Source organism: Mesorhizobium sp. 113-3-9 (genome assembly GCF_016756515.1).
Taxonomy (GTDB): domain Bacteria; phylum Pseudomonadota; class Alphaproteobacteria; order Rhizobiales; family Rhizobiaceae; genus Mesorhizobium.
Window position 1 is genome coordinate 1,243,364 of sequence record NZ_AP023246.1, and the last position, 55,359, is coordinate 1,298,722.

The window sequence follows — 55,359 nt, forward strand, 5'->3', positions numbered from 1 at the left end:
TCCAAACCTGAGACTATCCTCATATATAGCGCTGACGGCAACCGCGCCAGCACCGTTGGACGTTACCATCATGAATACCGCCGCAGACAGAAGCCCGCAGAGCCACAAATGGATGGTCCTGAGCAACACCACGCTCGGCATGCTGGCCGCCGCCATCAATGGCTCGATCCTGCTGATCAGCCTGCCGGCGGTATTCCGCGGTATCGGCCTCAAGGCGCTCGATCCCGGCAATATCAATTATCTGCTCTGGGCGATCATCGGCTACATGATCGCCACCGCGGTGCTGGTCGTCGCCTTCGGCCGGCTCGGCGACCAGTTCGGCCGGGCGAAAATGTACAATCTCGGTTTTGCCGTCTTCACCGCCGCCTCGATCGCGCTCAGCCTGCTGCCGGGACAAGGCGATTTCGCCGCGATGTACCTGATATCCGTGCGCATCATCCAGGGCATTGGCGGCGCGCTGATCATGGCCAACTCCACGGCGCTGCTCACCGATGCCTTTCCTGAAAACGAGCGCGGCTTCGCGCTCGGCATCAATGTCGTGGCGGCGATTGGCGGCCAGTTCGTCGGACTTCTGATCGGTGGCCTGCTTGCCGATACCGACTGGCGTCTGGTGTTCTGGATCAACGTGCCGTTCGGCCTCGTCGGCACGGTCTGGGCCTATCTCAAGCTGCACGACGCGCCGAACCGCTCCACCCACACGATCGACTGGCTCGGCAATATCAGCTTCGGCCTCGGCCTCGTGCTCATTCTCACCGCCATCACCTACGGGCTGCAGCCCTATGGCGACCAGGTGATGGCGTGGACCAGCCCGAAAGTGCTTGTTCTGTTTGCCATAGGCTTCGTCTCGCTGATCGCCTTCGTCTTCATCGAGCAGCGCGTCGCCAAGCCGATGCTGGACCTGAAACTGTTCCGCATCCCCGGCTTCGCCTATGGCAACATAGCCAATCTCGCCTCGGGCATAGCGCGCGGCGGGTTGCAATTCATGCTCATCGTCTGGCTGCAAGGCATCTGGCTGCCGCTGCATGGCTATTCCTTCGAGGAGACACCGCTGTGGTCGGCGATCTTCATGCTGCCGCTGACGGTCGGCTTCCTTATCGCCGGGCCGGTCTCGGGCTATTTCTCAGACCGGGTCGGCGGCGTGCCGTTCGCGGTCGGCGGCATGGTCGTGGGCGCCGCAAGCTTCGTGGCGCTGATGGCGCTGCCGGCCGATTTCTCCTACACGGCGTTCGCCGCGCTGCTGTTCCTCAACGGTCTCGGCTCCGGCCTGTTCGTGGCGCCGAACTCGACGCAGATCATGAATTCGGTGCCGGCGCGCGAACGCGGCCAGGCCTCCGGCATGCGCGCCACCACCACCAATGCCGGCCAGGTGCTGTCGATCGGCCTGTTCTTCAGCCTGATGATCGTCGGCCTCGCCGCCAGCCTGCCGCAGAGCATGGAGGCCGGCCTGCTGGCACAGCATGTGCCTGAAGCGGTCGCTCACCAGATCGCCAACATGCCGCCGGTCGCCAGCCTGTTCGCAGCCTTCCTCGGCTACAATCCGATGGGCGAACTGATCCCGGCCAATGTGCTGCACGCGCTGCCGCAGCAGAGCATCGACACGCTGACCGGCCACGTCTTCTTCCCTGAGTTGATGTCGGGGCCGTTCAAGCATGGCCTGGTCTTCGCCTTCACCTTCTCGGCCATTCTCTACCTTGTAGCGGCTTTCGCCTCCTGGCGTGGCGGGCGCACCATCGATACCGCGATGCCGGAGATGCTGGCGGCGGAGGGTGCCGGCCGGCGCTGATCCAAACGGTAAACATTGTGCCAGGCAGGCATCTGGTTCCCATCCGCGCCATAGCCCTGTAAATCCCGATCGCGGCTAGGCCGCTTACCATTGCTGGGAGGTTTGTGTGTCCGATTTCGTGAAGGTCAGCCGGGACGGCGACGTTGCCGTCGTCATCATCGACAATCCACCGGTCAACGCGCTGAGTTTTCATGTCCGCGAACCGCTGATGCACGCGCTGGTTTCCTTGCGCGATGATGTTTCGGTCGCGGCCATCGTGATTGCCTGCGCTGGACGGACCTTCGTTGCCGGCGCCGACATCACGGAATTCGGCAAGCCGGTGCAACAGCCCGATCTGCGCGCTCTGATCGTCACGCTTGAGACCATCGCCAAGCCTACGGTCGCCGCCATCCATGGCACCGCGCTCGGCGGCGGCCTGGAATTGGCGCTTGGCTGCCATTTCCGCATTGCCGATACCGGCGCCAGGCTCGGCCTTCCCGAGGTGAAGCTTGGGCTATTGCCGGGCGGCGGTGGCACCGTGCGGCTGCCGCGCCTCGTCGGCGCGGTGAAGGCGCTGAAGATGATCGTTTCGGGCACGCCGATCGGTGCGGCCGAGGCGCATGCCGCCGGTCTCGTGGACGCCGTCTTCGAAGGCGATCTGACCACGCATGCCGTGAACTTCGCCCGGGAAATCGCTCGCAAGGGTGGCCCCTTCACGCTGGTGCGTGACCGCGATGACGGGCTCAAGGAAACCGACCTCAGGGCTTTCGATGCCGAGGCCGCCGACCTCGCCAGGAAAGCGCGCGGGCTGGAAGCGCCGATCGCTTGTGCGCAAGCGGTGCGCAATGCCGTCACGCTGCCCTTCGACGAGGCGCTGGCGGCGGAGCGCGCGCTGTTCGTGACGCTTGTCGGCAGCGACCAGTCGCGCGCCCAGCGTCATCTGTTCTTCGCCGAGCGCGAGGCGGCAAAACTTCCCGGCAAGGACACGCCCAAGCGCAGGATTGCCCGGGTCGGCGTCATCGGCGCCGGCACGATGGGCGGCGGCATCGCCATGGCCTTCGCCAATGGCGGCTATCCCGTGACCTTGCTGGAAACCAGCGGGGAGGCGTTGCAACGCGGGCTGGGCACGATCGAGAAGAACTATGCGGTCTCCGTTTCGCGCGGTTCCCTGACCGAAGACGCCAAGCGTCAGCGGCTCGCCCAGTTCAAGGGCTCGACCGATTATGCCGATCTCGCCGAGTGCGACCTGATCATCGAGGCGGTGTTCGAGGACATGGCGGTCAAGAAGGAGGTTTTCGGCAAGCTGGATGCCGTCGCCAGGCCGGGCGCCATCCTTGCCACCAACACCTCCTATCTCGACATCAATGAGATCGCCGGCTCGATCCCGCGGCCGCAGGATGTACTCGGCCTGCATTTCTTCTCGCCGGCCAATGTCATGAAACTGCTGGAGATCGTTCGCGCCGAAAAGACCGCGCCGGATGCGCTGGCGACCGTCGTTGATCTGGCGCGGCGGATCGGCAAGGTGGCTGTCGTCGTCGGTGTCTGCCACGGTTTCGTCGGCAATCGAATGCTGGCCGCGCGCGGCTCGGAATCGGAAGCGCTGCTGCTGGAGGGCGCGACACCCAGCCAGATCGACAAGGCCTTCACCGATTTCGGCTGGCCGATGGGGCCGTTCCAGATGGGCGATCTCGCCGGGCTCGACATTGGCTGGCGCAATCGCAAGGCGCGCGGCCTGACTGCCGTCATCGCCGACACGCTGTGCGAGCAGGGGCGCTTCGGCCAGAAGACCGGCCGTGGTTTCTACCTCTACGAGGCCGGCGCTCGGGCCGGCGTTCCCGATCCCGAGGTGGAGGCGCTGATCCGCGTCAAGGCGGCCGAGCGGGGCATTGAGCCGCGCGCCATCGGCGCCGAGGAGATCATCGAGCGCACGCTCTATCCCATGATCAATGAGGGGGCGAAGATCCTCGAAGAAAAGATCGCGGCCCGCGCCTCGGACATCGACGTCGTCTGGGTCAATGGCTACGGTTTTCCCATCGGCAAGGGTGGTCCGATGTTCTGGGCCGGCCTCGAAGGCGGAGCCAGGATTGTCGAGCGGCTCGAGCATTGGTCCCGGCAGACCGGCAAGGACGTGTTCAAGCCAGCCCCACTGCTGAAGCGGATGGCCGAGACCGGTTCCTGGGAGACCGACGCGACAGCCTGATCAGATGACTGCTCAGGGCTGTGGCGGTTATCGAATCCGCGCGTCGATGATCTCGACGAAGCGGGCGAACAGGCCGGCCTGCGACTTGATCTTGAGCTTGCGGTAGATGTTGCGGCGGTGGACCTTCACGGTCCCCGGCACGATGCGCATGGCTCTGGCGATCGATTCCGTCGAGTGGCCCTGCAGCACCAGGTCGACCACATGCTTTTCGCGCGGCGTCAGCGACAGGCTCTTCCAGATATGGGCACGGTCGAACTCGTTGACCGCGGCGATCGTCTCATCTTGTCTGGCTTCAGCCGGCTCGTCGGCGGGAAGGGCAGGCCAGCGCGACCTGATGAAGCTGATCACGGCCGGTGCCATGTCGCGCAGCAGCCTGGCGTCCGCGGTGCCGAACGGGCCCGAAGCGCGCAGCCGCATCAGCGACAGCACAAGCGCGTCCTTGCCCGGCAGCGGCACGAAGAAGCCGACCTCCTCGGCCAGCCTGGTCTGGCTGTAATAGGAGCGAAAATACTCGCTGGCGTAGAAGCGGTCCGGCGCCAGTTCGCGCATGCGCCAGAACCCTTCCTTGCGCTCGACCGCGGCGTGGTGGAATGGATCGAGCAGATAGGGCCCTTCCTGGTAGAGCGCGACGAAGACATGGCTTTCGGCCGGCGAGAAGGTTTCGAACAGCAATGGCGGGCGCGAGGCGCCGCGATAACCGAAGACCACGCAATGGTCGAAGCTGACATGCTGGCGCAGCCAATCGACCATCGCCTTGCCGAACAGGTCGCCGCTCGTCTCCCGCGTCGCCGCGACGAGGGCGGCGAGCCGGCTGTATTCGTCGCTGCGGGACGCACCCAATCCCTACCCCCTTAAACAAGAAAATAGATCAGATATACCACCTGCGAGGTATATACTAGTCGCCATTGGCTCTGGTAGCGTTCTGGAATAGCCCTGTTGCTGGAGCCCGCAGCCTTTGACCGCAGTGCCCGACATCGAGTTTCGCGGCGTCACCAAGCGCTATGGCGCGGTGACCGCGGTCAGCGGCATCGATCTCTCTGTCCCGCCCTCCGCCTTTGTCGCCCTGCTCGGCCCGTCCGGCTGCGGCAAGACGACGTGCCTGCGCATGATCGGCGGGTTCGAACAGCCGAGCGAAGGCCAGGTGTTCATCCGCGGCCAGGACATGGCCGGCACGCCGCCCTACCGGCGGCCGGTCAACATGGTGTTCCAGCAATACGCGCTGTTTCCGCATCTGGATGTCGAGGACAACGTCGCCTACGGGCTGCGCCAGGCACGGCCGCGCCTGTCGTCCCACGAGATTGGCCAGCGGTCCGGCGAAGCGCTCGAAATGGTGCGGCTTGCCGGTTATGGCGGCCGCAAGATTCACGAACTGTCGGGCGGCCAGCAGCAGCGCGTCGCGCTGGCGCGTGCGCTGGTCAACAAGCCGGCGGTGCTGTTGCTCGACGAGCCGCTGGCCGCGCTCGACAAGAAGCTGCGCACCGACATGCAGATCGAACTGCAGAACCTGCAGCGCGAGATCGGCATCACCTTCGTGCTGGTCACCCACGACCAGGAGGAAGCGCTGTCGATGAGCGATTTCGTCTGCGTCATGAATGGCGGGCGCATCGTCCAGCTCGGCCAGCCGAGCGAAATCTACGACGAACCGGCCGATCTGTTCGTCGCCGATTTCGTCGGCAAGACCAATCTTTTGAGCGGCAAGGTCACCGGGCATTCAGGCGATCTGGTTGATGTGGCGCTGGCCGACGGCACCGTCATAGCGGCGCGCAAGCGGACCGCCTTGCGGCAAGGCGAGACCGTTTCGGTCAGCCTGCGCCCGGAATCACTCAGCCTCGGCGCTCCGCAAAGCGGCCCGCTCAAGGGCATCGTGCGCAACCGCATCTTCCTGGGCTCGACCGCGGAATACGCGATCGAGGTCCAGGGCATCGGAACGCTGCTGGCCAAGGCCGACCATCTGATCGGCCAAGGCAATCTCTTCAAGCCGGGCGAACCCGTCGCCATCGGCTATGCCGCCGGAACGCCGTTGGCGTTTCCGGAAACCAAGAACAACGGGACCAACCAGAGGGTAAACCAAAATGTCGAAATCATATCGTGACGGACTGCCGATAAGCCCTGAAAACTTCGTCGACCAACTGATGCGCCTCAAGCGCGGCTCGATCGGCCGCCGCGACTTCCTGGGCCTTACCGGCCTTGGCATCGCGACGGCGGTGATGGCGCGCGAGATCGGCATCATGCCGACGCCGGCTTTTGCCGCTGAGAACCTCGGCGACCGCATGTCGATCGCCACCTGGCCCAACTACCATGATCCGCAGACCTTCGAGAACTTCAAGAAGGACACCGGCGTCGCCGTCGAGGTCAACGTATTCGGCTCCAATGAGGAGATGCTGGCCAAGCTGCAGGCCGGCGCCTCGGGCTGGAGCCTGTTCGTGCCGACCAATTACACGATCTCGACCTACAAGAAGCTCGGCATCATCGAGCCGCTCGACATGGCGAAGCTGCCGAATTTCGACGGCACGCAGGAAGACCCGCGTTTCACCTCGGAAGGCACGATCGACAAGGTGATCTACGCCGTGCCGAAGAACTGGGGCACGACAGGTTTCGCCGTCAACACCAAGAAGCTGACCAAGCCGATGACAAGCTGGAAGGAGTTCTGGGATACGGCCATGGCCGAGGGCGACGGCCGCACCATGGTGCACGACTACCAGCTGACCACGATCGGCAACGCGCTGAAATACTATGGCTACTCGTTCAACTCGCTCAAGCAGGACGAACTCGCCAAGGCCGAGGAGCTGCTGCTGAAGGTCAAGCCGCATCTGTTCGCGGTCTCGTCCGACTATCAGCCGGGCATGCGCGCGGGCGACGCCTGGATGACCATGTGCTGGACCAATGACGGCGCGCAGCTGCATCGCGACATTCCCGAGATCGCCTATGTGCTCGGCAAGGAGGGCGGCGAGATCTGGACCGACTTCTACGCCATCCCGAAGGACGCGCCGAACAAGCCGGCTGGCTATGCACTGCTCAACTATCTGATGAACCCGCAGGTCGCCGTGAAGGAGCACCTTGCCAACGGCGCGCCCTCGACCGACGCTCGCGTCAACAAGCTGCTGCCCAAGGAAGTGCTCGACAATCCGATCCTCTATCCGGCGGCCGACCTGTTGACGCCGCTGGAGTTCGGCGCCGCGGCAACGCTGACCGATCCGGGCCGCGCCGAGCTGATGGCGCGCTTCAAGTCGGCCTGAGCGCCGGCCTGACGCGGACAATTGACCGGCGGGCGCATGCCCGCCGGCATCGGGGCGGTTTCAAATGCACGGCAACAGATTTCGTCATAATTTCCTGACCGCCTTGCTGCTTGCCCCGGCAACGGCGTGGCTGGTGGTGTTCCTGGTGCTGCCGTTCATCGCCATTGCCGTCTTCAGCGTCGGCGAGCGGGCACCGGAAGGCGGCTATCAGGCCGCCTTCACCTTCGCGCAGTATGCCAACCTTCCGGCGCGGGCGACGGCCTTCTGGAACACGATGGTGCTGGCGCCGGTTGGCGCGCTGGCCTGTCTGCTCGTCGCCTATCCGGTTGCTTATTATCTCGCCTTGCGGGCGCCGCAACGCTGGCGGCTGATCCTGCTGGCGCTCGTCGTCATTCCGTTCTGGACCAGCCTTTTGATGCGGACCTATGCCTGGATGTACATTCTGGGCGGACGCGGTATCCCGGCGCTGCTCGCTTTTGTCGGCATCGAGGATGTCAGGCTGATCAACACGCCGGGCGCCGTGCTGCTCGGCATCGTCTACGGCTATCTGCCGCTCATGATCCTGCCGATCTATGTCAGTCTCGAGCGGCTCGACCGAAGGCTCTTGGAAGCATCCGCCGATCTCGGCGCGACGCCGCTGTCGACCTTCCTCGGCGTGACCCTGAAACTCTCGCTGCCGGGCGTGATGACCGGCTTCTCGCTGGTGATGATCCTGCTGCTCGGCGAATACCTGATCCCGACGCTGCTCGGTGGCGGCAAGGTGTTCTTCATCGGCAATGCGCTGGTCGACCTGTTCCTGCAGTCGCGCAACTGGCCGTTCGGATCGGCCATCGCCATCACGCTGGTGCTGGTTTCGGTGGTTGTGCTGATCGTGGCCAACCGCATCTCGACCCGCGTCTCGGGCGCTCGCCGTGTGGACCTGATCTGATGCGCGCCTTCGTCACCGCCGTCTTTGCGTTCCTCTATCTGCCGATCGCACTGGTCGTGCTGTTCTCGTTCAATGCCGGTCGCCATGCCAGCGAGTTCACCGGTTTTTCGGTGCAGTGGTACGGCACGGCGCTGTCCAATCCGTTCCTGGTCGAGGCTCTGAAGAACAGCCTGTTCATCGCCACCACCAGCGCGCTTCTGGCAGCGGTGTGCGGCACGGCGGCGGCACTCGGCCTGGCGCGGGTCGGGGTCAGAACCCGGGCTGTCTTCGACGCGCTGCTGGGTGCCGCGATCGTGGTTCCCGGCGTCGTCATCGGCATCTCGACGCTGGTCGCGCTCGTCCAGCTGTTCGCCGTCGTCAATCCGTTCCTGGCCTCGATCTGGCCTGGTGACCAGCCGCCCAAACTGTCGCTTGGTTATGGATCAATCATCGCCGCGCACGGCCTGTTCTCGATGGCGCTGGTGACGATGATCGTCGGCACGCGGCTCGGCAGCCTCGACCGCAATCTCGTCGAGGCCTCCAGCGATCTCTACGCCACGCCGCTGACGACGTTCCGCTCGATCGTGCTGCCGCAGATCATGCCGGCGGTGGTCGCCGGCTTCCTGCTCGCCTTCACCTTCTCCTTCGACGATTTCATCGTCGCCTTCTTCGTCGCCGGCGCGCAGACGACGCTGCCGATCTATGTGTTCGCCTCGATCCGGCGCGGTGTGACGCCGGAAATCAACGCCATCGCGACGATCGTGCTCGTCGCTTCCGTGCTGCTCGTGGTGCTTGCCCAGTGGCAGTTGCGCCAGCGCAAGCCGTCCAACTGAAAGCCGTATCATGATCCTCAAAGACCGCATCGCCGTGGTGACAGGCGCGGGTTCCGGCATCGGCCGCGCCGGCGCCATGATCATGGCCAGGGAAGGCGCAATGGTCGTCATCGCCGACAGGGACCAGGCGGGCGGCGAGGCGACAGCTTCGGATATCCGCGCGGCGGGCGGCAGTGCCGAGGCAATTGCCGCCGACGTTTCGGATGACGCCGATGTCGAGCAGCTCCTTGCCGGCACGCTCCAAAAGCATGGGCGCATCGACATCCTGCACAATCACGCCGGCATCCAGGTCGGCGGCACGCTGACCGAGGTCGGGACCGACGGCATGGATGCCTCGTGGCGGGTCAATGTGCGGGCGCAATTCCTGGCGGCGAGGATCGTCATGCCGTCGATGATCGCGCAAGGCGGCGGCGTCATCCTCAACACCGCCTCGAATTCGGGTGTCTTCTACGACCGCGAGATGATCGCCTACGCGACGTCGAAGCATGCGGTGGTGGCGATGACGCGGCAAATGTCGCTCGACTATGCCCGCCACAATGTGCGCGTCAACGCGCTCTGCCCGGGCTGGGTCGACACGCCGTTCAACGAGCCGTTCATCGCCCAGATGGGCGGACGCGAGGCGATCGAGACCTATGTCCGCACCAAGATCCCGATGGGCCGCTGGGCGAGTGCCGAGGAGATTGCCGAGGCGATCCTGTTCCTCGTCTCCGACCGGTCATCCTTCATGACCGGCCAGGCGCTGGTGATCGACGGCGGCGAAAGCATCGGCTGATCCCTGATTTTGCGCAATTTCCCAGGGAAAGCGCCAAGCGCTTTTCCCGGGAAAACCGCTACACACTTTTCCTGGAATTGCTCCGAGCTGTTTCCGCCGTCAGCCAGTCCGCGAAGGTCGTCATCGCCTGCGAATTCTGCCGCCTGCGTCTTGCCGACAGCCAGTAGCGGCCGACATCGACCGTGCTGCCGAAGGGTTGCACCAACTGGCCGCAACCAAACTCCCGGCTGAACATCGAGACCGGCAGCAGCGCGACGCCGGCGCCCTGGACGGCGGCGTTGGCCATGGTGACGGAGGAATCGAAGACGATGCCCTTGATCGGCGGGCAATGGCGCCCCGCCGCCTCGAACCAGCGCAGCCACTCGTCCTCCCGGTAGGAGCAGAGCAGCGTTTCGCGGGCGAGATCGGAGGGGTCTCGCAGGCGCGCGGCTATGTCGGGCGCACAAGCAGGCGAGAACGAACCCGACATCAGCGGCGTGTTGTCCGTCCCTTGCCAGGAGCCGTCGCCGAAGCGGATGGCGAAGTCGAGGCCGTCGGCGGCGAGGTTGACCCGGTTGTTGTTGGTCGAGATGCGCAATTCGATGTCCGGATAGGCCTGGTGGAACAGCGGTAATCGCGGGATCAGCCAGCCCGAGGCGAAGGTGCCGACGACGCCGACGGTGACGATATCGTGGAAGCGGCCGCCCTCGAAACGGTCGAGCGTGATGCTGATCCTGTTGAAGGCGTCGCTCAGCACCGGCAGCAAGGCTTCGCCTTCATCGCTTAAAGTCAGCCCGTGCGGCAGCCGGCGGAAGAGCCGGACGCCAAGCACCTCTTCAAGGCCCTTGACCTGATGGCTGATGGCAGCCTGGGTGACGCGCAGTTCGAGGCCGGCGCCGGTGAAGCTGAGATGCCGTGCGGCGGCCTCGAAGGCGCGCAGGCCGTTCAGCGGAAGATGCGATCGCTTCATCGGGTGCAGCCCTAATTTTTCTTATGGCGGAGGCGACGTTTACTCGTTTGCGATGGCGTCGGATCCGGTCCAGTTCTGCGGCGCGGGGCAACAGAGAGTGTGGACATGACGAGCAGACGCAGTTTCATTGGTGGTCTCGCAGTGGTTCTGACGGCCCCCATCACGCTTGGCGCGGTGGCGAAGGCGTCAACAAGCCCGACAAAATTTGATGGGGTCTTGCCGAAAATAAGGCGGATCGAAGCGAAAAGCGGCGGTCGGCTTGGTGTGGGCTGCCGGATCGCAGGAACGCCGGTTCAGTTCGGTTATCGCGAGAACGAGCTGTTTCCGATGTGCAGCACCTTCAAGACGCTTGCCGCGGCGTTCATCCTGCATCGTGTCGACGGCGGCATCGAGCAGCTCGACCGCAGCATACAGGTGCCGCATAACGCCGTCGTCGCGAACTCGCCAACGACCAAGAACCATGCTGGCGGCGCAATGACGGTGGCGCAGCTTTGCGAGGCCGCGGTGACGGTCAGTGACAATGGTGCGGCCAACCTGCTGCTGGCCTCCTTTGGCGGACCGCCGCAACTGACCGCCTATCTGCGTTCGATCGGCGACACGGTGACCAGGCTCGACCGGATCGAGCCGGCGCTGAACGAATCCGTGCCGGGCGACCCCCGCGATACGACCTCGCCGCTGGCCATGATCGAGGACTACGAGCGTCTCACTCTCGGCGACAGCCTGTCGCAAAAGAGCCGGGCGCAGCTCGTAAACTGGCTGGTCGCCAACAAGACAGGTGACGACCGCATCAGGGCAGGACTGCCGAAAGGCTGGAAATGCGGCGACAAGACTGGCACCGGCGAACACGGCAGCACCAATGACGCGGCGGTCATCTGGCCGATGTCAGGCAATCCGGTCCTGATGTCGGTCTATCTGACCGGTACCAAGCAGAGCCTGGCCAACCGCAATGCGACGATTGCCTCGGTCTCGCGCGCCTTGGTGGAAGCAATCGAGGCATGAGTCGTCGGAGCAGCGCGGCTGTGCCGCGCCGCATTTCTCACACATGCTTGCGGCCGCCGGTCTCGCGGAACCAGCTGTCCGGGTAGGGATACCACCAGCCCTGGATTTCTGGCTTGTGGTCGATGATGACCATCTTGGAACGGCGGAAGGCGTCGAGCCCTTGCCGCCCGAGCTCGCGGCCAAGGCCTGAGGCCTTCCAGCCGCCGAAGGGCAAGGCGTCATTGTCGATCAGCGGGTTGTTGACCCAGACCATGCCGGCTTCGAGCCGCTCGGCCGCCTCATGCGCCTCGGCGAGGTCCGTCGTGAACACCGAGGCGCCGAGCCCGAACGGGCTGTCATTGGCGAGCCGGATCGCCTCGTCGAAATCCTTCACCCGGCAGATGGCGGCGACCGGCCCGAAACATTCCTCGCGCACGATCGCCATGTCCGGGGTGACGCCGGTCAGGATCGTCGGTTCGTAGAACCAGCCGGTGTTGTGCGCCGGCGGGATGCGCCCGCCGGTGACGGCCTTCGCTCCGTGCGCAATGGCGTCATCGACCAGCCGCATCACCTTGGCCCGCGCGCTTTCGCTGACCAGCGGCCCGATCTCGGTCTTGTCCATGCCGTTGCCGATACGCAGCGCTCGTGTCCTTTCGGCGAACAATTCGACAAAGCGGTCATGCACGGCATCGACGACGAAGAAGCGCTCGGCCGAGGTGCAGACCTGGCCGGTGAGGTGGAAGGCGGCGGTGACACTGCCGGCGGCCGCGACCTCCAGTGGCGCGTGTTCGCTGATGATCAGCGGATCGCTGCCGCCCGCCTCGATGACGCAAGGCTTCATGCGCTCGGCGCAGGCCACCGCGACCGCCTTGCCGGCGGCGACCGAGCCGGTGAAGGCGACCGCATGGGTGCGATCGGAAGTGATCAGTGCCTGCGCCGTGGCCGCGCCGCCCGGCAGGCAGGAGACAAGGCCTTCCGGCAGCGAGCGGAACACGGCCATGTAGTCCAGCGTCGACAGCGTCGTCGCCTCGGCCGGCTTGATGACGCAGGCATTGCCTGATGCAAGCGAGGCGGCCACCGTCCAGCACATCAGCAGGATCGGAAAATTGTAGGGCATGATGTGGACGGAGACGCCATAGGGCTCGTAGCGCGCATACTGAAAGGAGCCGGCCTGCGTCGTGCCAGCGACCTTGCCGGCGTCGTCGCGCGCCATCTCGGCATAGTAGCGGAAGATCGGCGCGCAATTGGCGATTTCGCCGATGGCTTCGGGATAGGGCTTGCCCATCTCGCGCACCATCAGTTCGGCGCAGCGCGTGAAGTCCGCCGCCTCGATGGCGTTGGCGACGGCATGCAGCTGTTTCGCCCTGCTCTTGGCGTCGAGCTTCTTCCAGGCAAGTTGCGCCAAGGTCGCCGCTGTGAGCACGGCGTCTATCTCGCCGTCGCTGGCTGCGGTTATCGCACCGACGGTTTCTAGCGTCGCGGGATCGATCACCGGTTTTGTTGTGCCGGCCATCGAACGGTAGTCCGGATTGACGAAGAAGGTCGGCCGATCGGGCGAGAAATGCATTCTGTGCTCCTTGAAGACTGATCGAGAAGGCTCAGCGGATCATGTAGACCTTCTTGATCGTCTCATGGACGGTGCAGACGCCCTTCCAGTCCTGCGGAAAGAAGGCCGCCGTGTCGGGCTCGATCTCGATCACTTCGCCGGATTCATGGACATAGGTGCAGCGGCCTTCGAGGAAGTGGCAGAATTCGTCGCGGGTAACGTGGCAGTGCCATTTGCCCGGCGTGCAGACCCACAGCCCACATTCGGAGCGGCCTTCCGGCCCCTTGTAGAGCAGCTTGCCAGAAGTATGGGACACACCCTCGATCATGGTCGGGATGATGCCCCAGTCGACGAGGTCGGTGATGGCCAAGGGGGATTGCATGATGGGCGTGGTCATATCGATTTCCTTGAAATGGGGCTCACCGGCACATGAAGGCCTTGGCCAACGTTTGCGTGATGATGGAGATGCCGGTCCAGCCGGCGGGGAAGAAGACGAGCGTGCCGGCCTCGACCGGAATCTCTTCGCCGTTCTCGTGGACATAGCTGCCGTGGCCGGACAGGAAGTGGCAGAACTCGTCGGCGGCGAAGGTGACCTTGCGGGTGCCCGGCGTGCAGGACCACAGGCCGCATTCGCTCGATCCGTCCGGGTTCCGCGACAGGATCTTGCCGGAGGCGCGCGGGGCGCCGGCAAGCGTGTTGCTGCCCGCGCCCCAGTCGTCCAGTTCCACGGTTGAGGCCTTTGGCCAGTGCGGTGTCGGCATATCAGTTCCTCGGTCAGGCCAGCATGTAGACGTTGCGCATGGTCTCATGCACCGTGCATTCGCCCGTCCAGCCGGCGGGGAACATGACCACGGTCCCGGCCGACACTTCTATCACTTCACCGACATCCGACCGGTAGGTCGCGCGGCCGGCGACGAAATGGCACAATTCATCGCGCGGGATCGAGAGCCGCCAGCGGCCTGGCGTGCACACCCAGATACCGGATTCCGGCTGGTTGTTCGGCCCTTTGTGCACCAGCCTGCCGGTGGAATGCGAGGCGCCTTCCAGTGCATCGGGCTGGGCGCCCCAGTCGACGAGGTCGGCGCGGGTGGAGGCCTGGTGGAGGTGTGGGGCCGAAGAGGTCATAGCAGTGCCTCCAGCAACCCAGCCGCCTTTTCCGGCCCATTCTGCGCGTGCATCTGTGCCGATGTCTTCGCCAGCTTCGTCTTCATCCTGGGATCGGTCAGGCTGGTCTCGATCTTCGCGATCAGCTCGGCATCGGTCCAGTCGTAGCGCGGCATGCCGAAGCCGTGGCCGGTTTCCTCGACCCTGGTGGCGTTGTCGTGGCCGTCCCAGACATAGGGCATGATGATGGCCGGCTTGCCGAAATAGAGGCACTCGGTGAACGAGTTGTTGCCGCCATGGTGGATGACCGCATCGACCTGCGGGATGACCGAAGGCTGCGGAAACCAGCTCTCGACAATGACGTTGCCGGGTAGGTCCGTGTACTGGTCCTTGTAGCCACCGACATTGACCAGAGCGCGGTAGCGCGTCTTGCCCAGCGTCGCGATGATACGCTTCAGCAAATCGACATCGCCGGCCCCGAGGCTGCCGAAGGAGACATAGAGCAGCGGGCCATCATTGTTCTTCGCGAAGGTCGGCACCGCATAAGGCTTCTCTTGCCGCACGCAGCCCTCGAGATACTGGAATTGTCGGGGGTCGAGCGGATGGCGGCGCTTGAATTTCGCTGCCTCGGGATAGAGCAGCAGGTTCAGATAGGGCGACGCCTCGAAGAACTGGCCGACCGGATAGGGCGCTTCGTTGTTGGCGGTGAGAAAGGCATTGAAGTCGTCATGGATCGGCTTGATCACCGCGTTGAAATGGTCGCGGTAGCGCTGGTGCCCGGCATGGTCGTTCTCGCCGCAGCCGGAGAGATGCGGCGGGATATCCTCGTCCTCGATCTCGTTTTCCGAGCAGGAGATGACGCGCACCCACGGCTTGCCGAACTGTTTTATGGCCGGGAACAGGATGACGTTGTCGACGCAGATCACGTCGGGCTTGATGGCGGCCAGCACGCGCGGCAGATCCTTTTGCGCCCATTTGGCGCTATCGACGATCGCGGTCCAGCAATCCTTGACGTAATTGTCGACCTGGTCGTAGGGCGACTTGCGGAAATTCGGGATGTGGCCGTTGATGAAATCTTCCCAGAATTTCGCCATCTGCTCGGGCGGCATCGGTTCGGACAGGTTCACCGGATGCGCCTCGAAACCGTAACTCCTGTAGACCTCGACAAAGCCGGGGTCCGACAGGAACACAGCCTTGTGGCCGCGCGCCTCGATGGCTTGCGCGATACCGACGGAATTGAGCGCCGGGCCGTAGGCGGCTTCAGGGAAAAAGGCGATCGTCTTCTGGGCCATCAGGCTGCTCCTCTCATTCTGCGAAAATTCTGACGTCGGCGGCGTCCCAACCGAGTTCGACCGGGTCGCCTGATGCGACAGGCCGCCGGTCGGCGGCATCCGCGGTGACGCGCACCAGGAACGGTTTTGGCGACAAAGGCGTGCGGACATGCAGCTGCAGGTCGAGGCCGTGATAGGCCAGCGCCTCGACTGTGCCGGTCGTGCGGTTGGCGGTCTCGGCTGAAGGGAACAATCGGATGCGCTCGGGCCGGACCGAGGCGACCGCCGATGCGCCAGGTGAAAGTGTGGCGGGAACCTCGCCGGCGACGCGCGCGCCGTTCGCGGCCAGCACGCCATCGGCGGCGGCCTTGCCGGGCACGAAATTCATCACACCGATGAAATCGGCGACGAAGCGGTCGGCGGGATGTTCATAGATCGCGTGCGGCGTGTCGCATTGCAGCAGCCTGCCGTCTTTCAGCACCGCCATGCGGTCGGCCATGACAAGCGATTCTTCCTGGTCGTGGGTGACGATGACGAAGGTGATGCCGACCTCGTGCTGCAGGCGCTTCAACTCCAGCTGCATGGCGCCACGCAGTTTCTTGTCGAGCGCGCCGAGCGGCTCGTCGAGCAGCAGCAGCCGGGGGCGCTTGACCAGGGCACGGGCGAGCGCGACGCGCTGTTTCTGGCCGCCGGACAATTGCTCAGGCTTGCGGTCGGCGAACGGGACCAGTTCGGTGGTCGCCAGGATGGCGTCGACGCGGGAGCGGATTTCTTTAGCCGGCAAGCGCTCCATCTCCAGCCCGTAGGAGACATTGGCACGCACGCTCATATGCGGGAACAGCGCGTAGGACTGGAACATCAGGTTGACCGGCCGCTTGTTGGGCGGCGTCCTGGCGATGTCCTTGCCGTCGAGCAGGATGCGTCCGTCGGTCGGCGTCTCGAAGCCGGCCAGCATGCGCAGGAGCGTGGTCTTGCCGCAGCCGGAGGGGCCAAGCAGCGCGAAGAATTCGTTCTCCCGGATATCGAGCGAGATGCCGTCGACGGCTGTGACCCGGCCGAATTTCTTCGACACATGATCGATGGCCAGCAGCGTGCGCGGTTCGCTCATTGGCCGATAATCCCCCTGTTAAGCCGCTGTGACAGGGTCAACGCGGTGATGGAGACAGCCATGACGATGGTCGCCAGCGCATTGATCTCCGGTGTGATGCCGAAGCGGATCATGGCGTAGATCTGCATCGGCAGCGTTGTCGACGCACGGCCGGCGCCGGATGTGAAGAAGGCGATGATGAACTCGTCGACCGAAAGCGTGAAAGCAAGGAGCGCGCCGGCGATCACCGCCGGCAGGATGACCGGCAAGGTCACGCGCCGGAAGGTCGTTACGGCCGAGGCGCCGAGGTCGGCGGAGGCCTCGACGATCGACCAGTCGAAACTCTTCAGCCGGGCACGCACCACCGAGCAGACGAAGGCGAGATTGAAGACGACATGGGCGAGGATGATGGTGTGCAGCCCCATGGTCAGGTTGAGCATGGAAAAGAACGACAGCAGCGCGATCGCCAGCACGATGTCGGGAATGATCATCGGCGCGAAGATCAGCGCTTCCAGGCCCTTGCCATATTGCCGGCGCATCTCGACGCCGATCGCCAGCAGCGTGCCGAGCAGTGTGGCGATGGCGGTGGAAACCAGCGCCACGATCAGCGTGTTGAGCGCGGCGGAAAGGATCGCGGAGTTGTTGGCCAGCGAGACATACCATTTCAGCGAAAAGCCCGACCATGCCGTCGGCAGGCCGCCTTCATTGAAGGACAGGGCCACCAGCACGCCGATCGGGATGTAGAGGAAGGCGAAGACGAGGGTGAGCACGAACCAGAGCGTGCGCCGCGTGGCTGGGGAACGCTCAGCCATCGGCGTTCTCTTTGGCCTCCGCCGCCCGGCCCGAGGCGCGATCGGCGGCCAGCGCTTGCGCCATCAGCACCAGAAGCATGATGGCGATCAGCGCCATGGCGAGCGCCGCGCCGAAGGGCCAGTCATTGGCGGTCAGGAACTGGTCGTAGACCAGATTGCCGATCATCTGGAAGCGACCACCGCCGAGCAGCGCCGGGGTGACGAAATTGCCGATCGACAACACGAAGACGAAGACCGCGCCGGCGGCGATGCCGGGCACGGTCAGCGGCAGGATGACACGGCGAAAGGTCGTGGCGGCCGAGGCGCCGAGATCGCGCGAGGCTTCGGCAAGCTCCGGGTTGAGCCGGGACAGTGGCGCGTAGCAGGCGAGGATGACGAAGGGCAAATAATTGTAGACCAAGCCGGCGATGACGGCGCCTTCGGTATAGAGCATCGACGGCGGCTCGCCGGTGTAGCCGAACCAGCGCAGCAGTTGCGTAATCAGGCCTTCGCGGTTGAGCAGCACGATCCAGGCATAGGTGCGGACCAGGTAGTTGGACCAGAACGGCAGCACGGCGAAGAACAAGAACACCGGCTGCCACCGGCGCGGCGCGGCAGCGATGGCATAAGCGGCGGCATAGCCGACCACCACCGCGATCAGGGTGGCGGTTCCGGCGATGCGCGCCGATTTGAGGAAGATGCCGGCATAGAGCGGGTCGAAGACCAGCCCGAAATTCTCCAGCGTGAAGGTGTAGTCGATGCCGCCATAGATGCCGCGCCGGAAGAAGGCGAGCGCCAGCACCAGCGCGCACGGCACCACCATCAGCGCGGTCAGCCAGACCAGCGCCGGGGCCATCAGCAAGGAGGAGCGAAGTCGGGTCTGGGACAATTTAAGGTACCGCTCAGGCCGGCAGACGAAGCGCCGCCGGCCGTGATGTCCAAGCCGCTTACTGCGCGGCCTTGATCTCGCTGACGATCTTGGAATAGTCGCGCTGGGCCTCGCCGACGTCACGCAACTGCTCGAACTTGACGAGATCGGCCACCGGCATCGCCATGTTGGGGAATTTGGCGAGGAAGTCGGCCGGCAGGCTTTCCATCGCCGGCTTGTTCGGCACCTTGTAGTCGATGTTCTGCGCCGCCCAGGCGTGGTTCTTGGCGTCGAGCATGAAGTTGATGAACTTGAAGGCGTCGTCCTTGTGCTCGGAAGCCTTCATCACCACCATCGTGTCGACCCACAGGTCAGAGCCTTCCTTCGGGATGATGTATTTGATCTCCGGCTTTTCGGCGATGCCGTAATTGCACCAGCCGTCCCAGGCCTGCACCATCAGCGCCTCGCCGGAAACCAGCTTTGAATAGAAGGTGGTGTCGTCATAGGCGAGCAGGGTCTTCTTGGCCGAGATCAGCAGGTCCTTGACCTCGGCCATCTTGGCCGGATCGGTCTCGTTGACGGAAAAGCCCTTGTCGAGCTGGCCGGCGGCCAGCAGCCAGCGATCGGTCGCCAGCATGGTGGTCTTGCCCTTCAGCTCATCGGAAGGGGCGAGCAGGTCGCTCCAACTCGTTGGCGCCGCCTTGACGAGGTCCGAGCGGTAGCAGAGGCCCGTCGTGCCCCAGGTGTAGGGCACGGAGAAAGTGTTGCCGACATCGTGCGGCAGTTTCGTCGCCTCGGGATAGAGGTTGGCGAGGTTGGGGATCTTGGCGTGGTCCATCGGCTCGGTCAGGCCGAGCTTGTTCAGCACTTCGGCGAAGGGCGAGGAAACGAAGACCACGTCATAGCCCTTGCCGCCGGCGGCGATCAGCTTGCCCATGATCTCTTCATTGGTGGCGTGCACAACGACTTCGCCGGAGACGCCGGTCGCGGTCTTGAAGGCGGCCATGGCATCGGGCGCCATGTAGCCGTCCCAGTTGGAGATGACGAGGCCGGCGGCCATTGCCGGTGCGGACAGCGCCAGGGCAAGGCCGACAGCGATTGAAGAAACCTTGAGCGCACGGCGCCGCGGGCTGGTAGCGGTCATGGCAGACTCCCATTCCGGTTGATCGTCGAATTCTGTGCTGGACCGGGTGCGACCCACGCCGCTGCCCTCGATCCTGTTCCCTCGGTCTTTTTATCGCCGATTGCGCTGACAGTACTATTGCAGAAAAAAGTACGTCAATCCATAATTTGTCAACCGACCGAGGAATCTGGCCGATTGCGCTTGTCCCGGCGATCGGCCAAACCAGTAAGGTCCCATCCGTCCCCCGAGACCAGTCATGCAAGCCGCAGCCCGACGACCTCGCACCAACCATCTCGATCTGGCGCAGCGCATCCTGGATGTGGCGCGGCAGCGCGGCTTCGAGCCCGGCGCGCGCCTGCCCGAGCAGCAGATCGCTTCGCTGTGCAATGTCTCGCGCACGCCGGTGCGGGCGGCGCTCAGCCTGCTGGCGGAACGGGGCGTCGTGCGCTGGGAGGCCGATACCGGTTACCACCTGGCGGTCGACCTCGCCGCGCAGCCGGCTATTGCCACCGAGCTTCCCAGCGCGGAGGAGGACGAGTTGGCCGAGGCGATCCTGCGCGACCGCTCGGCGCGCAGGCTGGACCAGACGGTGACCGCCGCGGCGTTGATGCGACGCTACAGTGCCGAGAGGAAGACGGTACTAAAAGCGCTTAATAAACTGACGGAAGAGAATCTTCTGGACCGTGCGCCCGGCCAGTCATGGCTGTTCCGCCGCACGCCCGACGATCCGGAGGCGCAAGGCGAAAGCTATGAATTCCGCCTGGTGCTGGAGCCCGTGGCGATCCTGACGCCGGGCTTCCGGCTGGACGGCGCGCGGGCGGCGGCCTTGCGCCAAGGCATGGACGCGCTATCGGCGCTGCCGGATGCCGCGTTCGACACGCGCGAGTTCCAGCGGCTGGACATCGATTTTCACGGCATGATCGCCGAGGGTTGCGCCAATCGCTTTGTCGCCGACGCGCTGGCCGACCATCTCAGGCTGCGCCGGCTGCCGGGCCTCTATGGCGGCGTCAACGTCTTCCGGCTCCGGCAATCCTTGCTGGAACACCTGAACATACTCGACCATCTCGAAAGCCGGCAGTATGAGGTGGCTGCAGATCTGCTTCGCATCCACCTGCGGCTCTCCCGCAACCAGCGACCGCAGGCGGCCAGCCGCGGCGCCCCCGCGCTGTTCGGCATGATCAGCCGGCCGGAATGAAGAGGATTAATTGACGCGTAAAGCCAGCCCGACCATCGCGCTGTTTCCCGAAGCCAGTTTCGGGGCGGCGCTGAATTGCGTCGGCATCGCGCAGGCATTGCGTGCCAAGGGCGCTCGGCCGGTCTTCATCTGCCATGCCGGCTTCTCCGGCGTCTTTGCCGACTATGGTTTCCAGGAATACCAGCTGCCGACCGACGAGCCGCTGAGCGATAGCGAGCGCCAGAGCTACTGGCAGGCCTTCGTGCGCCGGCACCTGCCGCATTTCAGGCTCAGCCCGATCGACCAGCTCGAAACCTATGTCGCGCCGACCTGGCAGGCGATCGTCGATACGGCGGTCAATGCGGAGGGGCCGCTACGCCAATTGCTGGCGCGGCTGAAGCCCGACGCGGTGGTGCTCGACAATGTCATCATGTTCCCGGCGATCGCCGCCGCCGGCTGTCCCTGGGTGCGCGTCGTATCCTGCGCCGAGACTGAGCTGCCCGACGCCCGGGTGCCACCCTATTTATCCGGCCTCGGCGCCGATGACCCGCAACGCGCGGCGTTCGAGGCCCGCTATCTCGCGGCCTCCGCGCCCGCGCACGACCGCTTCAACCGTTTTCGCGTGGACGCCGGCCTGGCGCCGTTGCCGAAGGGCCTGTTCCTGGAAAGCTCGCCCGACCTCAACCTGCTGCTGACGCCGGCGATCGTGCGCCGCGAGCGTGCCGAGCCGCTCGATCCGGCCCGCTTCGTCTATCTCGAAGGCTGTGTGCGGTCGGAAGGACCATTCGAAGTGCCGGTCTTCCCGCGCAATGGCGGACCGCTGGTCTATGTCAGCTTCGGCAGCTTAGGGGCCATGGATGTCGCGCTGATCGAGCGCATGCTCGCCGTCTTCGACAGGCTGCCGGCGCGTTTCATCGTCAATGCCGGCGGCCTGCGCGACGCCTATCGCGCGGTGCCGGACAATGTCTATCTCGACGCCTGGTTTCCGCAGCCTTCGGTGGTGGCGAAGTCCGACCTGTTCATCCACCATGGCGGCAACAACAGCTTTTGCGAGGCGCTGCGCTTCGGCGTGCCGTCGCTGATCATGCCCTATTGCTGGGACGGACACGACAATGCGCGCCGCGCCGAAGAGACCGGCACCGGTGACCATATCGGCCGCGACGGCTGGACCGAAGGAGTATTGGAGAGAGCCATTCTCGGCCTGCTGGCCGATGACGCCATGCGCGCCCGCCTGAGGGACAATGCAGCCCAGATGGCGCTGAAACCCGGAACGGACGTGGCCGCGCAAGCCATACTCTCCCTGATACGGACGTGAACGAAATGCTCGACAAGAAGACGAATACCGCAACCAACGACCCCAAGGCCTGGCTGGCCCAGCACGGCATCAACGAGGTCGAATGCCTGGTGCCCGACATGAACGGCGTGCTGCGCGGCAAGGCGCTGCCGACGGTAAAATTCCTCAAGGCGCTGGAAGACCGCGCGCTCTATCTGCCAAGCAGCGCTTTCCTGGTCAGCATCGACGGTCGCTATTCCGGCTCGATCGACGAGGGTTTTGCCTATTCGGACCCGGACATGCGCATGGTGCCTGACGTTTCGACGCTGTGCCTGGCGCCAGGCGCCGGGGCGGGGAAGGCCTATGTCTTCGCCGACGCCTTCCACATGGACGGCAGGCCATGGATGGCCTCGCCGCGCCATGTGCTGCGCGCCGTGCTCGATCTCTACCGCCAGCGCGGCTGGCGGGCCGTGGTGGCGCCGGAGGTCGAGTTCTATCTGACCGCGCACAATCCCGATCCGGACAAGCCCCTGACCGCGCCGGTCGGCGCCAATGGCCGCGCTGAAACCGTGCAGCATCCCTATGACATGGCGGCGCTCGAGGAGTTCGAGCCGGTGATCCGGCGCGTCTATGAGTATGCCGCGGCCGCCGGGCTGCCGCTCGACACGTTGATCCATGAATCGGGCACGGCGCAGCTGGAGATCAATCTCCTGCATGGCGACGCGCTGCCGCTGGCCGACCAGGTGCTTTTGTTCAAGCGGTTGACGCGCCAGGCCGCGCAGCAATGCGGCATGCATGCGACCTTCATGGCCAAGCCGATCGCCGCGCAGGCCGGCAGCTCGATGCATCTGCACATGTCCGTGGTCGACGAGGCGGGCAACGCGCTGTTTGCCGGCGACGATGATGCCGACACCGAGATGTTCGGCCATTTCATCGGCGGCCTGCAGAAATTTGTCCCGGAAATCATGCCGCTGTTCGCACCCAATGTGAATTCGTTCCGCCGCATAAGGCCCAACCACAGCGCGCCGGCCAACATCGAATGGTCGCACGACAACCGGTCCTGCGGCCTGCGCGTGCCGGCCGGCGGGCGCGCCGCGCGGCGCGTGGAGAACCGCTTGCCGGGAGCCGATTCCAATCCCTATCTGGCAATCGCCGGTTCGCTGCTCGCCGGCTATCTCGGCGTCGAGCAGAAGCTGGCGCGCTCGGCCGAGGCGTCGGGCAATGCCTACAAGATCAAGAGCACGCTGCCGAAGACCATGGAGGAGGCGCTCGATCGTTTCGAGGCTTGCGACCCGGTGCGCAAATTGCTTGGCGAGGATTTTTTCCAGACCTATCTGCGCGTCAAGAGTGTCGAGCTCGACCTGTTCCAGAGCGTGGTGACGAGCTGGGAACGCGACCATCTGCTGCTGAAGGTGTGATCATGGCATCTTCAACAGACTTCAATTCCGGTCTCGATATCGGCAAATCCTACTATGTCGCCACGGCCAATCCGGCGCCGGACCATCCGGCGCTTGTCGGCGATGTCGAAGCCGACCTGGTCGTCGTCGGCGGCGGCTGCACCGGGCTGTCCGCCGCGCTTCACGCCGCCGAGCGCGGCCTGAAGGTGGTGCTGCTCGAAGGCGGCAAGATCGGCTGGGGGGCTTCGGGGCGCAATGGCGGCCAGATGATCCCCGGCCTGCGCAAGGGCGCCAAGGGTCTGGTCAAGCTCTACGGTCCCGAGCGGGCGAAGGTGCTGTTCGACCTCGCCTTCGAGGCGCGCGGCCTGGTGCTCGACATCATCGAGCGCCACGCCATCGATTGCGATCTGAGGCTGACCGGCCATCTGGTCGGCGCGGTCAACGGTTCCGACCTCAAGGATTTGGAAGAAGAGGCGAAATGCCTGGAAAGCGTGATGAAGTTCCGCGAGGTCGAGATCCTGTCGGCGGCGGATGCGCGGGCCAAGGTCGACACGCCCTATCACGGCGCGATGTATGAGCCGCTCGGCGGCCACATGCATCCGCTGAACTACACGCTCGGCCTTGCCCGCGCGGCAGTGGCTGCGGGCGTCGTCATCCATGAGAATTCGGTGGCGGTGAAGCTGGAGCGAGAGCCTTCGATCCGCGTCTCGACATCGAAGGGTTCGGTCCGGGCCAAACATGTCGTGCTGGCGGGCGATGCGCTGCTGCACGGGCTGGAGCCGCGCGTCAACAGCCGCATCATGCCGGTCGGCAACTATATCGTCGCCACCGAGCCTCTCGAGGGCGAACGCAATGTCATCCCGGCCAATGTCGCGGTGTCCGATACACGCTTCGTCGTCAACTACTACCGCATGTCGGCGGATGGCCGCCTGCTTTTCGGCGGCGGCGAGCGCTACACGCCGTCGCCGCCGGCCGACATTGCCGGCTTCGTGCGGCCGCATATGGAAGGCACGTTTCCCCAGCTCAGGGGTTGCCGCATCGATCATGCCTGGGGCGGCCTGGTTTCGGTGACCACGTCGCGGCTGCCGCATGTCGGGCACTATGGCGAGGTCTATTTCGCGCATGGCTATTCCGGCAAGGGCGTCATCCTGTCGACGCTGTCGGGCAAGCTGCTCGCCGAGGCGATCACCGGCGATGCCTCACGGCTCGATCTGTTCTCGACGCTCACGCCCATGCCGTTCCCCGGCGGCACGGCGCTGCGTGGGCCGCTCTATGTGCTGGGCATGCTGTGGTACGCGATGCGGGACCGGATCAAGCATTGAGATCGCCAGACGCGGTCTAGACGACAAAGAAATCCTCAATGCGCTCTCTGGCTCCAAGCAGCGCCGGCAGGATTTCCCGCTCCATCTCGGCGACGGTGAACCGCGCCGACTGGGTCGAGACATTGATCGCCGCGACCGTGCGTTTCGCCCGATCGCGGATAGGCACGGCAATGGAGCGCAGGCCGAGCTCCAGTTCCTCGTCGACGATGGCGAAGCCGTCCGCCTTCGCCTTGCCGATGGCGCCGGCCAGCGCACGCTTATCGGTGATGGTCTTTGGCGTTCGTCTCTCGATGGTCGCCTGGCGGAGAAATGTGTCCAGTTCCCCTGATGCCAGGCCGGCAAGCAGGATCCGCCCCATCGATGTGCAATAGGCCGGCAGCCTCGTGCCGACATCGAGCGAGACGCTGAGGATACGGCGGCCGGGAATGCGGGCGACGTAGACGACGTCCTCGCCCGACAGGATCGCGGCCGAGCAGGCTTCGTTCAGTTGTGCCGCCACGGCCCGCATGATGGGGGCGGCAAAGCTCCACAGGGAGGCGCCGCCGAGCCAGGTGCGGGCAACCGTCAGCAGGCGAGGCGACAGCGAAAACACGCGGCCGGCCTGTGTGGCATAGCCTGTGGCAACCAAGGTCAGCAGGAAGCGGCGGGCGCCGGCGCGGGTCAGGCCGGCCTCCTCGGCCATTTCGGTCAGCGTCATGCCCGCGGGATGCCGGGCCAGGATTTCCATGACGGCAAGGCCGCGTTCGAGCGAGCCGACATGATCGCGGGAAGGGGTCTCTTCGTTCATCTCGCCTCCGCGCAAGGGTGCTGAGTGCCAGGATTGACTCCGTGGTCCCAGTCGGCTTAGAAGTATCGCATATAAAACATATGTTCGCAATACGAACTTTTTGGATTGGAGCCCTGGCGATGGTCAAGTTCCTGCCGTTGAAGCAGGCCGTTGCGGAGAATTTGAACGATGGCGACTCCGTCGCCTTCGAGGGCTTCACCCATCTGATCCCGACAGCCGCCGCGCATGAGGCGATCCGTCAGGGGTTTCGCGACCTGACCCTGATCCGCATGACGCCGGACCTGATCTACGATCAGATGATCGGCATGGGCATGGCGAAGAAGATCGTCTTCTCCTATGTCGGCAATCCCGGCGTCGGGCTGCTGCGGCGCGCGCGCGACGCCATCGAGAACGGTTTTCCCCGGTCGATCGAAGTCGAGGAGCACAGCCATGCCGGCATGGCCAATGCCTATGAGGCGGGCGCGGCGGGCCTGCCCTGCGCGGTGTTCCGTGGCTATCGCGGCGCAGGCCTCGCGGCGGTCAACCCGAACATAAAGTCGGTCACGTGTCCGTTCACCGGCGAGGTACTGGCGGCGGTGCCGTCGATCCGTCCCGACGTCACCTTCATCCATACGCAGAAGGCCGACAAAAAGGGCAATGTGCTGGTCGAGGGCATTATCGGCATCCAGAAGGAAGCGGTGCTGGCGGCCAAACGCGCCGTGGTGACCGTGGAGGAAGTGGTCGACGATTTCGACGATCTCCATCCCAATTTGACGGTGCTGCCGCGCTGGACGATCGCGGCGATCTCCGTCGTGCCCGGCGGATCGCACCCGTCCTACGCCCATGGCTACTACGCACGCGACAACGCCGCCTATCTGGAGTGGGACGAGATCGCAGCCGACCGCGAGAAATTCCAGGCCTGGATGCAGGCAAACGTCATCGAGAAGAACGCCGGTGACTTCGCCGGACGTGTCGAGCATCTGAGGAAAGCGGCATGAGCGGGACAGGTTTCACCCCCAACGAGATGATGACCATTGCCGCCAGCCGCGCGTTGAAGAACGACGATGTCTGCTTCGTCGGCATCGGTGCGCCGTCCGCCGCCTGCAATGTAGCGCGTCTGACGCATGCGCCCGATATCACGCTGATCTATGAGAGCGGCACGATCGGCACCGCGCCTGATGTGCTGCCATTGTCGATCGGCGATGGCGAATTGTGCGAAACCGCTGTCACCACCGTCGCGGTGCCGGAAATGTTCCGCTACTGGCTGCAGGGCGGCCGCATCTCGATCGGTTTCCTGGGTGCTGCGCAGCTCGACAAGTTCGGCAACATCAACACCACGGTCATCGGCGATTATTTTCATCCCAAAACCAGGCTGCCCGGCGGCGGCGGCGCGCCGGAGATCGCGACCTCGTCGAAGGAAATCTACATCACCATGGCGCAGACCAAGCGCGGCATGGTCGAAAAGATCGACTTCTTCACGTCCTTTGGCCATGGCGAGGGCGGCGACCATCGCAAGCGGCTGGGCATCGAGACATCGGGCCCGACCTTGCTGATCACAGATCTCGCTATCTGGAAGCCGGACCCTGTGACCAAGGAATTCACCGTCGTGTCGCTGCATCCGGGCGTCACCCGCCAGCAGGTGCAGGAAAGCTGTGGCTGGGTGGTTAAGTTCGCCGAGGCGCTTGACGAAACACCGGCGCCAAGCGAACTCGAACTCAATACATTGCGCGACCTGCAGGCCCGCACCAGGGCGGCGCATGAGGGAACCGGAAAAGCAAAGGCTGCATGACATGGCCGAGGCCTATATTTGCGACTACATCCGCACGCCGATCGGCCGTTTCGGCGGTTCGCTGTCCTCGGTACGCGCGGACGATCTCGGCGCCATCCCGCTGAAGGCATTGGTCGAGCGCAATGCCGGCATAGACTGGCAGGCGGTCGACGATGTCGTCTATGGCTGCGCCAACCAGGCCGGCGAGGACAACCGCAATGTGGCGCGCATGGCGCTGCTGCTGGCCGGCCTGCCGAAGGAGATCCCGGGTTCGACCGTCAACCGGCTGTGCGGGTCGGGCATGGACGCGCTGACCATCGCCGCCCGCGCCATCAAGGCCGGCGAGGCGGAACTGATGATTGCCGGCGGCGTCGAATCGATGAGCCGGGCGCCTTTCGTCATGCCCAAGGCCGAGACGGCGTTTTCGCGCAACGCCGAAATCCACGACACCACCATCGGCTGGCGCTTCGTCAACCCGCTGATGAAAAAGCAGTACGGCGTCGATTCGATGCCCGAAACCGGTGAAAACGTCGCCGAGGATTTTGCCGTTTCGCGCGCGGACCAGGACGCCTTTGCCGTGCGCAGCCAAGACAAGGCCGTCGCTGCGCAGGCCAATGGAAGGCTGGCCAAGGAGATCACGCCGGTGACGATCCCGCAGCGCAAGGGCGATGCGATCGTCGTCTCGAAGGACGAGCATCCCCGTGCCGGCACCACGGTCGAGACGTTGGCCAAGTTGCCGACGCCGTTCCGTCAGGGCGGCACGGTGACGGCCGGCAATGCCTCCGGTGTCAATGACGGGGCGGCGGCGCTGATCGTTGCTTCCGAGGCTGCTGTGAAGAAACACGGTCTGACGCCGATCGCCCGCATCCTTGGCGGCGCCGCCGCCGGCGTCGCGCCGCGAATCATGGGCATCGGTCCGGCACCGGCGACACAAAAACTGTGCGCGCGGCTCGGTCTGACGCCGCAACAATTCGATGTCATCGAGCTCAACGAAGCCTTTGCCTCGCAAGGCATCGCCGTGCTGCGCCAGCTCGGCATCGCCGAGGATGCACCGCACGTCAATCCGAATGGCGGCGCCATCGCGCTTGGCCATCCCCTGGGCATGTCGGGCGCACGCATCTCCGGCACGGCGGCGCTGGAGCTGCGCGAACGTGGCGGCCGCTATGCCTTGGCCACCATGTGCATCGGTGTCGGCCAGGGCATCGCCATCGCGCTCGAAAGGGCCTGATCGCGCGATCTTTCGGCTTGCCGAAAACATGGTCGGATTCGGCGCGTCGCCAAATTTGACCATGTGGACAAAAGTCCGCACCCGTTCCATAGTTCCCCGTCTGACATTTCTAGGAACAGCCGGCTCGACACGGCTGTCGAACAGAGGGGACTGCAATGGAAAACCGGAAGACCAAATTCCAATCGACACGCGAAGGGATTTCGCGACGTAACGTGCTGGAGCTCGGCGCGCTTGGCCTGGCTGCGGCGATGCTGCCGGGCGCCGCCTTCGCCAAGGACAAGAAACTGAAGGTGGCGGCGATCTTCGCCACGCCGATCGAGGAGCCCTGGGACAACCAGATCCATGTCGCCCTGCAGAAGGCCGAGAAGGAACTGGGTATCGAATACAAATGGTCCGAGAAGGTGCAGACCGCCGATTTCAGCCGCGTCATGCGTGAATATGCGCAAGGCGGCTACCAGCTGGTGCTGGGCGATGCCTTCGCCGCCGAGCGCGAGTCGCGCCGCACGGCCAAGCAGTTCCCCAAGACGGCCTGGCTGTTCGGCTCGGGAGCCGGCCCGGCGGAGCCCAATTTCGGCGTCTTCGACAACTGGATCCATGAGCCGGCCTACCTCTCGGGCATGATCGCCGGCAAGATGTCGAAATCGGGCACGGTCGGCGCCGTGGCGGCGATGGGCATTCCGGAAGTGAACCGGCTGGTCAACGCCTTCTTTGCCGGCGCCAAGGAGGTCAACCCGAACGTCAAGAAGAAGGTCGCCTTCATCGGCTCCTTCTTCGATCCGCCAAAGGCCAAGGAAGCCGCGGTGGCGCAGATCGATGCCGGCGTCGATGTCATCTATGCCGAGCGCTTCGGCGTCATCGAGGCGGCGGTCGAGAAGAAGATCTACGCCATCTCCAACATGTCCGACCAGTCGAGCCTCGGCCCCGACACGGTCATCACCGGCCCGGTCTGGGATATGTATCCGACGGTCGAACAGGCGATCAAACTGGTCAAGGCAGGTGTCTACACCGCGCAGGACTATGGCGATTTCTCGCGCATGGCCAAGGGCGGCTCCTATCTCGCCCCGTACCACAAGTTCGACAAGACGCTGCCGGCGGACGTCAAGGATCTGGTCGAGAAGAAGAAGGCCGAAATCCTGGAAGGCAATTTCCGCGTCGACGTCGACGAGAACACGCCGGTTTCGGATTAGGCTTGCTTTGAGGGGGGCGGTGCTAGGCGCCCCCTCTGTCCTGCCAGACATCTCCCCCTCAAGGGGGGAGATTGGCAGCTTCACCCGCGCCACTCTTCTTTCGACTTAGAAAATTGGCGAGATCCGAAAGTGACATCCGATCTCCCCCTTGAGCGGGAGATGCCCGGCAGGGCAGAGGGGGGTACAGCGCAACCCTATCGGTCAAAGCTGAATCGTGAAGCGATCAGGAGTATCCTTGCCGACGCCCGCCCCACTCATCGAAATGCGCGGCATCACCAAGAGCTTCGGCGCCGTCAAGGCGAACGAGGCCGTCGACCTCATTGTCGCGCCGGGCGAGATCCTCGGCCTGCTGGGCGAGAACGGCGCCGGCAAGACGACGCTGATGAACGTGCTGTTCGGTGCCTACGCGCCGGACGCCGGCGAAATCCTCATCCAGGGTCAGCCAGTGAGGATCACCAGTTCGGCCGATGCGCTGGCCGCTGGCATCGGCATGGTGCATCAGCATTTTCATCTGGCGCCAAGACTGACGGTCCTGGAAAATCTGCTCATCGGTATCCCGGGAAAATCGGGGCGGATCGATCGCGCCGGCGGGCTGGCGCGGTTGGCAGAAATCAGCCGCCAGCACGGGCTGACGCTTGATCCCGATCTGCCGGTTTCGGCGCTGTCGGTCGGCGAACAGCAGCGGCTGGAGATCGTCAAGGCGCTGTTTCGCGGCGCCAGGCTCTTGATCCTCGACGAGCCGACGGCGGTGCTCGCGCCAAGCGAGGTCGACGGACTGTTTTCAGCGCTGCGCTCGATGGCGGCACAGGGCCTCGGCATCGTCTTCATCTCGCACAAGCTCAACGAGGTGCGGGCGCTCACCCATCGCTGCACCGTGCTGCGGCACGGCCGTGTCGCGGGCCGTGTCGACGATCCCGCCAACACCACCTCGGCGGCGATGGCACAACTGATGTGCGGCCACGAAATCGTACCGCCGGCAAGGGGCGCGTCGACGCCCGGTGCCGATGTGCTGACGCTCGACGGCATTTCCACTTCGCGTCATTCAGGCACCGTGCTGCGCGATGTGTCGCTTGCCGTTCGCGCCGGTGAAATCCTCGGCATCGCCGGCGTGTCGGGCAATGGCCAGCGGGCGCTGGCCGAGGTGATCTCCGGCGTGCGCGTGCCCGACGCCGGCCGGATGACGATCGCCGGCCAGATTGTATCGCGGTTCTCGCCGCGCGAAGTGCAGGCGCTTGGCCTCGGTCGCATCCCGGAAGACCGCATGACGACTGGCCTGGTCACCAATCTGCCGCTCGCCGATTCCATGGTGCTGCCGCGCATCGGTACCGCCTCCTTTTCAGCCAAGGGCCTGCTCAAGCCGGATGCGATCCGCGCCTTCGCCGAAGCGCAGATCAAGGCCTATGACATCAGATGTCCCGGGCCGATGACCCGCGCCGGGGCGCTATCCGGCGGCAATCTGCAAAAGGCGCTTCTGGCCCGCGAGCTCGCCTTCGATCCGAAGGTGCTGATCGTTTCCCAGCCGATGCGCGGCCTCGACATCGGTGCCGCCCGCTTCATCCACGAAAAATTCCTCGACATGCGGACCAAGGGCTGCGGCATCATCGTCATCGGCGAGGATCTCGAAGAGCTGCTGGTGCTCTGCGACCGCATCGCGGTGATGTATGAAGGCCGCATCGTCGGCACGCTCGACAGCGCCGATGCGACGATCGCGCGGCTCGGCCTGATGATGACCGGGGCGGAGGGCCACAGCTGATGTTTCGCCTGGAAGTCCGCACCTCCACGCCCGCCTGGTTCAATCTGGCGCTGCCGCTGCTGGCGATCGGCGCCACTCTTGTCCTGTGCAGCGGCCTCATCGCGCTGGCCGGCGCCGGCGTGCTGGAATCCTATGGGGTGATGTTCACGGCCTCGCTCGGGGACAGCTATGCGATCACCGAAACGCTGGTGCGCGCCGCACCGATGATCTTCACCGGTTTGGCGGTCGCCGTCGCCTTCCGTGCCAAATTCTGGAACATCGGCGCTGAAGGGCAATTGCTGGCCGGCGCGGTCGCCAGCTGCTTTGTCGGCGCGATCCCGATGCCGGGGCCGCTCGCCATGCTGCTGATGGCTATCGCAGGTGCCGCCGCTGGTGCTGCCGTCGCCCTTGTTCCGGCCACGCTGCGGGTCAAGTTCAAGGTTGACGATGTGGTCAGCTCGCTGCTGCTCAATTCGGTCATCTACTACGCCCTGATGGCGCTGATCGAAGGGCCGTGGAAGGATAGTTTCAGTGGCTATCCGATCTCGCCGCCGATCGAGGACTCGGCCAACTTTCCGGTGCTGATCGAAGGCACGCGCCTGCATCTCGGCGTCGTGGTGGCGCTGATCGCCGCACCTCTGATCTGGTTCCTGATCGCGCGCACGACGCTTGGTTTCAGGATCAGGGTCACCGGCGAAAATCCGGAGGCCGCACGCTATGGCGGCATCCATGTCGAACGCGTGCTGCTCTCGACCGCGCTGCTGTCGGGTGCGCTGGCTGGGCTTGCCGGCGTCGGCGAAGTCGGCGGCGTGCATTTCCAGGTGATGAGCGATATCTCGCCGGGCTACGGCTATTCCGGCATCGTCGTCGCCATGCTGGCGCGGCTCAATCCGTTGGGCGTGGTGCCGGCGGCGATCTTCCTCGCCGCCGTGATGACCGGCGCCGAGGCGATGTCGCGGGCAACGGGCGTGCCGGCCTTCCTCAGCGATGTCATCCAGGGGACAGCGCTGCTCGCCATGCTGGTGGCGCTGCTGTTCACCGCCTACCGCATCCGCCGCGTGGGGACAGCCTCATGAGCGCGGTGTTCGAACAGATTTTTCAGGTCGGTTTCCTGGCCGCCATCATCCGCATCGCCACGCCGCTGGCCTTCGCCACGCTGGGCGAGATGTTCTCCGAGCGGGCGGGCGTGCTCAATCTCGGCATCGAAGGCATCATGCTGCTCTGCGCCATGACCGGCTTCACCGCCACCAGCCTGAGCGGCAGCCTGTGGCTCGGCGTGCTGGTGGCGGTGCTGACCGGCATGCTGATGGGTGCGCTGCATGCGCTGTTCACGGTGGCGCTCGGCCTCAGCCAGCATGTCTGCGGCATTGGCGTGACGCTGTTCTCATCGGGCCTCGCCTATTTCCTCTACCGGCTGATCTTCGGCCAGCAATCGGTGCCGCCAAGCATCAAGGGTTTCCAGACGCTGCCGATCCCGGTCCTCTCCGACATTCCGGTGCTCGGGCCGGCCGTGTTCAACCAGTTCGCGCTGGTCTACATGGCGATCCTGGCCATCCCGCTCGCCGCCTTCGTGCTCTACCGCACGCCCTGGGGCCTGTCGGTGCGCATGGTCGGCGAGAACCCTCGCGCGGCCGATTCGGCTGGCGTCAGCGTCATTGCCACGCGTTTCCAGGCCGTCATCCTCGGCGGTGCGCTGATGGGGCTGGCTGGCGCGTTCCTGTCGATGGCGCAGTTCAACGCCTTCACTTTCGGTGTGGTGTCGGGGCGTGGCTGGGTGGCGATCGCGCTGGTCGTGTTCGGCCGCTGGGACCCGTGGCGCTCGGCGGGTGCCGCGCTGCTGTTCGCCTTCGTCGATGCGCTGCAGTTGCGCATGCAGGCGAGCGGGCTCGGGCATATACCCTACGAAGCATTCCTGATGCTGCCCTTCATCTTCACGATCGTCGCGATGGCCTTCATGTCGCGCAACGCGGTGGCGCCGTCGGCGCTGCTCAAGCCGTTCCGAAGGGAAGAGCGCTAGAGGGCTTGGCGTCTTTTCCTCTCCCCCGATCGACGGGGGAGAGGAAGGCGCCAAGCTGTCCCTGAGAAGCCTCACATCGCCGTAAAGCCATTGTCGACGAACAGATGCGCGCCGTTGACGAAGCTCGACTCGTCGCTGGCCAGATACAGCGCTGCCTTCGCCACCTCCTCAGGCTCGCCGATGCGGCCCTGCTGCGCGGCGAGTGCCGCATCGGAAACGTCGACGCCAAGCTTGCCGAGGTCGGCGACCTCGCGCAGTCCATGCGGCGTCCTGATAAAGCCGGGGCAGACGGCGTTGCAGCGGATGTTGCGGTCGCGGAACTCGACGGCGATGGCGCGGGCGAACATGTGGCAGGCGCCCTTGGTGGTGTCGTAGAGCACCTCCATCGGCGTCGCCGCCACCGCCGAGATCGAGGAGGTGCAGACGATCGAGCCGCCGCCGGCCGCGATCATGCCGGGCAGCACGGCGCGCGTCATCAGGAACATCGAACGGACATTGACGGCATGCAGCCAGTCCCATTCCTGCACGGTCGTCTCCAGGAACGGCTTTATCACAATGGTGCCGGCATGGTTGAACAGCACCGTGGCCGGCCCGAGTTTCTCCGTCGCGCCCCTTACCGCCGCTTCGACCTGGGCTTCGTCGGATACGTCGGCGACAAAATGCTCGGCTATGTGCCCCCGCGCGCGGATCGCCGCCGCCGTTGCCGCGGCCGCCTCGCCATTGCGGTCGATGATCGCCACCTTGGCGCCTTCGGCCGCGAACAGCTCCGAGGCCGCCCCGCCCATTCCCGTCGCGCCGCCCGAGATAATGGCGACCTTGCCGGCCAGTCTTGTGCCCATGCTTTTTACTCCCGTCCCGTTTCAGTGGCTTTTCGTCTTCGATCGCAATGCTATCCCTCGCGCTCAGGATGGCCAAGGGAGCCACCGGAGACAGCGAATTCCTCTTCCGGTGACAGCACCAGGCGATGGCGGCGGTAGAAGGCGAAGTAGGCGAGGCCGATCGCATACCACACCGCCGCCGCGATCGCCGCCCAGCGGTAGAGCGGATCGAAGAACTGGTAGGCCAGCGTCACGATGCAGATCAGGATCGTGGCGTAGGCGCCGAACTTGCCGAGCGGGCTGACGAAGGGGCGAGTAATCGAGGCATAGAGCGTGCGCAGGCGCAGGTATGCGATGCTCTGCAGGATGTAGGACACCATCCCGGCGAAGACGATCATCGAGACCAGGAAGCCGCCCATGAAGGCGACATTGTTCTCGCCGCCGAGATACCAGACCACGAGCAGCATCAGCAGCGCCATGGCGGAGCCGGTGGCAAGCGCCCGATTGGGTGTCTTGGTGCGGGCGCCGGTCACCGAAAGTGCCGTCGGCAGATAGCCGGCGCGCGACAGGGAGTAGATGTTGCGGCCGGAGGCAAAACTGCCGGCGAAGAAGCTGGCGGCAAGGCCGAGCACCGCGACCGAAGCCAAAAGCTTGGCCCAGCCGTCGCCGAAGATGGTGCGGAAGCCGTCAAGCAGCGGTTCGCCGGAAGAGCCCATGGCGTGCGCGCCATGCGGGATCGAGGCGCTGAAGAACAGAACGCCGAGTGCCAGCGCAATCAGCGTCACGATCGACAGGATCAGCGCACGCGGCATGTCGCGGGTGGGGTTCTTGGCCTCCTCCGCCGTCAGCGGCAGCTGTTCGACGGCCAGGAACATGTAGACGCCGAAGGGCAGGGCCAGCATCACGCCGGTGAAGCCGAAGGGCAGCCAGGGGCCATTGCCGTCCGCCAGTGCCGCCGGACCGTCCGCCGCGGCGCCGATGTTCAGCGCGTATCTGAAGAAATCGACATGCGGGATGGCGACGACGAAGAAGAACACAAGCACGGCGATCGCCGCGACGGTCACATAGATCACCACCTTCATCGATAGTTCGAGGCCGCGCAGCGACAGGCCGAGCATGACGACGTAGCCGGCCACCCACCACAACGGCAGCGCGCTTTGCGGCGTGCCGAAGATCGCGGCGAGATAGGAGCTCATGAAGAACATGTTGGCGGCCGGCGCCAGCACAAACTCGATGTTCTCGGCAAGGCCGGTTGTGAAGCCGCCCCAGGGACCGAGCGCGGTGCGCGAGAAGGAATAGGCGCCGCCAGTATGCGGCAAGGCGGCGCTCATCTCGCCGATCGAGCAGCACAGGCAGATATACATGAAGCCGATAATCAGCGCGGCCAGCAGCATGCCGCCGAAGCCTCCTTGCGCGAGGCCGATGTTCCAGCCGGAATATTCGCCGGCCACCACGGCGCCGACGCCCATCATCCACAGCGAGAACAGGCCGGCGTGGCGCTGCAATTGGCGCTGTTCGAAATACTGCTTGTCGACGGTCTGATAGGTAACGCCGGCCGTGCCGCGCTCCATTGCTTGCTCTGTCATCGCTGTTCCCCTTCTTTTCCAGCGAAGCGTGGCCGCTTCGCTCTCTTGCGATCGGGGCATAGTTCAAGAGCACGTCACCAGCGTATATATCCCCAAGGAGATATGTTCCGCGCGAACCGCAACGCGCAGGATATGCAGGCAAGGAAGCGAGGATGGGTTCACTGGAGATGGCGGCGCTGGCGGGCTGGCATGACGCCTTGCCGGAGTTGGTGCCGCTGATCGGAAAACCGGGATTTGCCGCAAAGCTCGATAACGCCTTGCGCGAGGTAGCCCCCTTTGATCTCAGCTGTGCGTTCGCCTATCCCGGCCGCGACCGGCCGATGTTCCTGCATGATGGGCTGGGCGCGGTGTCCTCGACCCAGATCATGACCAACTACCTCAACGGCACCTATCTGCTCGATGCCGTCTATTCGGCCTGCCTGCGCCGCGCGCCGCAAGGGCTGCATCGCCTCGTCGACCTGGCGCCGGACGCCTTCTTCGAGGGCGAATATTACAATTCGCCCGACGTGCATCCCTGCATTTCGATGGAATCGGGTACGCTGGCGGAGGAGATCGTCTTCCTCGTTCCGGTCCAGGGCAGCTTCTACATCGCCTATTCGCTGCTGCGGGCGAATGGCAGCCCGGCTTTCTGCGAGAAGGATTTCGAGCGACTGCAGCGGACGGCGCCGATGGTGACCAGCCTGGCGCAACGGCATTGGGAGCATCTGGCGCCGGCCGGTTCGGACAACGAACCGGTCCAGCAGCCTACCGGCCAGGATGTCGAACAGGCGTTCGAGACCTTCGCGCCGTCGCGGCTGACGCGGCGCGAGCAAGGCATCGTCAGCCTGATCCTGCGCGGCCATTCCTCGATGTCGATCGGCCGCATCCTTGAGATCGCCGAGGGCACGGTGAAGATCCATCGCAAGCACATCTATGCCAAACTCGACATTTCCAGCCAGACGGAACTGTTCAACCTGTTCATCAAGCATCTGCTGGCGGGCCGATGACAAAGCCGATGGGCCTGAAAAACATCGCAAGCCGGTGATCCGGCTGGCTTTTTGCGTCGGACGAACAGACCCGGATACGCTAAATCCTGGTTGAAAATACCGATCCTTCCAAGATTTTGAGAAATTCATTCCAACAAATGGCATAAAATAGCAATCGACAAAGTCTACAAGTTTTATAGATTAACGGGCGAGACGGAGGTCGATATGTCGTATATCCAGAACGCTCAGACTGACAGCAGCGGCCAGAGGCTGGCCAATGCCCAGACCTTTCGCCCGGCCTATGCCGGAGCTTTCGCCTATCTCGTCTTTGCCCTTGCGTTCGTGTTCACCGGGGCCGTCGTTCTGGGCCTCATTCCCTAAGGCGTCGGACCGGCAGGGGTTAGTTTCCCCACTGTCTTCAGGCAATCGGAGTTGAATGAACCGGATCCCGGTGCGTTTGCGCGCGACCGTGGGTTCGCATTTCACAGCATCCATGATTCCAGCGATGGAGGAGATGACAATGCCGATCGAATTCACCCATGTCCCGGGCAAGTCCACTGAGGCCGCCGTTCCCTTCTTCTACGATTTTGCCGAGACCGCGACCAAGCTCGGGCTGATCGAGGATGGCGGCTTCCAGAAGATCGTCGTCGACGATCCGGCCGGACTGCTGACCAATATGGATCTTGGTGCCCAGGTGCTCAATCGCACCGCGTCGCTGGAAGTGGTGCTGACCCATTGGGCCGGCGTGATCGAACCGACGGTGGCGGCCCGCCAGCTGGCATCGATCGACAGGGAGAGCGGCGGACGGCTGGCGCTTCGGATGATCAGCGAGCCATTGAACGACGACGACGCCGAGACGCGGCCCGTCGGACATGGCGTGATCTGGCAGCGCATCGACGAATATCTGGTGCTTTTGAAGCGGCTTTGGTCGAACGACCGGCCTTTCGACCATGAAGGCGCCTTCTACAGCATCAAGGGCGGCTATATCGAGCGCAAGGGTCCGCATGGCGCCGACCTTGTCATCCGCATGGGCGGCCAATCGGGAACGGCCCTGAAGGTGGCCGGGCGGCATGCCGATGTCTTCGAACTGGCACCGGGCTCGATTGATGAGGTCCGGCAGCTGATGGAGCGGGTGCGCGGTGCCGCCGCCGAACATGGCCGGGCCGGCAAGCTGCGCTTCGCGCTTCCGGTGAGGATCCATCAAGGCGCATCCGCCGCCGGCTACAAGGCGGTCGATCTGTCTGGCCCGCCAGCTCAAGCCGCCCTGTCGCTGCTTGCCTATGCCGGGCTCGGGATCGACGAATTCATGATCATTGGCGTCGACACGCCGCGCGAGATCGCGACGGCCGGCCGCGAAACCATCGCCTTGCTGCGTAACTCGCTGGCACGCCGCGAACAGGATGCTTTCCAGCCGGGAGCCTATGCGCCTCGCGGCGGGCTGGAGACGCGGGCCGCAGGCTGAAGCCGATCAATCGTCTGCGTGAGGCCTGTCGCCGAGACGCGACAGGCCGTCGATGACGGCGGCTGAATCGGCCACTACACCGAAGACGCCGTCTTCCACCGTTACCATGTGAAGCGCCGCCTCGTGCGCTCGCTGGTCGCCGCTGGCACAGGCATCCGAGATCGTCAGGCACTGAAAATTGCGGTCGCAGGCTTCGCGCAGCGTGGTGTGGACGCAGACATCGGTCGTGCAGCCGGAAAACATCAGATGCGTGATGCCTTGCGCGCGCAGCACCAGCTCGAAGTCTGTATAGGTGAAGGCGCTGTTGCAGGTCTTGTCGACGATGATGTCATCGGGCGCGACGTCGATTTCCGGAACGATCTGGAATCCCGCTCCCGAGCGCAGCAGGATTTCGGTTCCGTCGAGGCCGGAGCGCTTGCGGCGCCATTTCTCGTAGGGCGTCATGTCGGCCATGTCGGCGCGATAACCCTGCCTCGTGTGGATGACCCTCACGCCAGCTCCGCGCGCGGCTGATATCACCCGGTTCACGGTGGGCAGGATCGCCCGCAGCGGCGAGGGATCATATCCCTGTTTGGCGAAATAGCCCGTCGTGGACAGGAAATCCTGCTGCAGGTCGATGACGACAAGTGCTGTGTTTTCGGCCACCAGCCTGCCGTCATAAGGGAAGTCGAAGGGCGTTGCCTTGATCATTGATGGCTCCCGGTTTCGACCAACCATAATCGTTCAATGCGCCGATACCAGATGCTGGGCGTCGTGCAGGCGCCGGTAGACGCCATCGGCATGGATCAGCTCCTGGTGCGAGCCCTGCTCGACAATGCCGGATTCGGAGACGACGACGATGCGGTCGGCGCCGCGTATCGTCGCCAGCCGGTGCGCGATGACCAGCGTGGTGCGGCCTTGCGCCAGTTCGGCCAGCGCCTTCTGGATCTCGCGCTCGGTCTGGGTGTCCAGCGCCGAGGTTGCCTCGTCGAGGATCAGGATCGGTGGATTCTTCAGGAACATGCGGGCGATCGCCAGCCGCTGTTTCTGGCCGCCTGACAGTTTCACGCCACGCTCGCCGATGATCGTGTCATAGCCGGCCGGCAGGCCTGAGATCATGCCGTCGAGCTGTGCCCGCCGCGCGGCGTCGGCGATCGCCTCGTCCGAAGCGCCGAGTCGGCCATAGGCGATGTTTTCGCGAACCGAGCCGCCGAACAGGAACACATCCTGCTGGACGATGCCGATCTGGCCGCGCAGCGAGGCCAGTGTCATGTCCCTGATGTCGATGCCGTCGATGCTGATCCGGCCGGCGCCGACCTCGTAGAAACGCGGCAGCAGCGAGCAGATGGTGGTCTTGCCGGCGCCGGACGGACCGACGAAGGCAATGGTCTCGCCGGCGCGGATCGTCAGGTCGACATCCTTCAACACCGGCTTGCCGTCGCCATAGCCGAAGCTGACATCGCGGTATTCGATGTCGCCCTTGAGCCCGCTGACGGCCACGGCGTTGGGCCGGTCGGCGATGTCGGGTTCGGTGTCGAGCAGTTCCGTATAGCGGCGGAAGCCGGCAATGCCCTTGGGATAGGTCTCGATCACCGAATTGATCTTCTCGATCGGCCGCACGAAGACACCGACCAGGAGCAGGAAGCCGACGAAGCCGCCATTGCTGAGGCTCCCCGTGATGACCAGGTAGCTGCCGGCGATCATCACCACGAGCTGGATCAGCCTGATGCCCATATAGTTCAGCGAGTTCGAGGCGGACATGATGCGGTAGGCGTCGAGCTTGGTCTGGCGGTAGCGCTGGTTGTCATGCGCGAACAGGGCGCGCTCATGCTCCTCATTGGCGAAGGCCTGGACGACGCGCATGCCGCCGACATTTTCCTCGATGCGCACGTTGAAATCGCCGACGCGCCCATAGAGCGCCTGCCAGTTGCGTTCCATGCGGTCGCCATAGCGCATCGTCACCCAGGCGATCACGGGCACGATCACCGCGGTGATCAGCGCCAGGTGCATGTTGACCGTGAACATCAGCACGAAGGCGCCGGCGAAGGTCATGATGGCGATGAACAGGTCCTCGGGGCCGTGGTGGGCGATCTCGCCGATCTCCTCCAGGTCCTTGGTGACGCGGCCGACGAGATGGCCGGTCTTGTGGTTGTCGTAGAAGCGGAAAGACAGTTTCTGCAGATGGTCGAAACTCTTGCGCCGCATCTCGGTCTCGATGTTGATGCCGAGCATGTGGCCCCAATAGGTGACGACAGCCATCAGCGCGGTGTTGAGCAGATAGATCACCAACAGGCCGATCGAGGCGATGATGATCAGGGTCCAGTCCTGCTGCGGCAGGAGCTGGTCGACGAACGCGCGCACAGCCATCGGAAAGCCGAGTTCGAGCAGTCCGGCGAGCACGGCGCAGGAGAAATCGAGCGCGAACAAGCCCTTCCAGGGCGCGTAGTAGGCAAGGAAACGTCTGATCATCGCAGTGAACCGCATGCTGTCTTGATGGGCGGGGGGATGGAGCGTGCACCGGCCGTCATCGCTGGGCGCTGCTTACAGGTGGCGGCGCAGCGGGGGCAATATGCCAGTCCGGACTTCATTTTTCTGATTCTGGCCGCGAGATCGACGGCCGGGATGATTTGTTGATTGTTGCAGTCATCTTAAATGTTGACTAGTAAGGTCATGTTTCATAGTCAACCGGACATTGGACTGCCGAGGCCAGAAATTGGAAATGCGAGTGGCCGCACTGGAGACACCATGACCGTGGCTGAAGCCGAGGCCGCCTTCCATATCGACGCGGTGCGGTTTGCCGTCGGCGAGCGGACGCTGCTTGGCCCTGTCTCGCTCGAACTGCGGCGCTCGCGCGTCTACGGGCTGATCGGTCACAACGGCTCGGGCAAGTCGACGCTGATCAAGCTGCTGGCGCGCCAGCAGCCGGCAAGCTCCGGCGCCATCACCTTCGCCAGGCGGCCGTTGCCGCAATGGGGCGCTCGTGAGCTCGCCCGCGCGCTCGCCTATCTGCCGCAGACGACGCCGGCGGCGACGGGCCTCACGGTGCGCGAACTGGCGGCGCTCGGGCGTTATCCCTGGCATGGCGCGCTTGGCCGCTTCAGCGGGGAGGATAGGCGGCATGTCGAGGAGGCGCTTGTCCTGACCGACATGGAAGGCTTCGCCGACCGTCTGGTCGATGAATTGTCCGGCGGCGAGCGCCAGCGAGCGTGGCTTGCCATGCTGGTGGCGCAGAACGCCGGCGTGATGCTGCTCGACGAACCGATCTCCGCACTCGACATCGCCCACCAGGTCGAGGTGCTGGGGCTGGTCAAGGAACTCAGCCGCAAGCGCGACCTCTGCGTCGTCGTCGTGCTGCACGATCCCAACATGGCGGCGCGCTATTGCGACGAGCTGATCGCGCTGAAGGACGGCAAGCTGCTGACGCGCGGGACACCGGGCGAAATCATGCGGGGCGACGTGCTGAGAGGCATTTTCGGCGTGGAGATGGGCGTGTTCGCGCACCCGGTTACCGGACAACCCGTCGGCTATGTGCAGTGACGAGATCTGACGCGGTGGCGCAATAGGAAGCGGCTGGTCGCTGCGAGAACAAGGAAGAAGCTTTTGTCTAGAACTCGTTTGTTGGCGGCGTTGGTCGCATCGGTGATCCTGGCAGGCGGCGGGGCCGTGGCCCAGGAGCAACCGGCCGCTACTGCTCCCGCGGCCGAGGCCCCCGCCGCTCCCGCCGCACCGGCCACGATGGCGCCCGCGCAGCCAGTTGGCCAGCCGGCCACGGCGGAGCCTGCCGAAGCCGCGCCCGCGGGGGCCATGGAGCTGAACCTGCCGCACGATTTGTCGCCATGGGGCATGTTCATGGCCGCCGACATCATCGTGAAGGCGGTGATGATCGGGTTGGCCTTCGCCTCGCTCGTGACCTGGACGATATGGCTGGCCAAATCGCTGGAGATTTTCGGTGGCAAGCTGCGCGTCCGCCGGGCAGTCCGCGCGATCGGCGATGCCGCGACGCTGAAGCAGGCCAGCCGCGCGCTCGACCGCAGCGGCGGTCCCGGCGCGCTTCTGGTAAAGGCGGCTGAAGAAGAGACCGCGCTTTCGGCCGGCGCGCTCGACCACGTCGGCGGCGACGGACTGAAGGAACGCGTCACATCGCGCCTGTCGCGCATCGAGGCGGCGGCGTCGCGGCGCATGTCGCGCGGCACCGGCGTGCTGGCGACGATCGGCTCCACCGCGCCGTTCGTCGGCCTGTTCGGCACCGTCTGGGGCATCATGAATGCCTTCATCGGCATCTCGCAGGCGCAGACCACCAATCTCGCCGTGGTCGCGCCGGGCATCGCCGAAGCGCTGCTTGCCACCGCGATGGGTCTCGTCGCGGCAATTCCGGCGGTGGTGATCTACAACGTCTTCGCCCGCTCGATAGCCGGCTACCGGCAGATCCTCGCCGACGCCTCGGCGGGCGTCGAACGGCTGGTCAGCCGCGACCTGGACTTCCGCACTGTCTCGCCAACGACAGCCGTGGCGGCGGCGTAGCGGGGCGACACCATGGGAAGCAGAATCCGACAGACCATGGATGACGATCTCGAGGAGAACCACGAGATCAACGTCACGCCCTTCATCGATGTCATCCTGGTGCTGCTGATCATCTTCATGGTCGCCGCGCCGCTGGCGACGGTTGACGTCAATGTCGATCTGCCGGGGTCGACGGCGACGCCCGCGCCCCGGCCCGAAACGCCGCTGTTCCTGACCTTGAAGGATGATCTCACGCTGGCGATCGGCAATGACACCGTGCCGCGCCCGGCCTTCGCGGCGACGCTGGAAGCCAGGACCAAGGGTGACAAGCAGACGCGCATCTTCCTGCGCGCCGACAAGGCGGTCGCCTATGGCGACCTGATGGAGGCCATGAACCTGTTGCGCGGCGCCGGCTATCTGAAGATCGCGCTGGTCGGCCTGGAGACGGGGTCCACGGCCGATGCACCGGCACAAGCGGGAGCTGCCGCGCCATGACGCAGTCCGCCGCCTTGCCCACGATGCAACTATCGCGCTTCGGCTGGCGCGATCTTGGTCTTTGGGCGGGGGCGGCGACGCTTATCCTTGGAGCCCATGTCGCGGTTGCCTATGCCGTGCAGACCTTCAGCATGGTCAATGAAGCGGATGGCGGTCCGCCACCGGCCCAGGTGATCGAGATGGCACCCATGACGGTGATGCCGGCCGTGGAGGAAGAGGTCGCGGCACTGGACGCAGTGATGCCTGACCAGAGCGAGCCAACGCCAACACCGACGACGGAGCCAGCGCCTGAACAGGTCGAGAAGGCGGAACCGGTTACCGAACAGCCGGAAGCGGTTGCGCCCGACGAGACCGAGCCGACCCAGATCGAAAAGACGGAGCAGGTCGATCAGCCGCCACTCGACGAGGTGGTCCCGGACATTGTCGAGGCTGTGGCCCCGGAGGTAGTCATTCCGTTGCCGCAGGCGAAGCCGATCGAGACGCCAAAGCAAAAGAAACCGGTCGAGGCCAAGGCCAAAAAGCCTGTCGACAAGCCCAAGCCGAAGAAGGAAAAGACGGCACCGCCCAAGACGGTGACCGCCGCCAGCGCCGATGCCAAGCCAGCGGCCAAGACAGCCGCGCCGAAGTCGGCGGAAGCGACGGGGCGATCCGGCTACTCCAGCAAATGGGATTCAAAACTGCGTTCATGGATCAATCGGCACACGCGCTATCCGAGTGCGGCGAGAGCCCGACGCGTCGAAGGCAGTGCCTACGTCACGTTCACGGTCGACTCATCCGGCCGGGTTCTGGCCGCCAGGTTGACCCGTTCCTCAGGCAATGCCGACCTGGATCGGGCGGCACTGTCCGTGCTCCAGGGTGCTACCGTGCCGGCACCTCCGCCTGAACTTGGCGGGCGCCAAAGCCGCACGGCGCCGTTCGTCTTCAACCTGCGCAATTAGCGCGGGTCCTGGGGCGAAACGATGGCGTGATGGCCCCTCGCGCGGGCAGCGATCGATCAGCAGCTCATCGACTGGCACAGCGCTTCGACCTGCTCCAGGTAGAAGCGGCATTTCGTGCGCAGGAGCCGGAGGTTCGGATCGTCGGCGCCGTTGATCTCGATGGTTTGCATCATGAAATCGAAATGGATGTGAAAGGCGTCCACCGCGCCCCAGAGGCTGTCGGCCTGCCAGGTGTCGGCCATCGCCATGGAGATCAGTTGCCGGGCCTCGACGCGCGCGGCATCCGGTGATGCCGGTCGACTGGCGATCAGGACATGGAGCCGGCCGAAGACGCTTTCCCTGGAGTCGGCGCTCCTGATGGGTGCGATCATGTTCATTGGCGGGTCCCCCTCGATTCTCCAGGCATGATGTCAATTCTGCGGACTGCGGGCGATCAAGGCGGGGATCGCTGCGGTATCGGACGGCCGACCCCTGATGATGTTGGCAAGCTCTGCGTCGGCCTGCTCGAACCAATAGACCATGTCGGGACGCTCAAGGTCGCCGGCTGCCTTTTTCAGGAGCGGCAGCAGGGTTTGCAGCGCACACAGTGTCTCCCACCGGTTCGGCTGAGAGCCCACCGGCGCGCACAGGGCTGATGGTTGCATCCGCTACGCTCTCCGTGGCTGAGCGTGTTCCTTTACATTCGGCCTGGGATGCATCGGGTTGCCGCTGAGCTGGGCATGCCTTGCCGGCCGCGCGCCGCGCAGGACGTCGAAGGCTTCGGCATAGGCCATGCCCAGCAGATAGGAGATCATGGGAAAACGGCTTGCTTCGGCCATCTGCACCAGCTCATTGGTCATCGATGCGATATATTGAAGACTATCGATCTCTGACTGCCGTAAGGAATGATTTGCCACGTGTTGCTCCTGTAATCGGATGGAACTCGGGAAACGCGTACTGGCTACACTGGACATACTGAGTCGGCTAATTAATAGAGTGGCCCGCCGGATGCGGGCTTGGTTCCGGGGTCGAGAGGGTCAACGCATAAACAGGTGCGTCCGTGAGACGGTCGAGGCCAAGGAGGCGCTTGATCGCCGAATGGCTGAGCGCTGCCGTGGGGCAGGCCGACAAGCCATGTCGGGTCGCCGCCAACATCACGTTCTGGCCGATATGGCCGGCCTCGATCAGCACGACACGATAGGCGTTGGCATCCTCATATTTCCACATGGTGCGGTCGAGCCTGGCGCAGAGCAGGATCAGGCATGGCATGGTATCGGCCCATTCCTGCCCGCCGACCAGTTCGGAGATCTTCGGCAGATGGTTGGCAGGAATCCTGCCGAGGTCGTGATCGGCGGCGGAATAATGATAGACGCCGGGATCCAGACCCTCGACACCAAGCGCGACCACATAGGCCTCATAAGGATTCCGCGCGCCGCCCGAAGGGGTCATGCCCAGCGGCAGGGCGCCAACGCAGTTGCTGGTCTCGCCGGTAATGCCCATGCCCGCGAACAGGCAGTCGGAGAGCTGCCGCGCGGTGATGGTGGGCGCGGCCGCGGTGCGGTTGGTGCGGCGCCGCGCCATCAGGCTCAGCAGTTCGTTGTCATCGAGTGCGTTCGGCAGCCGGATGGCGCCGGTGGCATTCTTGAGCATGAGGTCGGGCTGCGCGACATGACCGGCGCGTTCGATCTGGCGGGCCTCGGCCTGTTCGATGGTCATGAACTCTGAGTCCTGGACGCAGAAATGCATCAGCGCGGTCGGAATGCCCCAGCTCCACTGTCCGGAGAACTGTGTTTCCTGTGCGGCCAGCGGCGAGCCGGCGGTGACCAGGGCGGAAAAATCAAGCAATTGCGGCACGACGGCATTGAGGTCGGATTTCGACCATCCGTGGGCGCGTGCAATCTCCGCCGTGGAGGCCCATTCGTCCCAGGATGCAAGAAGACCGATCACCTCGGGGCTGCAGTCGAAGACACTTCTGGTCAGGAAATTGCAGGCCGTGACCTTGTTGGTCCCGGGATAGAAGACAAGCGTTTTTGAAGAGCGCATTTTCATGATGCTGAATGCCGTTTTGTGAATGTGAGGCGCCGACGGGCGAACATCCCGTCGGCGCCGAACGACTTCAGCGCTTGTTGTAGTGCATGCCCTGCGAAAAGAAGACGGTCTGCGTGCCCGCGGCAACCGTCAGCTTCGGGGCATTGTTCACTTTCTTGGCCATTTTCGTCCCTTTCCCGACCCCCCAATGGGATCTGTTGAAAGATCCCCACCGTGGGATCCGCGAGAAGAAAGGTAAGGTCGAAAGAGTTAATGGTGTGTTAAAACCGTAGTAAAAGGCACGCGATCTAAAATATCTTTCTTCGCGATAAAGTTTAGAAAATCGATTTTTCTCAGATAGCGAGTAGGTATACGCTAGCATACGCTCTTTCGAGGTATTCTTATTCTTATTTAGCGTAAATTGGGTGCGCGAGGTCAGCCCTGCCCGTCCCGGGCGAGGCTGACGACCAACGGATCGATGCCCGGATCGTCAAGCTTGACGACATGCGCCATGCGGATCGCATGCCGTGGCCGGATGCCGGACATGTCCTGCCGCATGATGACCGATACGAATGCCGGCCCGGTCTCGGTCAGGAGCATGGCCTTGCCGACCAGAACCGGTTCGGAGATCGGCGCCCATTGCACGGAGATCAGCGACGGCTCGCCGGTCTGGCGACGGTTGACGCCGCTGAAATAGATCCAGTTCAGGCGAGAGATCGCCACGCCATAATGATTGCCGCGCGCCCGCGCCCATATCGAGCCACGGCGCTCCGACCACCCGGTGACCCGGCGAAATGTGACCAGTTCGGCCTCGCGACGCACGAAGGTTACCGCCCGCACCAACAGGTCGGAACGGGTCGGGATCGAAAAATAGGTGAAATAGGTGCCTCCCGCGATCGATGCGGCGGGCGGGCGGATCATCTGCTTGAACAGGCTTTCCGAAATCGGCGGCAGGCCGGGGGCCATGGGCTCGGGAATACCCGGGTCGCGGTACAGTTCGGCTTCATCGATGCGGAAGTAGTCGCAGATCAGTTTGGCAGTGGCCTTGTTCGGAACGGTCTGCCCTTGCAGGTAACGTTCGAACTGCGTGCGGTTGATACCCAATTCGCGGCAAACCGCGCTTACGGAGGCATGGTCCTTGCAGAGCCGTCTGAGATTTGCAGCGAGATTCTCGCGTATGGACACGTCTTTGCTTTCGCAGGCGAATTCTTCATTCCGACTCGGAATCCATATAGCGCCTTCGGTCGCCCCCGCCGAAACGCCTTGTCGCAACTCACAGAAAAAACTGATTTGAGAACAGCAGTCTAATGGGGAGGCTTTCAAAAAAAATAGCGCAATCCGACAACAGTCATCGCCATAAGTCCAATTGACAATCTGTCTTGCCTCGGACCTCGCCAAATCGCCTATGGCTTTTTTTGGGGGCTTTGGCGCGCGGAACGCCGCACGCCTTGCATCGCATGTGCTTGCGCCCTGGCGGCGCGCCCAAAAAACGGAGAAGCGATTATTCCGATGGTGGAGCTGAGGAGGGCGTCCACCATGATCTGCAAAGCCTTGCGTACGAAGGGTGCGTAGTGGGAAGCGGGACGGAATGTCCCACTTTCGTGACTCACCTGACAGCAAAATAGATGCCTTGCAAGCCTGGTGAGCGTGACAGCGCCACCCGCCATTTCCTAATTTGAGTGGCCAGCCTTCGTCGCAGCGATTTCTTGCAGAGCCTTGTCAATGTCGCTTGCATAGGTATGCCACCGCTCTTTCGCCTCTTCAGCCGACATTGTTGATTCCGAGCGCTCCATCCCTCGTCGCGCCATCCGCCACCCGGCGTTTTCAGAAACATAGGTGACAGTTCCGTCATCATTGACTGTCAACCACGACTCGGTATTTCCGCTCTCGAATTGAAAAATCGTCACAGGCATTAATAGCTACTCCTTGCCATATGCTCGGCCTTGAATGGCGACCACCGCAAGTGCCGTTCAGTGGCTTTTGCCGACTTCGTCGATGACTTGCTTCAGGTCCCCTCAGAATCAGTTTACGCGTTCAATCTCGTCATTCCGGTTGGACGCCTGACTGGCATCGGTTGAACCGCTCGGGCGCTCGACGCAACACTCATACGCTGTGGTCCGATTTCGCTGGATCCGTACACAGAGAATTTGCTATGTCGAAACGATGATCACAAAAAGCGCAGACGCCGCGATTGCGGCGATACAGAGTGGCGAAAAATTCGTCATCTACAACGGCGATTGCCGCACCTTGCTGAAAGCCTTACCGCCTCGGAGCGTTGCCTTAGCCTTGAGCTCTCCACCCTATTTTCTGGGTAAAGCATTTGATGTCTCCAGGGAGTTGGACGGGTTCTCCAACTTGCATCGAGAAATTTTCCCATACCTACAATCGGTGTTGGAGGAGAGTGGCAACCTAGGTTGGCAAGTTGGTCACCATATCCGCAATGGCGTCTGCACCCCCCTAGATTTTGTCGTTCATGAAATCTTTGGCGCTTCAGCCAGCTGGCGTCTGCGAAATCGTATCGTGTGGACCTTCGGTCACGGAACCCATGCTAAGAACAGGTTTAGCGGCCGACATGAGACTGTTCTGTGGTACTCAGGTGCGCAGAGCTATCATTTTGACCTGGACGCTACTCGGGTACCTCAAAAATATCGAGGAAAAAAGTTCTACAAAGGGCCACGGAAAGGCGAATGGAGCAGCAATCCCGCAGGCAAAAATCCTGGCGACGTTTGGGACATTCCCAACGTGAAGGCCAATCACGTGGAAAAGACAGAGCACCCATGTCAGTTCCCGGTCGCCTTAGCGCAGCGTTTAGTGCGCGCCCTATGTCGGCCTGATGGCCTTGTTTTTGATCCCTTTGCTGGTGTTGCGAGCACCGGCGTTGCGGCTGCAATAGAGGGACGTGCTTTTCTGGGTGCTGAGGTCGACAAACGGTACTGCGAAGTATCAGAGCAGCGATGGCAGGCAGTATTGAGCGAGACTGTTCGCATTCGCCCTATTGACAAGCCCGTCTTTCAGCCTGACCCTAGGTCTGCGGTAGCCAGAGATCCTTATACAAGCTCTGCGCAGGGGGACTACATTTGACGGTGATTGCAGCGCAGGCGCATGCCGAAAAGCGCCTATTCATATCTTTGCTGACGCGAGATATTAGCCTAGCGGATGCATTCCTAGATCTGCTCGACAACTCCATCAATGCAGCAGTCAAGGCGACTGGACTCCAGGAAGGCAACGCGGCAGACTATGTCGCTCTGCTCACTACAGAAGCCAAGCCGCGGTTTACGATCCAGATAGACTTTGACGACTCAAAAGTCGCAATATCTGATGATTGCGGCGGCATAAGCGCAGAAGACGCCAGTACCAAGGTCTTTGTATTCGGCGCTGAAGATGAAAGTCATCTTGATGATCGACTGAGCGTTTATGGGATTGGTCTGAAGAGGGCCATGTTCAAGCTTGGCAATCAGATCGACATGGAGTCACAGCACCCCAAGGGCGGCTTCAAGCTCGATTTGTCGGTGAAGGATTGGCAGGCTTTGAAGGTCACACCGTGGACTTTTCAAATTGAATCGTTAGCGGCAGTCGAGCAAGGGAAGGGACGAACAAACCTAACAGTCACAGAATTACATCCAGCTGTACAGGCTCGATTGCAGAACCCGGTTTTCGAGACAGAGCTAGTCACTCGGATTGGACGGGCTTACTCATTTTTCATATCCCGCATTGTGACAATCAAAGTGAATGGCACGGCTGTCGAGCGAGAGGAAGCGCGCATCAGCTCAAATCAGGCTAGCGAGTCATTCGAGCTAGATGGCGTCTCAGTGGCGATCACGGCGGGACTGGGGACGCCAACCAACGGTGACCGCTATGAGTCCGAGTATGCGGGCTGGAATGTCTATTGCAATGGCCGCGCAGTCATATTTTACGACCGATCGCCCCTGACCGGTTGGGGCGTGGACGGTTACCTTCCATCGTTCCAACCAAAGCACAGGCCGTTTGTCGGGATCGTATTTTTCACTTCAGATGACCCTGAAAAGCTACCGTGGACGACAACTAAGTTGGGTGTGAACACAGACAACATTATCTGGCAACGGGCTGTGCAGCGGATGGCTGATGTTGGACGGCAAGTTACGCGGTATCTAGATAGCAGATATGGAGAGGAAGGAACAACAATCACAATGGCGGAATTGGCTGATGCAATTGGTCAAGGAGAAGAGATCAAGCCAACGCTGAAGGTAACAGCGGTTAGTTTTTCGCCCCCAAAGAGGAAGAGCAGCCCGTTGACCACTGTGCAGTACAAAGTAGACAAGAAGGTATTGCAAGCTGTTAAGGATGCAATTGGTACACCCTCGATGTCCAATGGTGACGCTGGAATATACACATTTGAATATTTTACTGAGAACGAAGTGCACTGAGCATGCCGAGGTCAACCGCTTCGTTCATTGCCTATGATGTACGGCCTGCAAAGCAGACCGAGCGCCGGGGAATTGTGGAGTTCCTAAACTGCGCCAAGCATGCGGGATTCAATGTGGCCTCATACCGGTATGTGGGCTTTGGAGGCACAAAGTTTATCGATTTTCAGCTAATGGATCGATATGTCGGCTTTAGTTCGTATCGTAGTATTGAGCACGATGAAGACATCTTTGATCGCTGTAAGTTTAATAAACCGTTTAATTCTATAGAGATGTATAAAGGGCCTTTCTCTGTATTTCTGTCCACCGATAATTACGATGGGAATTCGGTGTACTGGTTAGATTTTGAGATTGGCCTCAACGGAGAGCTTTTTTCGAATGTCAATGCTATAGCTGCGAGAGCCAAGGATGGCGACGTAATTCTGATTACAATCAAAGGCAACACCCCAGGTGGCAAGGGTACTCCCAAGAGCATTTTGAAGAGTCGTTTGCCGGGGCTGAAGACGTGGATAGAGCGACTAAAACCAGGGCAATTTACAGATAAGCAGTTCCCAAATACCTCAGGCCGAGTGTTGTTAGAGATACTGAAGAGCGCGTTCTCGAACAGGAGCGCAGAGGGTAAGTTTCATACCGTCTTCAAAGTGATCTATGAGGACAGTGTTCCAATGTGCACCGTGGGAGGTGTTTTTTGTCGGCGAGGCTCCCAAAGACCCGGTAAACTCAAACGAGCTGTTGCTAGATCGCTAGCCACTATGTGCCCTAGAGGGGTAGCAGAATTTTACACCGTGCCCCTGTTTAATTTTACAGAGCTTGAGCGCATATTGCTTGATAAGTCCGAGGTGGATAACAGAACGGGATATTCCCGTAGATTGCTCACTCTCGGTCTTAGCTCTGATGAACTCGAGGCCTATTGTAAGGTGTCGCGCTTCATTCCAAAATATATAGAGTCAGCATTTTAGACCCATTGGAAGCGGCGTGAGTGAGACGACGAAATTTTTCTCGTGGATATCAATACAACCAAAGATGCATATTCCCCCATGGGGTGCCTGAGACGCTTCTTTCGGTTTTTGCCTTACATGAAAATTCGAATGTGACCGCCAGGTACAGATCGGAGAGCTAGCGCATGGGAGCCGATACCCCTAGTGGATTGGCCGATGTCGATTGTGCTCCCTATATGGAGCTAAAGGCATCCGGTATCAGTTGTTCTGTTAACATTCCAGATCACATTAATATGTATGATGATAGCTATCCTGACTGATCTAGTCAAAAGATACCAGTTCACCAATATAATGTAATATAATGTATAATAATTAGTAGAATATCAGGTTAAATACCATACTACAGAATTCTGTACATACAATCTTATGTATAAATAGCCTGTATAGCATATACACTATATTCTATAGATGTATAATCCATGCTCACGGTGCTCGAACATGGGAATATTTGATATACATGCCACCAGTTTGCTTCGATCTCGGCCTGTGCTACCAGCTAGAACGCGATCGGTGATCAGATTACATAGCATCGGCACATGAACAGGGCATAGGTACTAAGCTATGGGTCGATTGAAACCTAGCTATGCTAACGAGACTCTTGCTCAGGCCTATGCTTTTTGAGTTCGGCTTTCACGGCCACCGATCGGCTTATCTCAGCCACTATGCCCACAGCGACGCCGATTAGAAGATAGATCAGACCCTGGTCGATAACCTCGCCTGTGGTTTTTGATCCGAAGTATCTGGGAGCTGTAGCTTGGCCTGTCGTGTAAGCGATGGCGAAGGCGGCAACCACTCTAAGGCCGCTAACGACCACTAACAGCCATGCAATGGCCAGCCCTAACTTTGTGAAGATCATGACCCCTCCCTTTCAACTTACCCGTTGTAGCTACCCTGCGCTCAGGACAATCGCAACTAGGCCAGCTCGTTAGGGTATACCCCAGCGGACACATGATCCGGCTCAGAACGAGGCGTACGTTAGGGTTGACATGAGTCAACGGACAGGTGTATCTACGGACATAACCCTATCGTACATTGGAGCTGATGATGTCCGTTATCCTGTATGCCCGAGTTTCAACAACCGATCAGACCATTGAGCATCAAGAAGCCCAGGCTAGGAAGGCCGGCTTTGAGATCGACACTGTAGTTTCGGACAACGGAACATCCGGCTTGAGCACCAAGCTCGCGGATCGCACAGAAGGTAGGCGCCTGTATGACATGCTCCGCATGGGCGATACCCTGGTAGTGCGATGGGTTGATCGGCTTGGCCGGAACTACCAAGACGTTTGCGGTGCAATCAGGGAGTTTATGCGCAGAGGCGTTACAATAAGAACGGTCATCAACAACATGACCTTTGATGGTGCGACCACCGATCCAATTCAACTGGCCGTCCGTGATGCACTTATCGCTTTCATGGCAGCAACCGCTCAGGCGCAAGCGGAGGCAACGAAGGAAGCGCAGAAGGCGGGCATTGCACATGCCAAGATGAAGTCGGTGAAGTATCGGGGACGCAAGCCAACCTATGACCGCGACCAATATCAATTGGTACGAGATATGCTCGCCAACGGTGCTGGCGCATCTGCAATTGCGAAGGCTTCAAAGCTCACTCGTCAGACCGTATTGCGCATCAAATCCGAGCCCGGTCAGGCCGAAGCTGGGTTGCTGGCTTGGGGGCTTTAGCGATTAGGCTCTAAATCGAACAGGGAAGGCCGCTGAGAGGGGTTAGGGCGTTTCCGCGCCCAATCCCGCGACGAGCGAACAAACGAGTCCTGCGGGCCTTCCCTGGCGAAGCTAGCTCACGCGCCACGGAGGCGGCGGACCGACCTTCAAGATTTCAGCAGCGAGCCACTTGGGGTCTATCCCGTCAGTGTATGCGCGCTTTGTGCCTTCATCGTCAGTCAGCTCGATCCAATGCAAGTCCGTGCTAGCTTTGCCGTCCAGACGTTTGGCCTCTGCCACAACAGCGCTGAGATATTGGTCGAATCCCATCCGCTGGTTTCGCAGTTTGTTGGCTTCCACAATCTCTTGATAGACAACCTCGCGATTTTCACGAATGTCGCTGTTGTGGGCCTTTTGCTTCACGTTGCCGTGTTTCGGGGCAGAGGAATGAAGCATGTCTATAAGGACTTGATACCAACCTGGAAGCTTAGGCGTCATACCCTTTCGATACGCTTCCGCGATCATGGGCAACTGCTTACCTCCGTAGAACAGCCGCACATGGTTCACGGCGTCATGGATCGCAGATGTCGGCAAATGTTCCACATCCATGTTAGCCACAAGGTTGGCCTCCGCGACCGTGTGACCAGACTCCAAGCCAGTCAGGAACATCGAAGCTCTCACCGTCTCGGCACCTCTCCGTGCGTTGCCCTTGAGGAAATAGAACACTGCGGCTCCAAGCACGATCAGCACTGTCAAAACTTCCATCTGTAACCCCTATCTCTTTCCCAAATCCCAGCATGTATCTGACTCAAATATCCAATTTTTGGATAATCTGAATTTGGGATTACCCGCCTGTTGAACTTGTCGTCAACGGGCCATGCCGAAGTCGCTGCACTCAAAACGTCATCTGATGATAGCGGCGGCACTGGCAGAGCAGCGTCGCCTTAAGGGCATGTCTCAGGCACAAGTCGCCAAGGCTTTTGGACGCTATCAGCCTTTCATAGCGAACATTGAGAGCGGTGAGCGCCGTATCGATCTAGTCGAACTTTTGGATATTGCGGCTATCATCGACCTCGATGTGGAGGCACTGTTGCGTAGATTGCGACAGCTACCCTCTATGGATTGATCCCTAGAGAACCTTCTCCAATGCAGACAGAAGTTGGCTCGGCGGGAATCCAGTGCGGTTATACGTACTGAGAGTGGTAGTCCCGGGTTCGTGTCCGACAATCGCCATGATGTGCGCCTGACTTACCTCAGCCGCAATAAGCTGCCCAACGACTGAATGCCTCAAGCTGTGAAACGTTAGCTGCTTCGTTTTGAGTTCGAGGTCTGGGAGGAAGGTCTCATTAAACCATCTGCCTAGATTCCGGCCGTACCCATCCGACTTGGTGTAGCTAAATTGTGGGAAAAGGCGGGTGTTTCCTGGCTTGGAGCGCACTGTATCTATGTACGCCAGAAGCCCATATTCGATTAGCCGAGGGTGGACCGGAACTACCCTGTTGGAGGCTGCGTTCTTGAGTTTCTTGGTTGGCCCAGAGCCATTGATGTCAAAGCACTGAATACCATCCACGGTTTTGATGTCTTCCAGGTGCAGTTGTGCAACCTCATTCAGCCGCGCACCCGAGTGCATGGCAATCAGAGTTCCCCACTTATGGTGATCCTGGAGGTTTCTGCCTTTGTCCAAAAGAGCGTCGCGTATCTTCTCTAACAAGGCCGTGGGGAACGGGAGCCGAGGAGCCTCAGCATTGACCTTCCTGTTTCGGATGGAGAGCCCCGAGAACGGGTTCTCCTTGCTATATCCGTTCTGCTTTGCCCAGTTGAAAAGCGCCTTGTAAGTTTGCAGGTACTTGTTGATGGTCAACGTGTGCAAGGTACGAAGTCCCGGCATCGAGGCCAATTCGTCTAGCGTCTTGCCTTTGGTCTGGCGAATTTTGTTCCGGTTGACTGGGTAGCGGGTGAGAATGTCTCTAACCATCCGCGCTTCGGCGTGGCCTATGCCTGCAACGTCCCGGCCACTTCCCAATACCTCATACAACAGGTCTATATGTTCCTGCTTCTCGCCCTCCGTCTTGGGTATCCACCGTTCTTCGAGCTTTGCGTACTTCCAAAAGTCGCTCACCAACTGGGTAAGAGAAATGCGACCCGGTGAAACAGGCGATACGGAAGGCGTTGAAGCCTTGTCGTCTCGTGTCTCAAAATCGTAGGCGTTTATTGTGGCGTCATAATTGAGTACGGCTTGGCAGTACGCACCGTTCGCTCGGCGG

At 62.5% G+C, this 55,359-nt stretch carries 56 protein-coding genes (1 of these 56 running past the window's edge); 31 read left to right on the forward strand and 25 right to left on the reverse strand.

Going from position 1 to position 55,359, the window contains the following annotated elements:
* Positions 1 to 70 precede the first annotated feature (70 nt).
* Positions 71 to 1,783: an MFS transporter gene (locus tag MesoLj_RS05975; protein ID WP_202325405.1), complete on the forward strand. Its 1,713-nt coding sequence runs from the start codon at positions 71 to 73 to the stop codon at positions 1,781 to 1,783.
* 106 nt (positions 1,784 to 1,889) lie between these two features.
* Positions 1,890 to 3,962 carry a 3-hydroxyacyl-CoA dehydrogenase NAD-binding domain-containing protein gene (locus tag MesoLj_RS05980; protein WP_202325406.1) on the forward strand — a complete coding sequence of 691 codons (2,073 nt, stop codon included), beginning with the start codon at positions 1,890 to 1,892 and terminating at the stop codon, positions 3,960 to 3,962.
* A 27-nt stretch (positions 3,963 to 3,989) separates the two neighbouring features.
* Here the strand turns inward: MesoLj_RS05980 and MesoLj_RS05985 are convergent, their stop codons facing one another.
* Positions 3,990 to 4,802, reverse strand: a complete 813-nt coding sequence (locus MesoLj_RS05985) for a helix-turn-helix transcriptional regulator (RefSeq protein WP_202325407.1) — start codon at positions 4,800 to 4,802, stop codon at positions 3,990 to 3,992.
* 115 nt (positions 4,803 to 4,917) lie between these two features.
* On the opposite strand from MesoLj_RS05985, the gene MesoLj_RS05990 reads away from it, so the two are divergent.
* The 5 genes from MesoLj_RS05990 to MesoLj_RS06010 all read left to right on the forward strand — a co-directional run bounded on the left by MesoLj_RS05990 (position 4,918) and on the right by MesoLj_RS06010 (position 9,710).
* Positions 4,918 to 6,054: an ABC transporter ATP-binding protein gene (locus MesoLj_RS05990; RefSeq protein ID WP_202325408.1), complete on the forward strand. Its 1,137-nt coding sequence runs from the start codon at positions 4,918 to 4,920 to the stop codon at positions 6,052 to 6,054.
* A complete protein-coding gene (locus tag MesoLj_RS05995) occupies positions 6,035 to 7,198 on the forward strand; it encodes an ABC transporter substrate-binding protein (protein WP_140776014.1) in 1,164 nt (387 codons plus the stop codon). Before MesoLj_RS05990 ends, MesoLj_RS05995 begins: the two co-directional genes overlap by 20 nt.
* A 64-nt stretch (positions 7,199 to 7,262) precedes the next feature.
* A complete protein-coding gene (locus tag MesoLj_RS06000) occupies positions 7,263 to 8,126 on the forward strand; it encodes an ABC transporter permease (RefSeq protein ID WP_056574830.1) in 864 nt (287 codons plus the stop codon).
* Positions 8,126 to 8,938 (forward strand): ABC transporter permease, encoded by an 813-nt coding sequence (locus tag MesoLj_RS06005; protein WP_095202770.1) that lies wholly within the window; start codon positions 8,126 to 8,128, stop codon positions 8,936 to 8,938. Before MesoLj_RS06000 ends, MesoLj_RS06005 begins: the two co-directional genes overlap by 1 nt.
* A gap of 10 nt (positions 8,939 to 8,948) precedes the next feature.
* Positions 8,949 to 9,710 (forward strand): SDR family NAD(P)-dependent oxidoreductase, encoded by a 762-nt coding sequence (locus MesoLj_RS06010; protein WP_140776011.1) that lies wholly within the window; start codon positions 8,949 to 8,951, stop codon positions 9,708 to 9,710.
* A 58-nt stretch (positions 9,711 to 9,768) separates the two neighbouring features.
* On the opposite strand, the gene MesoLj_RS06015 is transcribed toward MesoLj_RS06010, so the two are convergent.
* On the reverse strand, positions 9,769 to 10,659 hold the full coding sequence (locus MesoLj_RS06015) for a LysR family transcriptional regulator (RefSeq protein WP_140776010.1): 891 nt from the start codon (positions 10,657 to 10,659) through the stop codon (positions 9,769 to 9,771).
* Between the two features lie 105 nt (positions 10,660 to 10,764).
* Here MesoLj_RS06015 and bla point away from each other — a divergent pair, with 105 nt between their 5' ends.
* Positions 10,765 to 11,658, forward strand: a complete 894-nt coding sequence (gene bla / locus MesoLj_RS06020; protein ID WP_244735298.1) for a class A beta-lactamase — start codon at positions 10,765 to 10,767, stop codon at positions 11,656 to 11,658.
* A gap of 37 nt (positions 11,659 to 11,695) precedes the next feature.
* Here bla and MesoLj_RS06025 read toward each other — a convergent pair whose 3' ends face one another.
* From MesoLj_RS06025 to MesoLj_RS06065, 9 genes are all read right to left on the reverse strand, one after another.
* A complete protein-coding gene (locus MesoLj_RS06025; protein WP_202325410.1) occupies positions 11,696 to 13,204 on the reverse strand; it encodes an aldehyde dehydrogenase family protein in 1,509 nt (502 codons plus the stop codon).
* 31 nt (positions 13,205 to 13,235) lie between these two features.
* Positions 13,236 to 13,580: a cupin domain-containing protein gene (locus tag MesoLj_RS06030; RefSeq protein ID WP_202325411.1), complete on the reverse strand. Its 345-nt coding sequence runs from the start codon at positions 13,578 to 13,580 to the stop codon at positions 13,236 to 13,238.
* A 22-nt stretch (positions 13,581 to 13,602) separates the two neighbouring features.
* Positions 13,603 to 13,944: a cupin domain-containing protein gene (locus MesoLj_RS06035; RefSeq protein WP_202325412.1), complete on the reverse strand. Its 342-nt coding sequence runs from the start codon at positions 13,942 to 13,944 to the stop codon at positions 13,603 to 13,605.
* Positions 13,945 to 13,957: 13 nt separating this feature from the next.
* A complete protein-coding gene (locus tag MesoLj_RS06040; RefSeq protein WP_202325413.1) occupies positions 13,958 to 14,308 on the reverse strand; it encodes a cupin domain-containing protein in 351 nt (116 codons plus the stop codon).
* Positions 14,305 to 15,579 carry a glycosyltransferase gene (locus MesoLj_RS06045; RefSeq protein WP_202325414.1) on the reverse strand — a complete coding sequence of 425 codons (1,275 nt, stop codon included), beginning with the start codon at positions 15,577 to 15,579 and terminating at the stop codon, positions 14,305 to 14,307. The genes MesoLj_RS06040 and MesoLj_RS06045 overlap by 4 nt, the downstream gene beginning before the upstream one ends.
* Positions 15,580 to 15,592: 13 nt before the next feature.
* Positions 15,593 to 16,666: an ABC transporter ATP-binding protein gene (locus MesoLj_RS06050; RefSeq protein ID WP_202325415.1), complete on the reverse strand. Its 1,074-nt coding sequence runs from the start codon at positions 16,664 to 16,666 to the stop codon at positions 15,593 to 15,595.
* A complete protein-coding gene (locus tag MesoLj_RS06055; RefSeq protein ID WP_140776003.1) occupies positions 16,663 to 17,457 on the reverse strand; it encodes an ABC transporter permease in 795 nt (264 codons plus the stop codon). Before MesoLj_RS06055 ends, MesoLj_RS06050 begins: the two co-directional genes overlap by 4 nt.
* Entirely contained in the window at positions 17,450 to 18,292 is an 843-nt protein-coding gene (locus MesoLj_RS06060) for an ABC transporter permease (RefSeq protein WP_202327186.1), read from the reverse strand. Before MesoLj_RS06060 ends, MesoLj_RS06055 begins: the two co-directional genes overlap by 8 nt.
* A gap of 91 nt (positions 18,293 to 18,383) precedes the next feature.
* The gene (locus MesoLj_RS06065; RefSeq protein ID WP_202325416.1) at positions 18,384 to 19,448 is read right to left on the reverse strand and encodes a polyamine ABC transporter substrate-binding protein; all 1,065 of its coding nucleotides are present in this window, start codon (positions 19,446 to 19,448) and stop codon (positions 18,384 to 18,386) included.
* 235 nt (positions 19,449 to 19,683) lie between these two features.
* Here MesoLj_RS06065 and MesoLj_RS06070 point away from each other — a divergent pair, with 235 nt between their 5' ends.
* The 4 genes from MesoLj_RS06070 to MesoLj_RS06085 are packed head-to-tail and all read left to right on the forward strand — an operon-like array spanning position 19,684 to position 24,593.
* Positions 19,684 to 20,622 carry a GntR family transcriptional regulator gene (locus MesoLj_RS06070; protein ID WP_140776001.1) on the forward strand — a complete coding sequence of 313 codons (939 nt, stop codon included), beginning with the start codon at positions 19,684 to 19,686 and terminating at the stop codon, positions 20,620 to 20,622.
* A 10-nt stretch (positions 20,623 to 20,632) separates the two neighbouring features.
* Positions 20,633 to 21,916 (forward strand): nucleotide disphospho-sugar-binding domain-containing protein, encoded by a 1,284-nt coding sequence (locus MesoLj_RS06075; RefSeq protein ID WP_202325417.1) that lies wholly within the window; start codon positions 20,633 to 20,635, stop codon positions 21,914 to 21,916.
* Positions 21,917 to 21,921: 5 nt separating this feature from the next.
* Positions 21,922 to 23,292 (forward strand): glutamine synthetase family protein, encoded by a 1,371-nt coding sequence (locus MesoLj_RS06080; protein WP_140776434.1) that lies wholly within the window; start codon positions 21,922 to 21,924, stop codon positions 23,290 to 23,292.
* Between the two features lie 2 nt (positions 23,293 to 23,294).
* Complete coding sequence (locus tag MesoLj_RS06085; protein ID WP_202325418.1) at positions 23,295 to 24,593, forward strand: NAD(P)/FAD-dependent oxidoreductase; 1,299 nt, start codon at positions 23,295 to 23,297, stop codon at positions 24,591 to 24,593.
* Between the two features lie 16 nt (positions 24,594 to 24,609).
* Here MesoLj_RS06085 and MesoLj_RS06090 read toward each other — a convergent pair whose 3' ends face one another.
* Positions 24,610 to 25,380, reverse strand: a complete 771-nt coding sequence (locus MesoLj_RS06090) for an IclR family transcriptional regulator domain-containing protein (protein ID WP_202325419.1) — start codon at positions 25,378 to 25,380, stop codon at positions 24,610 to 24,612.
* A 119-nt stretch (positions 25,381 to 25,499) separates the two neighbouring features.
* On the opposite strand from MesoLj_RS06090, the gene MesoLj_RS06095 reads away from it, so the two are divergent.
* The 7 genes from MesoLj_RS06095 (at position 25,500) to MesoLj_RS06125 (ending at position 33,291) form a co-directional block, all read left to right on the forward strand.
* Complete coding sequence (locus MesoLj_RS06095) at positions 25,500 to 26,357, forward strand: CoA transferase subunit A (RefSeq protein WP_202325420.1); 858 nt, start codon at positions 25,500 to 25,502, stop codon at positions 26,355 to 26,357.
* Positions 26,354 to 27,148: a CoA-transferase subunit beta gene (locus MesoLj_RS06100; protein WP_202325421.1), complete on the forward strand. Its 795-nt coding sequence runs from the start codon at positions 26,354 to 26,356 to the stop codon at positions 27,146 to 27,148. The genes MesoLj_RS06095 and MesoLj_RS06100 overlap by 4 nt, the downstream gene beginning before the upstream one ends.
* Before the next feature lies 1 nt (position 27,149).
* Positions 27,150 to 28,355 carry a 3-oxoadipyl-CoA thiolase gene (gene pcaF, locus MesoLj_RS06105; protein WP_202327187.1) on the forward strand — a complete coding sequence of 402 codons (1,206 nt, stop codon included), beginning with the start codon at positions 27,150 to 27,152 and terminating at the stop codon, positions 28,353 to 28,355.
* Positions 28,356 to 28,510: 155 nt separating this feature from the next.
* The gene (locus MesoLj_RS06110) at positions 28,511 to 29,542 is read left to right on the forward strand and encodes a BMP family protein (protein WP_056574893.1); all 1,032 of its coding nucleotides are present in this window, start codon (positions 28,511 to 28,513) and stop codon (positions 29,540 to 29,542) included.
* A gap of 262 nt (positions 29,543 to 29,804) precedes the next feature.
* Positions 29,805 to 31,295 carry an ABC transporter ATP-binding protein gene (locus MesoLj_RS06115; protein ID WP_202327188.1) on the forward strand — a complete coding sequence of 497 codons (1,491 nt, stop codon included), beginning with the start codon at positions 29,805 to 29,807 and terminating at the stop codon, positions 31,293 to 31,295.
* Entirely contained in the window at positions 31,295 to 32,350 is a 1,056-nt protein-coding gene (locus tag MesoLj_RS06120; protein WP_202325422.1) for an ABC transporter permease, read from the forward strand. The genes MesoLj_RS06115 and MesoLj_RS06120 overlap by 1 nt, the downstream gene beginning before the upstream one ends.
* Positions 32,347 to 33,291, forward strand: a complete 945-nt coding sequence (locus tag MesoLj_RS06125) for an ABC transporter permease (RefSeq protein WP_140775994.1) — start codon at positions 32,347 to 32,349, stop codon at positions 33,289 to 33,291. Before MesoLj_RS06120 ends, MesoLj_RS06125 begins: the two co-directional genes overlap by 4 nt.
* A 71-nt stretch (positions 33,292 to 33,362) precedes the next feature.
* Here the strand turns inward: MesoLj_RS06125 and MesoLj_RS06130 are convergent, their stop codons facing one another.
* Entirely contained in the window at positions 33,363 to 34,130 is a 768-nt protein-coding gene (locus MesoLj_RS06130) for an SDR family NAD(P)-dependent oxidoreductase (protein WP_202325423.1), read from the reverse strand.
* A gap of 50 nt (positions 34,131 to 34,180) precedes the next feature.
* Positions 34,181 to 35,680 (reverse strand): amino acid permease, encoded by a 1,500-nt coding sequence (locus MesoLj_RS06135; RefSeq protein WP_140776427.1) that lies wholly within the window; start codon positions 35,678 to 35,680, stop codon positions 34,181 to 34,183.
* Positions 35,681 to 35,847: 167 nt separating this feature from the next.
* Here MesoLj_RS06135 and MesoLj_RS06140 point away from each other — a divergent pair, with 167 nt between their 5' ends.
* From MesoLj_RS06140 to MesoLj_RS06150, 3 genes are all read left to right on the forward strand, one after another.
* The gene (locus MesoLj_RS06140) at positions 35,848 to 36,681 is read left to right on the forward strand and encodes a helix-turn-helix domain-containing protein (protein ID WP_202325424.1); all 834 of its coding nucleotides are present in this window, start codon (positions 35,848 to 35,850) and stop codon (positions 36,679 to 36,681) included.
* Positions 36,682 to 36,885: 204 nt separating this feature from the next.
* Complete coding sequence (locus MesoLj_RS06145) at positions 36,886 to 37,041, forward strand: hypothetical protein (RefSeq protein ID WP_010912229.1); 156 nt, start codon at positions 36,886 to 36,888, stop codon at positions 37,039 to 37,041.
* Between the two features lie 139 nt (positions 37,042 to 37,180).
* Positions 37,181 to 38,122 (forward strand): LLM class flavin-dependent oxidoreductase, encoded by a 942-nt coding sequence (locus MesoLj_RS06150; protein WP_202325425.1) that lies wholly within the window; start codon positions 37,181 to 37,183, stop codon positions 38,120 to 38,122.
* A gap of 6 nt (positions 38,123 to 38,128) precedes the next feature.
* On the opposite strand, the gene MesoLj_RS06155 is transcribed toward MesoLj_RS06150, so the two are convergent.
* Positions 38,129 to 38,812, reverse strand: coding sequence for a cysteine hydrolase family protein (locus tag MesoLj_RS06155; RefSeq protein WP_202325426.1), 684 nt, complete (start codon positions 38,810 to 38,812; stop codon positions 38,129 to 38,131).
* A gap of 33 nt (positions 38,813 to 38,845) precedes the next feature.
* Positions 38,846 to 40,570 carry an ABC transporter ATP-binding protein gene (locus tag MesoLj_RS06160; RefSeq protein ID WP_202325427.1) on the reverse strand — a complete coding sequence of 575 codons (1,725 nt, stop codon included), beginning with the start codon at positions 40,568 to 40,570 and terminating at the stop codon, positions 38,846 to 38,848.
* Between the two features lie 276 nt (positions 40,571 to 40,846).
* Between MesoLj_RS06160 and MesoLj_RS06165 the strand changes: the two genes are divergently transcribed.
* The 4 genes from MesoLj_RS06165 (at position 40,847) to MesoLj_RS06180 (ending at position 44,034) form a co-directional block, all read left to right on the forward strand.
* Entirely contained in the window at positions 40,847 to 41,638 is a 792-nt protein-coding gene (locus MesoLj_RS06165) for an ATP-binding cassette domain-containing protein (protein ID WP_202325428.1), read from the forward strand.
* Positions 41,639 to 41,701: 63 nt separating this feature from the next.
* Positions 41,702 to 42,622, forward strand: coding sequence for a tonB-system energizer ExbB (gene exbB, locus MesoLj_RS06170; RefSeq protein WP_202325429.1), 921 nt, complete (start codon positions 41,702 to 41,704; stop codon positions 42,620 to 42,622).
* Between the two features lie 12 nt (positions 42,623 to 42,634).
* The gene (exbD, locus tag MesoLj_RS06175) at positions 42,635 to 43,096 is read left to right on the forward strand and encodes a TonB system transport protein ExbD (RefSeq protein WP_202325430.1); all 462 of its coding nucleotides are present in this window, start codon (positions 42,635 to 42,637) and stop codon (positions 43,094 to 43,096) included.
* On the forward strand, positions 43,093 to 44,034 hold the full coding sequence (locus tag MesoLj_RS06180; protein WP_202325431.1) for an energy transducer TonB family protein: 942 nt from the start codon (positions 43,093 to 43,095) through the stop codon (positions 44,032 to 44,034). Before exbD ends, MesoLj_RS06180 begins: the two co-directional genes overlap by 4 nt.
* Positions 44,035 to 44,090: 56 nt before the next feature.
* Here MesoLj_RS06180 and MesoLj_RS06185 read toward each other — a convergent pair whose 3' ends face one another.
* The 6 genes from MesoLj_RS06185 to MesoLj_RS06210 form a co-directional block, all read right to left on the reverse strand.
* Positions 44,091 to 44,411: a hypothetical protein gene (locus tag MesoLj_RS06185; RefSeq protein ID WP_202325432.1), complete on the reverse strand. Its 321-nt coding sequence runs from the start codon at positions 44,409 to 44,411 to the stop codon at positions 44,091 to 44,093.
* A 33-nt stretch (positions 44,412 to 44,444) separates the two neighbouring features.
* A complete protein-coding gene (locus tag MesoLj_RS06190; RefSeq protein ID WP_202325433.1) occupies positions 44,445 to 44,678 on the reverse strand; it encodes a hypothetical protein in 234 nt (77 codons plus the stop codon).
* Positions 44,679 to 44,681: 3 nt separating this feature from the next.
* On the reverse strand, positions 44,682 to 44,930 hold the full coding sequence (locus MesoLj_RS06195) for a hypothetical protein (protein ID WP_056574932.1): 249 nt from the start codon (positions 44,928 to 44,930) through the stop codon (positions 44,682 to 44,684).
* A gap of 67 nt (positions 44,931 to 44,997) precedes the next feature.
* On the reverse strand, positions 44,998 to 46,056 hold the full coding sequence (locus MesoLj_RS06200; protein WP_244735300.1) for a SagB/ThcOx family dehydrogenase: 1,059 nt from the start codon (positions 46,054 to 46,056) through the stop codon (positions 44,998 to 45,000).
* 420 nt (positions 46,057 to 46,476) lie between these two features.
* Positions 46,477 to 47,226, reverse strand: coding sequence for a helix-turn-helix domain-containing protein (locus MesoLj_RS06205; protein WP_202325435.1), 750 nt, complete (start codon positions 47,224 to 47,226; stop codon positions 46,477 to 46,479).
* A gap of 485 nt (positions 47,227 to 47,711) precedes the next feature.
* Complete coding sequence (locus MesoLj_RS06210) at positions 47,712 to 47,954, reverse strand: hypothetical protein (protein ID WP_202325436.1); 243 nt, start codon at positions 47,952 to 47,954, stop codon at positions 47,712 to 47,714.
* Between the two features lie 250 nt (positions 47,955 to 48,204).
* On the opposite strand from MesoLj_RS06210, the gene MesoLj_RS06215 reads away from it, so the two are divergent.
* Genes MesoLj_RS06215 through MesoLj_RS06225 form a run of 3 tightly spaced genes read left to right on the forward strand, consistent with a single transcriptional unit; the run spans position 48,205 to position 51,400 of the window.
* The gene (locus tag MesoLj_RS06215; protein ID WP_202325437.1) at positions 48,205 to 49,122 is read left to right on the forward strand and encodes a DNA-methyltransferase; all 918 of its coding nucleotides are present in this window, start codon (positions 48,205 to 48,207) and stop codon (positions 49,120 to 49,122) included.
* Between the two features lie 2 nt (positions 49,123 to 49,124).
* A complete protein-coding gene (locus MesoLj_RS06220; RefSeq protein ID WP_244735514.1) occupies positions 49,125 to 50,444 on the forward strand; it encodes an ATP-binding protein in 1,320 nt (439 codons plus the stop codon).
* Between the two features lie 2 nt (positions 50,445 to 50,446).
* A complete protein-coding gene (locus MesoLj_RS06225) occupies positions 50,447 to 51,400 on the forward strand; it encodes an O-methyltransferase (protein WP_202325439.1) in 954 nt (317 codons plus the stop codon).
* Positions 51,401 to 52,025: 625 nt separating this feature from the next.
* Here MesoLj_RS06225 and MesoLj_RS06230 read toward each other — a convergent pair.
* Entirely contained in the window at positions 52,026 to 52,295 is a 270-nt protein-coding gene (locus tag MesoLj_RS06230) for a hypothetical protein (RefSeq protein WP_202325440.1), read from the reverse strand.
* 188 nt (positions 52,296 to 52,483) lie between these two features.
* Between MesoLj_RS06230 and MesoLj_RS06235 the strand changes: the two genes are divergently transcribed.
* Complete coding sequence (locus tag MesoLj_RS06235; protein ID WP_202325441.1) at positions 52,484 to 53,116, forward strand: recombinase family protein; 633 nt, start codon at positions 52,484 to 52,486, stop codon at positions 53,114 to 53,116.
* A gap of 111 nt (positions 53,117 to 53,227) precedes the next feature.
* Here the strand turns inward: MesoLj_RS06235 and MesoLj_RS06240 are convergent, their stop codons facing one another.
* Entirely contained in the window at positions 53,228 to 53,860 is a 633-nt protein-coding gene (locus MesoLj_RS06240) for a hypothetical protein (protein WP_202325442.1), read from the reverse strand.
* Positions 53,861 to 53,972: 112 nt separating this feature from the next.
* Between MesoLj_RS06240 and MesoLj_RS06245 the strand changes: the two genes are divergently transcribed.
* Positions 53,973 to 54,221: a helix-turn-helix domain-containing protein gene (locus MesoLj_RS06245; protein WP_202325443.1), complete on the forward strand. Its 249-nt coding sequence runs from the start codon at positions 53,973 to 53,975 to the stop codon at positions 54,219 to 54,221.
* Positions 54,222 to 54,224: 3 nt separating this feature from the next.
* On the opposite strand, the gene MesoLj_RS06250 is transcribed toward MesoLj_RS06245, so the two are convergent.
* Positions 54,225 to 55,359, reverse strand: partial view of a site-specific integrase gene (locus MesoLj_RS06250; protein WP_202325444.1) — the 3' portion only. It continues 278 nt past the right edge of the window; only the last 1,135 of its 1,413 coding nucleotides appear in the window; the start codon falls outside the window, past its right edge; its stop codon occupies positions 54,225 to 54,227.

Excerpts from the sequence above, each read along its gene's own strand:
- MesoLj_RS06035 (WP_202325412.1), bottom strand. The coding sequence starts at position 13,944 with ATGCCGACACCGCACTGGCCAAAGGCCTCAACCGTGGAACTGGACGAC.
- MesoLj_RS05995 (WP_140776014.1), top strand. The coding sequence starts at position 6,035 with ATGTCGAAATCATATCGTGACGGACTGCCGATAAGCCCTGAAAACTTC.
- MesoLj_RS06100 (WP_202325421.1), top strand. The coding sequence starts at position 26,354 with ATGAGCGGGACAGGTTTCACCCCCAACGAGATGATGACCATTGCCGCC.
- MesoLj_RS05975 (WP_202325405.1), top strand. The coding sequence starts at position 71 with ATGAATACCGCCGCAGACAGAAGCCCGCAGAGCCACAAATGGATGGTC.
- MesoLj_RS06180 (WP_202325431.1), top strand. The coding sequence starts at position 43,093 with ATGACGCAGTCCGCCGCCTTGCCCACGATGCAACTATCGCGCTTCGGC.
- MesoLj_RS06130 (WP_202325423.1), bottom strand. The coding sequence starts at position 34,130 with ATGGGCACAAGACTGGCCGGCAAGGTCGCCATTATCTCGGGCGGCGCG.
- MesoLj_RS06045 (WP_202325414.1), bottom strand. The coding sequence starts at position 15,579 with ATGGCCCAGAAGACGATCGCCTTTTTCCCTGAAGCCGCCTACGGCCCG.
- MesoLj_RS06015 (WP_140776010.1), bottom strand. The coding sequence starts at position 10,659 with ATGAAGCGATCGCATCTTCCGCTGAACGGCCTGCGCGCCTTCGAGGCC.
- MesoLj_RS06095 (WP_202325420.1), top strand. The coding sequence starts at position 25,500 with ATGGTCAAGTTCCTGCCGTTGAAGCAGGCCGTTGCGGAGAATTTGAAC.
- MesoLj_RS06235 (WP_202325441.1), top strand. The coding sequence starts at position 52,484 with ATGTCCGTTATCCTGTATGCCCGAGTTTCAACAACCGATCAGACCATT.
- MesoLj_RS06225 (WP_202325439.1), top strand. The coding sequence starts at position 50,447 with ATGCCGAGGTCAACCGCTTCGTTCATTGCCTATGATGTACGGCCTGCA.
- MesoLj_RS06245 (WP_202325443.1), top strand. The coding sequence starts at position 53,973 with ATGCCGAAGTCGCTGCACTCAAAACGTCATCTGATGATAGCGGCGGCA.
- MesoLj_RS06025 (WP_202325410.1), bottom strand. The coding sequence starts at position 13,204 with ATGCATTTCTCGCCCGATCGGCCGACCTTCTTCGTCAATCCGGACTAC.
- MesoLj_RS06210 (WP_202325436.1), bottom strand. The coding sequence starts at position 47,954 with ATGCCTGTGACGATTTTTCAATTCGAGAGCGGAAATACCGAGTCGTGG.
- MesoLj_RS06120 (WP_202325422.1), top strand. The coding sequence starts at position 31,295 with ATGTTTCGCCTGGAAGTCCGCACCTCCACGCCCGCCTGGTTCAATCTG.
- exbD (WP_202325430.1), top strand. The coding sequence starts at position 42,635 with ATGGGAAGCAGAATCCGACAGACCATGGATGACGATCTCGAGGAGAAC.
- MesoLj_RS06000 (WP_056574830.1), top strand. The coding sequence starts at position 7,263 with ATGCACGGCAACAGATTTCGTCATAATTTCCTGACCGCCTTGCTGCTT.
- MesoLj_RS06065 (WP_202325416.1), bottom strand. The coding sequence starts at position 19,448 with ATGACCGCTACCAGCCCGCGGCGCCGTGCGCTCAAGGTTTCTTCAATC.
- MesoLj_RS06060 (WP_202327186.1), bottom strand. The coding sequence starts at position 18,292 with ATGGCCCCGGCGCTGGTCTGGCTGACCGCGCTGATGGTGGTGCCGTGC.
- MesoLj_RS06165 (WP_202325428.1), top strand. The coding sequence starts at position 40,847 with ATGACCGTGGCTGAAGCCGAGGCCGCCTTCCATATCGACGCGGTGCGG.
- bla (WP_244735298.1), top strand. The coding sequence starts at position 10,765 with ATGACGAGCAGACGCAGTTTCATTGGTGGTCTCGCAGTGGTTCTGACG.
- MesoLj_RS06005 (WP_095202770.1), top strand. The coding sequence starts at position 8,126 with ATGCGCGCCTTCGTCACCGCCGTCTTTGCGTTCCTCTATCTGCCGATC.
- MesoLj_RS06115 (WP_202327188.1), top strand. The coding sequence starts at position 29,805 with ATGCGCGGCATCACCAAGAGCTTCGGCGCCGTCAAGGCGAACGAGGCC.
- MesoLj_RS06145 (WP_010912229.1), top strand. The coding sequence starts at position 36,886 with ATGTCGTATATCCAGAACGCTCAGACTGACAGCAGCGGCCAGAGGCTG.
- MesoLj_RS06010 (WP_140776011.1), top strand. The coding sequence starts at position 8,949 with ATGATCCTCAAAGACCGCATCGCCGTGGTGACAGGCGCGGGTTCCGGC.
- MesoLj_RS06150 (WP_202325425.1), top strand. The coding sequence starts at position 37,181 with ATGCCGATCGAATTCACCCATGTCCCGGGCAAGTCCACTGAGGCCGCC.
- MesoLj_RS06160 (WP_202325427.1), bottom strand. The coding sequence starts at position 40,570 with ATGATCAGACGTTTCCTTGCCTACTACGCGCCCTGGAAGGGCTTGTTC.
- pcaF (WP_202327187.1), top strand. The coding sequence starts at position 27,150 with ATGGCCGAGGCCTATATTTGCGACTACATCCGCACGCCGATCGGCCGT.
- MesoLj_RS06125 (WP_140775994.1), top strand. The coding sequence starts at position 32,347 with ATGAGCGCGGTGTTCGAACAGATTTTTCAGGTCGGTTTCCTGGCCGCC.
- MesoLj_RS06055 (WP_140776003.1), bottom strand. The coding sequence starts at position 17,457 with ATGGCTGAGCGTTCCCCAGCCACGCGGCGCACGCTCTGGTTCGTGCTC.
- MesoLj_RS06030 (WP_202325411.1), bottom strand. The coding sequence starts at position 13,580 with ATGACCACGCCCATCATGCAATCCCCCTTGGCCATCACCGACCTCGTC.
- MesoLj_RS06050 (WP_202325415.1), bottom strand. The coding sequence starts at position 16,666 with ATGAGCGAACCGCGCACGCTGCTGGCCATCGATCATGTGTCGAAGAAA.
- MesoLj_RS06070 (WP_140776001.1), top strand. The coding sequence starts at position 19,684 with ATGCAAGCCGCAGCCCGACGACCTCGCACCAACCATCTCGATCTGGCG.
- MesoLj_RS06230 (WP_202325440.1), bottom strand. The coding sequence starts at position 52,295 with ATGATCTTCACAAAGTTAGGGCTGGCCATTGCATGGCTGTTAGTGGTC.
- MesoLj_RS06140 (WP_202325424.1), top strand. The coding sequence starts at position 35,848 with ATGGGTTCACTGGAGATGGCGGCGCTGGCGGGCTGGCATGACGCCTTG.
- MesoLj_RS06190 (WP_202325433.1), bottom strand. The coding sequence starts at position 44,678 with ATGCAACCATCAGCCCTGTGCGCGCCGGTGGGCTCTCAGCCGAACCGG.
- MesoLj_RS06040 (WP_202325413.1), bottom strand. The coding sequence starts at position 14,308 with ATGACCTCTTCGGCCCCACACCTCCACCAGGCCTCCACCCGCGCCGAC.
- MesoLj_RS06155 (WP_202325426.1), bottom strand. The coding sequence starts at position 38,812 with ATGATCAAGGCAACGCCCTTCGACTTCCCTTATGACGGCAGGCTGGTG.
- MesoLj_RS06240 (WP_202325442.1), bottom strand. The coding sequence starts at position 53,860 with ATGGAAGTTTTGACAGTGCTGATCGTGCTTGGAGCCGCAGTGTTCTAT.
- MesoLj_RS06215 (WP_202325437.1), top strand. The coding sequence starts at position 48,205 with ATGATCACAAAAAGCGCAGACGCCGCGATTGCGGCGATACAGAGTGGC.
- MesoLj_RS06090 (WP_202325419.1), bottom strand. The coding sequence starts at position 25,380 with ATGAACGAAGAGACCCCTTCCCGCGATCATGTCGGCTCGCTCGAACGC.
- MesoLj_RS06200 (WP_244735300.1), bottom strand. The coding sequence starts at position 46,056 with ATGCGCTCTTCAAAAACGCTTGTCTTCTATCCCGGGACCAACAAGGTC.
- MesoLj_RS06085 (WP_202325418.1), top strand. The coding sequence starts at position 23,295 with ATGGCATCTTCAACAGACTTCAATTCCGGTCTCGATATCGGCAAATCC.
- MesoLj_RS06110 (WP_056574893.1), top strand. The coding sequence starts at position 28,511 with ATGGAAAACCGGAAGACCAAATTCCAATCGACACGCGAAGGGATTTCG.
- MesoLj_RS06135 (WP_140776427.1), bottom strand. The coding sequence starts at position 35,680 with ATGGAGCGCGGCACGGCCGGCGTTACCTATCAGACCGTCGACAAGCAG.
- MesoLj_RS06185 (WP_202325432.1), bottom strand. The coding sequence starts at position 44,411 with ATGAACATGATCGCACCCATCAGGAGCGCCGACTCCAGGGAAAGCGTC.
- MesoLj_RS06080 (WP_140776434.1), top strand. The coding sequence starts at position 21,922 with ATGCTCGACAAGAAGACGAATACCGCAACCAACGACCCCAAGGCCTGG.